The organism is Ancylomarina sp. YFZ004, from assembly GCF_054254355.1.
Genome location: NZ_JBTCHQ010000018.1, coordinates 1 through 57,671 on the forward strand (window position 1 = coordinate 1; position 57,671 = coordinate 57,671).

Consider the following 57,671-nt stretch of genomic DNA (forward strand, 5'->3'; position numbering starts at 1 on the left):
TCCTGAAGCTGAAGACTTAGCAATAGAGACTAAGGAAGAAACAGCTAAGTCGGAAATATTAACTGCTACGGATATTGATGGTGATGACTTGAAGTTTACCAAAGCAACTGCCCCAACAAACGGAACAGTCGTTGTGAACGAAGACGGTACTTTCACTTACACTCCTAATAAGGACTATGTTGGAAACGACAGTTTCAAATACAATGTTTGCGATAATGGAACTCCTAAACTATGTGTTGAGGGAACTGTAACAATCAAGGTAACTCCTGTTAATGATGCTCCGATTATTTCGGCTGACGACAAAACTGTTAAGGAAAACTTTATTGGTGTTGTTACTGTTGCAACTGCTACAGATATTGACAATACTCAAAACGAGTTAACTTACTCTATCGTTGATGAATTAGATGGTTCACAAGTGAATATTGATCCTACTACAGGTGCAATTTCATTCGTAACATCTCCTGATTACGAAAACCCTACAGATACTGATAGTAATAATACCTATCAAGTTACTGTTAAGGTTTCTGATGGCGATAAAGTATCTACAAAATCTATTACTATTACTGTAACTGACGATGTTAGTCTTGACGATCCAAACCACGATACTGATGGTGATGGTGTTGTTGATAACGAAGATAATTGTATTGATACTCCAAATACAGATCAGTTAGATACTGATGGTGACGGCGAAGGGGATGTATGTGACACTGACGACGACAACGATGGATTAAATGATGAAGACGAAGATCAAGGTACTGATCCAAAAAATCCTGACACTGATGATGATGGAATTTTGGATGGAGATGATAATTGTCCTTTAACCCCGAACACAGATCAACTAGATACTGATAATGACGGTGAAGGTGACGCTTGTGATTCTGATGATGATAACGATGGTATTTACGACGAGGATGAAGAAGATGTCGATAGCGACGGAGATGGTATCCCTAACAATAAGGACTTCGATTCTGATAACGATGGTGTAAACGACGGAGACGATAATTGTCCTTTGACTTACAATCCGGATCAAGCCGATGAAGATGGTAATGGCGTTGGTGATTCATGTGAAGATGCTCCCGACACCTTTTCTCCTAATGGCGATGGTACGAACGATTTATATATCATTCCGGGAATCCTGAATCATCCTAACAGCAAGCTAATTATTTTTAACCGTTGGGGAAATGAAGTTTATTCTGCACAACCTTATCGAAACGATTGGGATGGAAAAATGAAAGGCAAAAATGAACCGCTACCAACTGGAACTTATTTCTATCTATTAAAGAAGAATAAGAATGATAAAGCAGAAAAAGGATACATATACATTACTCGATAATTATAACAAGATGAATTCAAAATATACAAAAATAATAGTTCTATTCTTTATGATCGGATGTTCAGCAATTGCTGAACTATCCGCTCAGCAAGATGCCATGTACTCACAATACATGTTCAACACTCAAGCCATCAACCCTGCCTATGCAGGATCAAAAGATGGCTTAAGCGCTGCTCTAATTTCTAGAAACCAATGGGTCGGATTCGAAGGGGCACCAAATACAACAAGCTTCTCAGCACATGCCCCACTTTTAGGGAAACGTGTTGGAGTCGGATTCTCTTACGTACAAGATAAGATTGGTCCAACAAAAATATCTTTTATGAATCTGGATTTTTCTGCTCGAATAAAAATCCATACGAAGGGATATTTAGCCGCAGGTATTAAGGCTGGAATTGATAATCAAGAAGTAAATCTTTCTATGTTGAGTCCTTCTCAAAAAGAAGAAATCTACACCAAGGATTACTCAAGCAATTTCAAATCAAACTTCGGAGCAGGCCTGTTTTATTATACAGATAAATATTACGTCGGACTTTCTAGTCCTCGAATTGTTCGAAATGCTATTAAATCTCCGAGTGATGATGTTAACGATATTAAAAAATCAGAACGACATTATTTCTTTATAGGAGGTTACGTCATGAATATTAATCCTGATTTGAAATTTAAGCCGTCATACCTAGTAAAATATGTTGAGGGAGCTCCCATGTCATTCGATCTAACAGCGGCTGTCATGATTAAAAACAAAATTGTTGCAGGTGTTGCTATGAGAGAAGGCGATTCATTTGGTGGCGTACTTCAATTGAGAGTGGCCGATCAACTGTGGTTTGGATATGCTTACGATTATACCACATCTCGACTTCATGGCTACAACTCAGGAACTCATGAGATATTAGTCGCTTTCGATTTTCACAAAAACCATATTGTCAAATCACCACGATTCTTTTAGAAATAAGATATTCAGATCATGAAAAAAATAAAAAATTACATATTACATCAGCTTATTCTAATCCTAGCCATTGGCTTGGGAAGTTTTCATATTGTTTCAGCAAACAATCTTAACACCGAAACTAAAAATAACTTTCCAACACTACTTGAAACTAAAGCTAAACTTGGCTTATTCGATAAAATTCGATTAGATGCTGCTGAAAGAGATTTCAGTAGCGAGGCCTATTCATTTGCAATACAGAGATATGAGAAAATTGTTTCAAAAGGCGACACCCTTACATTCCTTGTGCAAAGATTAGCCGAATCCTATTTAAAAATCAATCAACCAACGGATTCTGAGTTTTGGTATAAAAAGTTAGATGAAACAGATCTTATGTCAGAATCTGATTTTAATAATTATGCCGAGGTTTTGAAAATGAACGAGAAGTATGACGAAGCTTTAAGTATCAATAAAAAAAATGCTCTTCTTCATAAATTAGAACCAAATACATCTGAGTTTTCGCCACAGATCATACAAAAACTAAAATCTGATTCTTTGAGGTATGAAGTGATATCAAGTCTCATTAATTCAGATGCATCAGATATGGGGCCTTCTTTTATTGATGGACAAATCATTTTTGCATCAGCTAGAAAGAAAACATTTTTTAATAGAACAAATAGAAGAAATGTAGAACCTTACCTCGATCTTTATTGTTCTAATGTTAAAACTGATGGAACTCTAGACACAGTTGTTCCTTACGGTCGACATATCAACACCAAATATCATGAATCATCGGTTACTTATTCAAAGAGTGAAGATGCTATTTATTACACCACAAATTATGCCTCATTAGACGATGTTGATGAAGATAAAATCAATAATCTAAGAATTGTAAGATCGAAGAAAACGGATAAAGGATGGGGTAAATTTGAAGTCCTTCCTTTCAATAACCCATCATATTCTTATGCTCATCCATCAATTTCAGATGATGGAAATCAACTTTATTTTAGTTCGAATATGCCAGGAGGTATAGGAGCTACAGATATCTATGTTTGTAATAGAGTAAATGGTAAATGGTCAGATCCTATTAACCTTGGAAAAACAATCAACACAAAGGAGAATGAGATGTTTCCATATATTTACAAGAACAAAGCGCTTTACTTTTCTTCAAATTCTAAATTAGGACTAGGAGGTTTAGATATTTATTATTCAAATATCGAAAACAACACGTACAGCAAAGCTCAAAATATGGGTTACCCTATCAATTCATCTTTCGATGATTTTGGACTGGTTTTCGTGAAAAATAGATTCCGAGGATTTATTTCATCAAATCGTTCTAGAAAAACTAAGGATGATATTTACAGCATCCTAATTAAACCACTAGCTCCCAAAGCTGTGAACGATTATTTTGTTATGGATGTAAAAGAAGGTTTTATTACAATTGATCCTCTTACAAATGACTCTCGTGGTGATGCTGAAAAAATATCAGTAACGAATTATGCTCCGAAATCTATAAATAATGGTCTTTTTGAGAAAGATGAAGCAAGCGGATTATTTAAATATACGTGTTCTCCAGATTTTGTTGGTATAGACACCATTTCGTACGCCTTGGCTTACGACTTACCTTATACCGATGATAAATGTGAAGCTAAAATAATCATCACAGTGAATTCAATCGAAAAAGAAATTCAGGATGAGATTAATAACTTCTTAGCTGAACTATTCTTTGATTTCGATAAGTCGAATATTCGTGAAGATGCTGATCGTACCATAAATACGATTATTATACCTTTTATGAATAAATATCCTCAAGTTCAGTTTGAACTTTCAGCTCATACCGATGCACTAGGTTCTGAGAATTACAACATGAAATTAGCAAACAAAAGAGCTAAGGCGGTTATATCATATCTTAAGAAAAAACAACTTGATGTGAGTCGAGTTAAAACTCAAGTTTATGGTGAACAAGAAGCAAAACAGGTAGACTACAAAAAAAATCGTGGCGAATTACAGCCAGACAGAAAAGTTCAATTGAAAACAATACAAATTCAATAAGAAATTTTCACTTTATATATATGCCCGATATCACTTATGATATCGGGCTTTTTATTGCTTGAATTTTAATGATTTCGAATCAATCTTAAGTTAAGAATATCAATAGATTTATTTATATTTAGAATTCTAAACCTAAATCTTAAGTCCCCCTATGAATTCTATTCTTAAAAAGGCTTTTCTTCCCCTCATCATTCTAATACTAAGCTTCAATTTTAATACTTTTGCTAACGATTCAGATAACTTCTCAGTTGAATATCCATCTATAATCGTCACAAAAATAAATTCGTCTATAGAAATAAACCCAGGCGCTAGATTATTTCAACAAATCAAAGCTGATTCACTTAAGCTTTATATTAACAGTGTTGAAACGAAGTACGAAATTAAAGATTCTCATTTAGCATTTAAATATCAATTCAATAAAAAGGAAGAGCTTGAAGTTCGAATTGGGAACAAAAGACATTCAGAAACAATTAACCCTATCCCATTATGGTTATCGATACTTCCCCCACTTGTTGCCATAGTAATGGCACTACTTTTTAAAGAAGTTTTCTCGGCTCTTTTTCTCGGCTTATTTACAGGAACTCTCATTATCTATTCATACAAAGGCGCTTCAATTTTTATCGCCTTCTTTCAAGCTATTTTTGCTATTGCAGATACCTACGTCATCAATTCAGTTAACGATTCTGGGCATATTTCAATCATCGTCTTCTCCATGCTTATTGGTGCTATGGTTACGCTAATTTCTCGAAATGGCGGCATGCAAGGTATCGTCAATATCTTATCTCGATATGCCAATACGGCTAGATCAGGTCAATTTGTAACCTGGCTATTGGGTGTATTAATCTTCTTCGACGATTACGCCAATACGCTTGTGGTTGGTAACACCATGCGTCCCGTAACCGACAGACTTAAAATTTCACGAGAGAAACTAGCCTATATTGTCGATTCAACAGCTGCACCCGTTGCTTCTGTTGCCATGATAACGACTTGGATTGGTATCGAATTGAGTTACATTCAATCAGCAACGGTTCAAATTGGTGTAACAGAAAGCCCATACAGCATTTTTCTTAACTCTTTACCAAGCAGATTCTACCCATTCTTCATGCTAGCTTTTATGCTATTCATCATCTTTAAAGGCAAAGATTTTGGTCCCATGCTTAAAGCTGAAAAGCATGCTAGAAATCAGCAGCCAGAACATGCTATTGAATTTAACTCAGAAGATAAAATAGAGAATGAACTCGAAATGGCGAAGAATATCAGCCCTAGGTGGTATAACGCAGGGATTCCAATTCTAATTGTCATATTTGGCACATTAGCTGGTTTATTCTATACAGGTTGGGATAGCACTGTTTGGAATGATACAACAATAGCTTTTAGCAAAAAATTATCGCATGTTATAGGCGCTTCCGATTCTTATCTAGCCTTACTTTGGTCGTCGCTAACAGCTGTACTTGTAGCAGCTGGGCTCACAATGAGTCAAAAATTACTGACATTACACGAGGTAAGTGATAGTTTACTTAAGGGATTCAAAACAATGCTTACGGCAATTCTGATTTTGGTTCTTGCTTGGGCATTGGCCGATATCACTAAAGATTTGCACACGGCTGATTTCATCTCAAATATCCTGATTTCGATTAATGTAGCACCACAATTATTACCGGCATTAACCTTTATTCTATCTGCACTAATCGCATTCTCCACAGGATCATCATGGGGAACTATGGCTATACTCTATCCTCTTATTCTACCAGCTTCGTGGTATTTAAGCCACAGTGTTGGATTAAGCGACGAAGAATCGATGAACATCTTCTATATTGTTGTCTCAGCAATTCTTGCTGGCTCTGTTCTTGGCGATCATTGCTCACCAATATCAGATACAACGATTCTAAGCTCTCTAGCCAGTTCGTGTAATCATATTGAGCATGTTCGTACACAAATGCCTTATGCCCTTTCAGTAGGTGCGGTATCTATTTTCATCGGGCTTATTCCAGCGGCATATGGTGTATCAAATTGGATTATATTCCCGGCAGGCATTCTAAGTCTTTATGCCATCGTCCATTTCTTTGGGAAAAAGGTTGAAGAGTAATTCAAGAATGTTAGACATAAAATAATGTAACGTCTACGACGTATGATTAAAACGCACAATACAATTGTGCTACAATAATAATTGCCCTACAGGCAATACCTAGCTAACAATCAAATCAGAATAAAAACCTCGTAGAGGTTTAATAATTGTAGAGGATAAACAAATATTATTTATTTAAAATACCAAACAGGCAATACCCAGCTAACAATTCGAATCAGAATAAAAACCTCGTAGAGGTTTAATAATTGTAGAGGATAAACAAATATTATTATTTTTTTAAATGCCAAACAGGCAATACCTGGCAAATAATTCAAATTATAATAAGAACCTCGTAGAGGTTTAATAATTGTAGAGGATAAACAAATATTATTTTTTAAAAAATACCAAATAGGCAATACCCAGCTAACAATTCGAATCAGAATAAAAACCTCGTAGAGGTTTAATAATTGTAGAGGATAAACAAATATTATTTATTTAAAATACCAAATAGGCAATTCCCAGCTAACAATTCGAATCAGAATAAAAACCTCGTAGAGGTTTAATAATTGTAGAGGATAAACAAATATTATTATTTTTTTAAATGCCAAACAGGCAATACCTGGCAAATAATTCAAATTATAATAAGAACCTCGTAGAGGTTTAATGATTGTAGCCCAATGATACATTGGGCAAATATTATTTGTTTAAAAATCAGTATTATCGTAAATTGATTTTTTAACAATCAAAATGCACAAAATGAAGCCAGGTGTTTTCACACAAATGTATGTTCAAATTGTATTTGCCGTAAAATACAGAAAAGCATCTCTTCATTCATCAATTCAAGAACAGGTATATAAATATATCAGTGGTATATTAACAGAGCAAGGTCACAAATCAATAATCGTTAATGGTGTTGATGATCATATACATATATTCTTCGGATTAAACCCGAACAAAAGTATTTCAGACATTGTTCGTGATATAAAACGGAGCTCATCACTATTTATAAATACTAATAAACTCTGTCCTTCAAAATTCTTATGGCAAGATGGTTATGGAAGTTTTACATACAGCCGTTCACACATTGAAAACGTCTACAACTATATCTTAAATCAACACGATCATCATAAGAAAGAGTCATTCAAGACAGAGTATCTTAAATATCTCGATAAATTCGAAATCGATTATAAAGAACAATATCTATTCGACTTCTGGGATGAAGGTTAATAAACAAAAAAACGATCGAAGCAAAAGCTCCGATCGTTTTTATATCTAACAATTATTTTAGGTCCTAGTCTTCTAAGAAGTTAGGATACATATAATCTTTAGCTGGTACAAAAGTTTCCTTAATTGTACGTGGAGAAACCCAACGCAATAGGTTAATCATAGAACCTGCTTTATCGTTGGTTCCAGAACCTCTACCGCCACCGAATGGCTGCTGTCCAACAACTGCACCAGATGGTTTGTCGTTGATATAGAAGTTACCTGCAGTATGAGTCAATCGTTTCACTAATTTCTCAATTGCATAACGACAGTCAGCAAAAATAGCACCCGTTAGAGCATACATTGAACCTTTGTCAAGAATATCTAAAGTCTCGTCTACTTTATTGTCATCGTATACAAAGATGGTAAGAACAGGGCCGAATAGCTCTTCTTCCATAGTGATATAATCATGCTTAGCTGCACGAATAATAGTTGGAGCAATAAAGTAACCTACAGATTTGTCGTAAGTACCACCTGCTACAATCTCAGCATCAGGAGAAGCCTTAGCCGCATCGATAGCTGAAGCTAACTTGTCGAAAGAAGTCTCGTCGATTACAGCATTTACAAAATTTGTGAAGTCTTCAGTTCCACCCATTTTGATCTTACTTAAATCTTCCTTAACGTATGCCATTACTTCGTCGTACTTGCTTGCAGGAATGAAAGCACGTGACGCAGCAGAACATTTTTGTCCTTGGTATTCGAAAGCACCACGCGTAATTCCCGTAGCAACATCTTTACAATTTGCTGTTGGGTGCATAAAGATATAATCCTTACCACCTGTTTCGCCTACGATACGAGGATACGATTTGAATTTATGAATGTTCTCACCAATATTTTTCCAGATATCCTGGAATACACCAGTTGATCCTGTAAAGTGAATACCAGCAAAATCAGGAGAAGAGAATAAGACCTCAGAAGCAGCAGGACCTGATACATATACCAAGTTGATAACTCCAGCAGGTACACCCGCTTTCATGAATATCTCCATAAGAAGCTGAGCTGAATAAACAGCCGTCTTAGATGGTTTCCAAACAATACAGTTACCCATCATAGCAGGCGCTGTAGGTAGGTTACCAGCAATTGCAGTAAAATTGAATGGCGTTAAAGCGAATATAAATCCTTCTAATGGACGTTGCTCTACGCGATTCCAAACACCTTTTGAAGATACAGGCTGTTGCTTGTAAATATCAGTCATATATTGTACGTTGAAACGCAAGAAGTCAGCAATCTCACAAGCAGAGTCAATCTCAGCTTGGAATGCATTTTTCGACTGTCCCAACATGGTAGCAGCATTCAATTTCTGACGGTAAGGACCCGAAATTAACTCAGCAGCTTTTAAGAAAATAGAAGCACGATGCTCCCAAGCCATAGCTTCCCAAGCTGGTTTTGCAGCCAAAGCAGCGTCAATAGCCATTTGGATATGCTTTTTCTCACCTAGGTGGTAATGACCTAAAACATGCTGATGATCGTGGGGAGGCGTCATCGTAAATAATTTTCCTGTGCGAACTTCTTCACCACCGATATACATAGGTACATCGATTTCTTTTGAACGCATCTCTTTGATGGTAGCTTGTAATTCTGCTCTTTCTGGAGAACCTGGAGCATAAGAAAAAATTGGCTCGTTAGTTACAGCCGGAACGTCGTATATACCTTTTGGCATGATTATATAGTTTTAGGGTTATTGTCTATTTTTTTTCACTCTGAGCAAATGTAAAAAATTTGGCAGGCGATTAATATGAGATATGTCATGAAACGCACTGAATTTAGAAGTAATTCGTAAGATTTTTCATCAGAAGGAAAATTTTAGTTTCTATTTTCTATTTAATCACGAAAGAGACAAAAGAGTTTTAGCTTTACAGTATTAATTCTTATTGATTAGATTCGAACAGCACGTTTAGTATGAGGAATTATGTTGATCGAAATCAATCCTTATCTGATTTCCATCGAAAAGAAACATCTTTTCATCGAAAGAATTTTACAATAAAAAGAGGATTCCCTTATTTTGAAAGTAGATCGTGGAGATCTCTGAAAATTTCACAATCTATTTTCACTAAAACGAATTGAACTATGAAAACAATCAAAATACTCAAATTAAGCTCGCTTTTTCTTTTTATTCTTATCGCAGCACAATCCTGTGTGGTTAGCTCTTTACACCCTCTTTATACCGATAATTACAGAGTACACAAAGAAGAATTGGATGGGATATGGATAGGTGATGATGGCACAAGAGTAGAAATTACAACAATCACCGATACAACAGGTTTGGCTGAACAGTCAAAAAACATGCAGAACATCTCAAAGATTAAGGATAAGCCAGGAGTCAAATTCAAAGTCAAATATTCTTATAATAAAAAAGACAAGGATTCTGTTGCGAAAGATTTCTTAAGTAAGGAGGAACGGTTCATGATGGGACTAGACAAAAAAAAGAACGAAGAACAATCTACCAGCTCTACAAAAGAGAATAGTAATTTAAGCAAAGAGGATCGTTTTATGATGGGATTGGATCAGGATAAAAAAGATATTAAAGCAGACAAAAGTGTTAGTATAAAACAAATCAAGTACTTCATGTACCCGAATACAAGAAAACATTATGAAATTAAACTTATAACTGAAAAAGATACCGCTTTCTTCCAAGGACACTTAGCTAAACTTGGTAATCATTATTTTTTTGATATCATTCCTGATGAATATCGTATGGAAAAGAAATTAGATAGTGGTTGCATGATTAGTTTAGTATCACCAATGCACGGATTTTTAAAACTAGAATTTATCGATGAAAAGCTAAAACTAAATTGGATCACCTCTAACGATTTTATAAAAATACGAAAGAACAAAAAAATAAGACTTGCACATGTTTCAAGAGATGACAAGGAAATCATCACTGCAAAAACTTCAGACATTCAAAAATTCCTAATCAAGTTCGCAGATTCAAAACTTTTCGACAATAAAGATGCTGAATTGATTTTGACACCATTGAAATAAAGCAATACTTAAACGAATCTAATGATCATTCGATTTCAAACAATAATGAAGAGCCTAACTCAAAACAGAATACTTCAGCACCTTCTGTTTTGGGCTTGCTCGTTTTACACTCTTATACATTTCTTTGCCTTTGAAGAGCAATTATCTGATATTGATTATGTCTATACCCTACTCTTCCATATCAGCCTTGTTTTTGGTGTTTACATCAATATCGAAGTCCTCATCCGGTTCCTATTAAAAAAAGAAAAATATACTCTTTATCTAATTTCTTCCTTAGGTATATGGCTGATAATAGCTTATACTAATGAGTTCACATTTAATCATCTGAGTGACTGGATCGCTCCCGACTATTTATTTATATCAGCGTATGATATAACAGACTTATTGAAATTCAGTTTTGTCTATTTAGCATTAACCACACTTTTGAAGCTATCAAAATCGTGGTTTGCTGTGCTTGAGACTCAGAAGGAATTGGAAACCGTAAAACGTGAACAAATAGAAAGTGAGTTAAGTGCTCTCAAATCAAATATCAATCCCCACTTTCTATTCAATAATCTAAATTCTCTTTATGCCTTGTCTCGAAAGAACGCCAAGGAAACACCAGATTATATTCTCAAGTTATCGGAACTGATGCGATACATGATTTACGAAACACAAGATAAACTAGTGCTCTTAGAAAAGGAGATCAACTATATCACCAATTACCTGGATCTACAGAAGCTTAGATGCCAATCAGACACATCCATTCATTATACAATAGTTGGAGAAATCGATACACAGCAAATTGCACCTTTTCTACTGATCCCCTTTATTGAAAACTGTTTTAAACATGGTGGTATGAATCAATCAGATTCAAATTTCATTGATTTAGAAATCCATATTAATCCAGAAAGTATCAATATGAATCTAACAAATAGTATTCCAATGAGACCAAACAAACAAATTAGTGATGAGGGAGGTCTCGGAATCGAGAATGTAAAAAAACGTCTAAACGCCCACTATCAAAACAAGCATGAATTGAGTCTGAAGTCAAAAAAGGAACAATTTAATGTAGAACTAAACCTGAATCTCAAAAATGACTAATACACCCCAAAAATATATCAATTGTCTTATCGTCGAAGATGAACCCCTATCTCAGGAAATACTCGAATCGTATATAGCTAATTGTCAAGAATTAAAACTTTGTGGAACTTGCAAAGATGCTATGCGAGCAAACGCAATTCTGCACCGTGAAAATATTGATCTTATCTTCCTGGATATCAACATGCCAATTATAAATGGTATTGAATGGCTGAAGAGCTTGGATCAAGGCCCCGAAGTGATATTTACAACAGCCTATCCGGAACACGCTGTTGAAGGCTTCGATTTAAATGCACTGGATTACCTTTTAAAACCCTTTTCCTTTAATCGTTTTCTAAAAGCTGTCAATAAGTTTTTAGTCTTAAAAAAGAATGAAGAAGTTAATCCGATAGGAAATTCTGATACATCAAAAACCATATGGGTAAAATCAAATAAGAAATCTTACCCGATCAAGCTTTCGGAACTAGCATACATTGAGTCAGATGGTGATTACCTTAAATTATTCCTAGGAGAAAAACCTATTATCATTCACGAAACCTTAAAGAATTTCATCTCGAAACTACCCAATAAAGTATTCATGAAGATACACCGCTCGTTTGTTATCAATATCAACAAAGTCGAGTATCTTGAAGGAAATCAAGTCTGCCTAGCATCCAAACTAATTCCTGTTGCAGCCTCCTATCGCGAAGAATTCTATGAGGCTATAGAAAAGAATGAACAAGTTTAGCCATACATAAGTTTGAGAAGAAAATAGTTTTGATTTAATTTGATTATTATTTTAAAAGAATCTAATTAAACTACAATATGGAAGACGTAAAATCACCTTGTATACAAATATGTCGTGCCGACTCTAATGGCGTTTGTTTTGGTTGCAGAAGAACCAACGAAGAGGTTGGAGATTGGTCACTATATACCAACCAACAAAAGACCGAAGTTTTAGAAAAAGCAAGTAATAGAAGAAATGCTCCAGATACCCAAACGGGGGGATTTTTCAGATAAGAATAAATTTTAAACGTGTTCCTTACAAAATGGAACACGCTTTTTTTTACGCTTTATTATAGGGTATAGTGAAAAATACTGAGGTTCCTTTGTTGAGTTCCGAATTGAACCAAATTTTGCCTCCGAGTCTTTCAACATAACCTTTACAAATTGACAAACCAAGTCCAACGCCCTCGTACTTTCTTTGAGTTGAAGAATCAACTTGCTGAAAAGGTTTAAAAATGTTTGTTTGCATACTATCAGCTATTCCAATACCTGTATCCTTCACAAAAAATTCAATATTTTCGCCCTTTATTTCATAACCAAACAGCACCGAACCTGTTTTTGTAAACTTAATCGCATTAACAACTAAATTCCATAGAACTTGTTTTAATTTCACACCATCGGTAACGATACGACTATCTTCCTCAGCAAGGGATATATAAGATTCAAAAAGAAGTTGTTTTTCTAATGCTTTCTCTTCTAAGCCCATATACAAATGTTCTAATAGCTCGTTGATATTCAATGCTGTTTCATTTAATTCGATCTCTCCCAATTCAATATTTGAGAAATAACGAATATCATTAACAACCTCGAGTAACTTATTGGCACTACTAATAATATGTGTTGTATATTCTTTTAACTCTTCATTACTAAGTTCTGTATTATTAATTAAATTAGAAAAACCTAATATCCCATTCATAGGTGTTCTAATCTCATGAGATATGTTTTGTAAAAAAATCGATTTTAATTTTTCTTGAGCTCGAGTTTGTTCCAAAGTAAATTCCAACTTCTCATTCTGTATTTGGTACTGTTCATTTAAAGCCAAATACTCTTTATTTAATTTGATTAAATCTTCAATAGTAGCTAAACGCTGGATTTCGCTTGCAGCTCTATGAGCAAAAATCTCAAGAATAGTTGGGATCGAATTCTCTACAGATAAACTGTTCTTAAATAAACAAGCCAAAACACCGATATTTTTGTTCTTGTTGGTATAGAGTGGAATACCAATGTATCCTTGAATATTCATTTCCTGCAATAAAATATCTTCTGGAAATAAATCGGCAACACTTTTCGAGTAAGAACATGCTTCTTTACCATAAACATTTTCGCAAGGTGTTCCTAAATAATCATATTCTAAACTAGCGAGTAATTTATCCCCATTGCAAATAGAAAGTGTCTTTAATTGTGTAGTATTATTACCTTTAGGAACCGCAATCAAGACATAATCTGCTTTAAGAACTTTTGATATAATACAAACAAGAGCATTTAAGTAATCTTCACCAGAATAATGAGAAGTCGCATCGACAATCTCTCTCATACTTGATTCTGCAAGTTCTAAAATTTGTAATCGATTATTTTTCGACATAATAAAAGAATATAGACTAGTAAATTACGATTATTTTCTCAAAAAATAACATACTAAAAAAAAAACTGCTCGAGTTATCAAGCAGTTTTTAGACTATAATTTAAATCTCATTTATTTTAATTCTCGAGAGTAGTAAGTTCATGGTAACGAGTCGATTTCATCCCTAACGTTTCAAGCAAAGCTTGATCTTCATTAATTTCAACATTCCCTACTGTTAGAAGCTTATTCCCAAAGAAGATAGAATTTGCACCAGCCATAAAACAAAGAGCTTGTCCCTCTTTGCTATAATGTGTACGTCCAGCTGCAAATGCAATCACAGCTTTAGGCATTAGAATACGGGCGGTAGCTACTGCACGTACCATTTCAAAAATATCAACGACATCTTTACCATAAAATGGTGTTCCTTCAACTGGAACGAGAGCATTTAATGGTACATTATAAGGGTGTTTTTCCTGATTCGAAAGAGTACGAAGCATTTCAATACGATCCTCATCATCCTCTCCCATTCCTAGAATTCCTCCAGAACAGTAATTAATTCCTGCTTCCTGAAGATTTGCCAAAGTTTCCAATCGCTCAGCATAGGTTCTGGTTGTTGTAATGGTTGGGTAATGACGCTCCGATGTATCTAAATTGTGATTTACAGCAGTGATACCCAAATCAGCTAATTTCTTAGCTTTCTCTTTGTTGATCATTCCCATGGTGCAACACACTTCCAAGCCTAATTTCTTAACCTCAGTAATCATTTCAGCCATTTCGTTGAAACGATCATCACGGTTTCCATCACGGCCAGCAGAACTTAAACAAACACGCTTTACGCCATTTGCCTGTGCAATTTTGGCATCCGCAATAACCTGTTCCAAACTAAGTTTTTCAGGTTTTACATGAGTATCGTATCGAGCTGATTGAGCACAATACTTACAATCTTGAGAACAAGCACCAGTACGAACAGAGATCAACGTATTCATGTTCATCTTTGTAGAATCGTGGTATTGTCTATGAGTGTTAGAGGCACGGTTGACCAAGTCTAACAATGGCAGGTTGTAAATGTCTTTGACCTCTTCGTGGGTCCAGTTATTTCTAATATCAGTCATGATTCAATTCTTTTTTCGGTTAATAATTAATTTTTGGGTAGGATTAACAGACGAATAAAAGAACTGATCAGATTGTTTCTGATATTTCTTTCGTTCACCTACAGATTTACTTACAGTGCTGCAAATTAAATTTTGCAACAACAATAAAGCTTCACCATCAGGATCATCTTCGTCACATTTATCTCCACCCTTCTGAGGTTCGTACATAAAACCTGAAACACCAGCTTCCTGACTTGGAGTCATCATATTATAGCTTGCAGATATACAGGCGATTTTAATCTCCTGATTCATACTTGCAAATGCCGCATACGACTTTCTGCTCCAGTGTCTAAAAACCTGTAGTTCCTGATTCCGACCTCTTTGTAGGTTGTCAGTAAACATGTTTAAAAATTAAGATTTAGATATAAATTTTATGATACTTGCTTGATTCAATATATATATGAAAATCAAACTCATTATTATCAATTGATACTCTTCTGAGCCAGCCAAAGATATTATTTTTTGATTTGTTTTCCCAACTCATTGCTTGATATAGGTTGTAAAGCAGAGTTCATTATCGACTCAGTCCTCTATTTGTTATACTTTGCACACATATATTATTATTTTTGCCAACTGAACTCATAAGCCTTGCGACAAATACAGTCCTTAGCTTAATATATATATCTGAAAAGCCATGAAAAAGTTAAAGTCAATCATGTTTGTTGGTACAGGTTCCGATGTGGGTAAAAGCATGGTGAATACTGGATTTTGTCGGATTTTCAAGCAAGATGGTTACACGCCAGCTCCTTTTAAGGCACAAAACATGTCTTTAAATAGCTTTGCTACTCCTGAAGGTTTCGAAATTGGCCGTGCTCAAGCCGTACAGGCTGAAGCCTGCAAGTTGCCTTGCCATACCGATATGAACCCGATTTTGCTTAAACCAACCAATGACAAAAGTTCACAAGTAGTTTTAAATGGGAAACCAGTGGGAACACAAACGGCTGCTGAGTATTTCATGGGGAACAATAAGGCTGCACTTTTCACTGAAGCTATCAATGCTTTTAATCGATTAGAAAAACAGTATAATCCTATTGTACTGGAAGGTGCAGGTAGTATCTCTGAACTTAATCTAAAATCTAGAGATATCACTAATATGCGCATGGCCGTTGAAACAGATGCTGCAACATATTTGATTTCAGATATCGACAGAGGTGGTGTGTTTGCTAGCGTTTTTGGTAGTATTTACCTTTTGGATGATGTGGAGAGGAAACAAATTAAAGGTATTCTCATCAATAAATTCAGAGGAGACATCAAGCTTTTTGAAGAAGGAAGAACGATACTTGAGGACCTAACTGGCGTTCCAGTAATAGGAGTACTACCCTACTTTAGAGATATTCATATCGAAGAAGAAGATTCTGTGAGTTTGGAGGATAAGTTCAAAGAATCACATTCTAGTTTGATTAATATAGCTGTGATTCGTTTACCACGGATGGCAAATTTTACAGATTTTAGCGTTTTAGAACACGACCCCCGCGTTCACCTTTATTATACCGAGCGCCCTTCTGAGATTGAAAAAGCGGATATTATCATCATCCCTGGAAGTAAAAATACCATTTCAGACTTAGCTCATCTTAGAAAAATTGGCATTGCCAGTTCAATTGTTAGAGCTCAAAAGGAAGGTAAAAAGTTGGTAGGTATTTGTGGTGGATATCAAATAATGGGAGAAACTATTAGTGATCCTAATGGTATTGAGGGTGATTTACCTCTTATTTCCGGTCTAGCCCTACTGCCAATCAATACAGTTATCGAAGATAATAAAGTAACTGAACAGTGTCAGTTCAAGTTCAAAGATTATTCAGATACTTGTACGGGTTACGAGATTCATATGGGACAAACGACACTAAAGCATCCAGAGAATCACTTAAACAAATTAAGTAATGGCAAAGAAGATGGCTATTCCTTAAATGAAAACTGTTGGGGGTCCTACATTCATGGTATTCTTGATAATTCAGTTGTTATTCATGATTTACTGAAGGGTTTCGATACGGAGGATATCAATTTCGATTACAATCAGTTTAAGGAAGAACAATACGATAAATTAGCTGATGCCATTCGTGAGAATGTCAATATGGATTTAGTTTATCAGCACTTAAGCGAGTAATAAAAAAACCGAATTAGATTTCAAGTACAAAGACATTACATTATCAATACAATGCTTACTCATTCAAATCGCTATATCATTACAGGAGGGCCTGGTTCAGGAAAATCAAGCCTTCTAACTGCTCTTGTTAATCTGAACTATCAGGGTTTTGAGGAAATATCGAGAGTTATCATTCGTGAGCAACACGAAACTGGTGGAGATAGGGTTCCCTGGCAAAACTTAGCAGCTTTCGCCGAATTATGCTACGAACGTATGAGTGCACAATTAGAAGATTGCAAATCTGATTGCACATGCTTCTACGATCGTGGTTTACCAGATATAATTGCCTATATGCGAAGAGGTGGTTTAAGCGTAGCGGATAAGTACTTCGAAAAAGCCAAAGCTTATAATCAGAATGTGTTTCTGACGCCTCCCTGGCAGGAAATATTCGTAAATGATAGCGAGCGACCAGAATCATATAAGGACGCTGTAGAAATTTACAAATTTCTTAAGTTAACTTATACAGAATTAGGTTTCAACATTATTGAACTACCCAAAGTTTCCATAGAGGAACGAGTTGCATTTATTGAAAATATTCTGAAAGCGTGAGGATGTGAGGATGTGAGGATGTGAGGATGTGAGGATGTGAGGATGTGAGGATGTGAGGATGTGAGGATGTGAGGATGTGAAAATTAAAAATCTGCGTGGTTCTGCGAAATCTGCAGGAAATATTTTTGTCAGATAGTACTAAAAGTTAATTTATACCTCCAAAGAATTTTTCAAAGCTTGGTAAACGGCTTTAGCCAGTAATTCACCAAAAAGAACATGCTTGCCGCAATAATCAACCACTGGTCCCTTACCTGAGGCAACAGCACAAGAATCGGTTCCAGTTCCTGTAGCAATTTCACCACTTACAGGGCTTATTATATTCAGATCTTGCAAACAAGCCGACTTGGCTTCAGTTGCCATCATAATACACTCGATCATGCTATTAGGTGAAAGACTAGCATTCGTCAGAAGTATCATGTTAATTGTTCCAATTTTCTGACAGGCCTCATTCATAAATTGATAATCGGCTTTATCTCCAGCTCTACGAGCATTGGAAACTCCTGAGGTTAGAAATACTTCGATCCAAATACCTTGTTCTTCTAACTTAACTCGTCTAAAAGACGACATCAGTGCGGCAGTCATCATACCAACTGTCACACCTTTCCAGGTATTTCTATTTGCAATATTTAAGAGACTTATAGCCGGTTTCTCAAACTCTGTTTTCTCTCCTAAGAAATTAGCATCAACTTTGGTATTGAAGAAATGTGAGGCATGACAAAACCCACCATTCAAAACTGACGAACTCATCATACTGACAGGTTCGTCAAATTCCAAATGGAAAAATTGATCGTTTATATCAAACTTGAAATTCATCAACTTAGTTTATTCCTTTATACCTTGCTGAAAAGCGAATGCAACTGCAGCATTATATTTCTTAATGCCTCCCGATTTCTTAATCGCTTTATGAACTTTACGCTCGTTGTTGAAGTTGGCTGAAAAGTATTCCCACATGGGTTTCAACTTAGACAATAACTGAGTATCTCCACTTAAATAAGCTGTATACGAATTGTAGATTTCACCGTGCAACTTCTCTAATAAATCTAATCGCTCTTTGGCTGATGGAAGTTCCTCTCCTTTTATTTTTCTAGCTAAAAAGATATCTTTCAAGAGCCCTCGACCAATCATCATTTGCTCCAAATTTGGAAATTGCTCCAGTCGTTGCTGATAATCTTCTAGGCTACAAATATCTCCATTGTAAACAACAGGATGCTTCGATAATGAAAGTACTTTATCGAATGCTTCAAGGTTTACTTCTCCTTTGTATTGCTGTATCCCTAGGCGCGCATGAACAATGATCTCAGAAATTTTAAACTTATTAAGAACGCTTAATACTGGCTCTAACTCTTCTATTGAATCGTGACCAATACGCATCTTAACAGATAATTCAATTCGATCATCTAAACCTTCAGAAAGAACTTCTTCAATCAAATTTGGGAATGGCAATAAGCCTGATCCCTTACGCTTATTAACAAGCATAGGAAAAGGACAACCTAAATTCCAATTCATTTTTGTGTAACCTAAGCTAATTAGATGATCTCGAAAGAAAACAAATTCCTTAAGGCTATTTCCAATAAATTGAGGCACTAGGTTTTCTTCGATCTTAGGATCAATCTCCCTATGGTGAGACGATTTTAATTTATCCCCATTCTGGAGAACAAGAAAAGGGGTATAGAACTGATCTATGCCCCCAATATATTTTGCAAATGCTCTACGGAATACCAAGTCGGTAAAGCCCTGTAGAGGTGCTAAAGATAATTTCATATTTATACTATAATTTAATCTAACGTCCGAAACTGCATACACTAAGAAGTTGTTTGCGATGACGATAATAAGATAATCCATCATCGGTAGCAATGCTTTTTACAAAGCTATCTATCATGGTGTCGTAGATGGTTCCAAATTTGAAACGCTCTGGTGGATAAAGTTCTGGATTATGCATATCCTCAAGTCGAGACAAATACATTCGGCCAACAATCTCAGTGTTTAAATCTTCGCGATACATGCCTTGGGCAGTACCCTTTTCAACATTGATTTGAATCTTATCGAAGATAAAAGCCATTCTTTGATCCATATGCTTCTTATAAATCTCAGGAAAATGTTTTTCAAATTCCCTAGTTACAGATGGTGAAACATTCTCGAATCTATCATTAATCTCCTGACTAACAATAAAAAGGATATCAATAGCATTTTGACCTTCAAAATTATAATCTAGAAATATTTTCATAAAACTAGTTCTCTCGAATTCCAAAATTTTCTCAACAAGCTCTTCTTTTGAATTTACATATTTTGAAATTTCTTCTTTCGAAATACCAATTGTCTCCAACTTTTCTAAAGAAATATCTCCCATGCCTTCTTGCAAAAGAAACTTTCTTACCTTCTCAATCATCTGAACAAAAGCCTTATCCATAAGTCTACGAAATTAAAAATTAAAATTCAGATCTCAGATTTTCTTCTATTTCACAATTCACCTGACACTATAGAAATCCAAATCTTCTCTATGCTCTAAAAATACTTCTTTTTTCGTCAAGTAATATCAAAACAGGCTTATATTTAGTATCAATTACTATAATAATGAGATCAAGTTTAGGATGAACTTAATTCTAAAAATAATAAAAATGCGATTGAAGTTCAATCGCATTTTTATTAAAGAGTTAATAGCTATTCTGAAAATTCAAGACTTAATAACTATTTTTTAAGTTCTTCTTCAATAAGCTTCTTCATCGCTGAAAATTCCTCTTGATTAAATAAACGAGTCAAGTAAATTATTTTCCCTTCACGATTCAAGATAACATTACGTGTAATACCACTATTTTTCATAGCATATTGTTCAAATATCTTGCCTCCATCATCTAATGCTATTGGATATGTAATGCCAGTTGCATCAATTAATTTTTGAGCTTTCTCAATAGGCTCGTCACGATCAAGACCATAAAGAGCAAAGTCCTTGTTCTTATTAATTTGCCAGATTTCATTTTCGATAAACGGCATTTCCTTGCGACACACACCACACCAACTGGCTGTAAACTGCAACATCACCACTTTACCTCTTAGGTCAGATAGTTTAACTTTCTGCCCATCCATTAAGCTCATTTCAAAATCAGGAGCAATATCCCCTACATTTACAATATAGCCTCGATCCTGAACCTCTTGAGCCATTCCACTTATTACAATTCCCATAAGCAATATAAATACTAATACTAGTTTACGCATGATTTCTTATTCTTTCAATTAATCGGTCTGTTTAATATGGCATGCAAAATAGTAAGATTTTCTGTGAGACAATACTTCAAAAGTAATTTTAACAAGAACTTAAGATTTTGATTGATGAAAGAAATAAGCCGTTGGTAGGCATAAAAAAAGAGAGAAGTAAAATACTTCTCTCTTTTCTGTCGGGGTGGCAGGATTCGAACCTGCGACCTCCTCGTCCCAAACGAGGCGCGATGACCGGGCTACGCTACACCCCGAAAATTTAATTCCGGTATTTTAATGAAAGTTTATTCTCAAGAGAATAAAAGAAGAGAAGAATTAAATCTCTTCTTTGTCGGGGTGGCAGGATTCGAACCTGCGACCTCCTCGTCCCAAACGAGGCGCGATGACCGGGCTACGCTACACCCCGAAAATAAATTTCGGTACTTTCAATAACAATGAAGTTTTACAACTTCGGTAAATTTCTCGGTGTCGGGGTGGCAGGATTCGAACCTGCGACCTCCTCGTCCCAAACGAGGCGCGATGACCGGGCTACGCTACACCCCGAGAATTTAATTTCAATATGTCTGATAAAAAAAGAGAAGTTCTTCAACTTCTCTGTAATTTTCGGTGTCGGGGTGGCAGGATTCGAACCTGCGACCTCCTCGTCCCAAACGAGGCGCGATGACCGGGCTACGCTACACCCCGAAAATTAAAGTGAAAAGGTTGACCTTTTCACTTGGCATCTTTTCAGTTAAGAAAAGAAAGCGGAGAGAGGGGGATTCGAACCCCCGGTACCGTTACACAGTACGTCAGTTTAGCAAACTGGTGGATTAAGCCACTCTCCCACCTCTCCTGATTGCGGAAGCAAAAGTAGGCAAAAATTTGATCTGTGCAAATTTTATTTCCACTCAAGTCACAATATCCCTCCCTTTGGGATTATAGTAAATTATGAATCAATGAGATTGGTCCTTAAAAAAAAATTATTTTTTTTTCAAAAAAAAAGCTAAACACGTTCAAAGAACGCGTCTAGCCTTAATTCTATCATTTTATTTTTTTATTTTTTCTTACCCTTTGGTGCAGGTTTCGCAATATTTTCACGCATTGAAGTATCAGCTTCGATATTTTTCATGCGATAATAATCCATTACACCAAGATGACCACTACGGAAAGCTTCAGCCATAGCCAATGGAACTTCAGCTTCTGCTTCGATAACCTTGGCACGCATTGCCTGTGCAAGAGCTTTATTCTCTTGTTCTGTTGCAACAGCCATAGCTCGTCGTTCCTCTGCCCTAGCCTGAGCGATTTTTAAGTCCGCTTCTGCTTGATCGGTTTGTAAAACGGCACCAATATTCTTTCCTATATCAATATCTGCAATATCAATCGATAGAATTTCGAAAGCTGTTCCAGCATCCAAACCTTTCTCTAATACAACTCGAGAAATGAAATCTGGATTTTCAAGTACCGTTTTATGCGATGCTGAAGAACCAATTGATGATACGATACCTTCACCCACACGGGCTAAAACAGTTTCCTCTCCTGCTCCACCAACCAACTGGCGTATATTAGCACGTAGAGTTACTCTGGCCTTAGCGATTAACTGAATACCATCTTTTGATACTGCAGTTACTGGAGGTGTATTAATCACTTTAGGGATAACACTCATCTGAACCGCTTCATAAACATCACGACCAGCAAGATCAATAGCAGTAGCCATCCTAAAAGGTAGTTCGATGTTAGCTTTTGAAGCTGAAACTAAAGCATGAGTTACTTGCTCCACATGCCCACCAGCCAAGTGATGAGCTTCAAGGTCATCTCTTGTAATATGCAATCCGGCTTTGTGAGCCTCAATCATCGAGCGAACGATAACATTGGGTGGTACACGACGCCAACGCATAAATACGAGTTGAAGTAATGAAATTCGCACACCTGAAAGTAGGGCCGAAAACCAGAGTCCAACTGGAATGAAAATAAAAAGGATGTAGGTACCTACTCCTATTGCAACGATTAAAAATATTAATCCTCCAATTTGAATATCCATTTAATTTATTTTAAAGATTTTACAACAATAACTTTATCTACAATTTTAATCACCTCAATTGGTGTTTTTTCGTCAATATATACGCCTGTTGATTTAGCTTCAATAATATGATTTTTGATTCTCACTTGTCCCATTGGTGCAAGTCGAGATAAGCATATTCCCTCATCGCCTATAGCAACAAGATCATCTTCAAGCTTCTCTACTTTTGAATCAATTTCTGTTTTCAGCATGATTTTATTCCAAGTTCCCGATTTTAAAGCTAACCATAGAGCCAGCAAACTTAAAATTACAGATCCCAAGACGGTTAAATGTCCTATTACATTTCCATAATGCTGATAAGACAAATAGATACCACCGATCATCATCAAAATACCAGCAATACCAGCAACAGTAATCCCTGGTAAAACAAAAAATTCAAGTAGTATAAGAGCAACTCCTATAACAAGTAGGAGGGTAATAATAAAAATTGTCATCTTAGTATGCTGTTTTATTGATTTCGACACTTACTTTCAAGCCCATATCTTTTAACTTATCTCTCATGAGAGATAAATCTATTTTAACCCCAACTTTAAGCTCGCTTTTACCTTTATAATGGGTAATATATGCACATTGCTCAGCTTGATCAGAAGTATGCTCACAAACTTCTATTAAAGCATCAACAACATAATCGAAGCTGTGATCACTATCATTGTGTAAACAAAGTACATGTTCTGAATTCATCGTCTCTTTATTTTATCAAACGTATGGCGTCTTGAATTGAAATTCTCTTATTTCCCGTATAGGCCACAGTAAAAATATCTGTAAAACCTTCCTTATAGAGCTTTTTCTTTAATACACCTGCATCAGCAATTGAATCAAAATGCCCAATTGTACAAACTATTTTACCATTAGCTTGTTTTACCGCCGAGCTTCCAAAAGCTTTATATTTATTCATTAATGAACTAACCTTATCGGGTACACCATTGGCAAAAACGCCAATTTGAACTCGGAAATTAATATCACCTACTAAATCATCTTCAGTAAGCGGTTCTTTATCAACCTTCACGTCACTTTTAGCTTTAGTGACAGGTTCATTCGTTGGTTCTGTTTTCTTAATACTTGCCTGTAAGGATACTCGTTCCTGCCCGCTATATGCTACAGTAAAAGCATCAGAATAACCAGCATCTTGCAATTTCTGCTTTAAACTTGCCACCTCACCAAGAGACTTAAAGCGACCAATTGTACAAACAATCTTTCCATCAGATCGTTTCTCATAGAATGATCCAAAGGCTTGGTATTTCTCCATAGTTGTATTCAACTTTTCGGGAATTTCACCGGCAAAAACACCAATTTGAACACGATAAGTGACTTCCCCAGTAATTTCATTCGATAATTGAGGGGTAGAGCTCGAAGTTTGATTAGGTGAAACCTGATCAGTTATTGCAATAGCATCTTTCATGCTTGTTCTAATACCATTTTTATATACAACAATAAAGGCCGCTGGAAAAACAGTTTTAATTTGAGCTTTAAAGCTATTTGCCTTGGCATAAGTCCTATATGAACCCGTTAAATATCGGAATGACTTGCCTCCATCAACAATTTCCTCCTTAATAAAACCCATGCCTTTATAAAAGTCATTAGTCGGTCTCTTATCAAAGACAGCTACTTGAAAGCAATACTCATATTCGTAATCTAAATAACCACCTTCATCAACTTGAGGACTAAGCTCTAGTTCTGTGTCATCTTCAAAAGTTTGTGTTTTAACTTCCTTTACTAACACAGCATCTGCTCCCTTAGCTTTTGAGGCTTTCTGATTTTCAATCGCTTTTGATCCCCCTTTATATTCGGGAGTAGTCGTTTCTTGAGTTGCAGCCAAAATTAGTGTTGGTGCTTTCCCTGATGTTTGTTCTAAAACCAAAGCATGTTTTGCTTTCTGAGCTGCATTACTTTTCAAGTCAGAAGATCTTTGCTGTAAATCGAGAACTCTACGTTTAAATAGATCTTTATCTACTCCAGAATAAACACTTTGCTTGGTATATAAAAGACTGACTTCACGAGATAAACTATCGCTATTAAATTGATCATTTTTAGCCAAAACAAACAATTCCTTTGCCTGCTCAGAATTAAATTCAGATAATTTGTGATAAACCTTCTTCTTGCTAATTCTAAAATTAAAAAAAGGAAAATTATTGTAATTGTATTTTTTAGTGTAGCGTATTCCTGTTGAATCCTTCTCTTGAGAATGACGACGAATCAAAGTATTTGATTGCGTTAAAGTATCTGAAAATAAAACATTTCCATTGTCTAAAGCAATCATATTTTGATTGATTTCCACAACGTAACATTCATTCCCAACAGAACGAGAATAAGCAGAATATGAAAAAAACATCGTTAGAATCAACAAACAGATACAAGCTCGATTCATAGTATTCATTTAATTATATTATAATCAACACAATACCCTCTCTCATCAAACTCAGAAGGCTAAAATTACCATTAGGTAAGGTAACAATAATTTTCAAAAGAAAAATAAATATGCTCATAAGGATAAGGCACTTATATTTATTCAATTCCTATTAAAACCAAAATACATAAAGGGCAAAATCAAATTATTCATTTTCAAACTAATGAACTAACTACTAAACTGATTCAACTAATACAAAAAGAAACTCGCTGCTAGAATCGTGTCTTTTATAACACAAAACCAACAGCGAGTTTCAGTATTTTAATGTAGAACTAAACCTACTTCTTTAACCACTTATCTAACCAGCTAGCAAATTCACGCTGCCATAAGATACCATTCTGAACACCAAGCACCCAATGATTTTCTTCTGGAAAGTAAAGATATTTAGCAGGTATACCTCTCAAGCGTGCGGCATTAAACGCCTGCATACCTTGTGAAGCAACAATACGATAATCCTTTTCTCCATGAATCACCATGATTGGCGTATCCCATTTGTCAACAAAATTATGTGGCGAATTAGCGTAAGAACGCTGAGCAATCTTGTTCTTTTTATCCCAATAAGAACCTCCAAGATCCCAATTCACAAACCACATTTCCTCTGTTTCCAAATACTGAGCTTCAAGATTAAACATACCATCGTGAGCAATAAATGCTTTGAAACGTTTTTCGTGATGACCAGCTAACCAGAAAGTTGAAAACCCACCATAAGATGCACCAACGCAACCTAAACGGTCTTCATCAACATACTTTTCTGCTTTCACATTATCAATTGCCGAAAGATAATCCTTCATGTTCTGTCCGCCATAATCTCCTGAAATTTGCTCACACCATTCTTTACCAAAACCCGGTAATCCTCTACGGTTAGGAGCAACAATAACATAGTCGTTTGAAGCCATCATCTGGAAATTCCAACGGTAACTCCAAAATTGAGAAACAGTTCCTTGTGGTCCACCCTGGCAATAAAGAAGAGCTGGATATTTCTTATTCTCATCAAAATGAGGAGGCTTAATTACCCATACCAACATTTGCTTACCATCAGTCGTCTTCACCCATCTCTTTTCAACTGAACCCATGCTCAATTGATCAAGGATATGCTTGTTTATGAATGAAATCTCATCAGCATCACCCGTCTTCGCATCAACACTATACAACTCAGCAGGCTTACTCATAGATACACGCTTAGCAATCAACTTATCACCAACAGGATGTATTGATTGATAATTGTGAACACCTTCAGTAATTTTATTAATCTTACCATCGGCCATATCCATACGGTAAATCTCGTCAGTTGCATGCCAGTCCGAAATAAAGTAGATAGACTTACTATCCTTAGTCCAAGTTAAATGCTCTGCATTCTGATCGAAACCTTTAGTCATATAGGTTTTCTCACCAGTCTTCAAATCCATTACGAATAAACGAATCTGATCTGCTTCATAACCTTCACGCTCCATGCTTTCCCAAGCCATATATTTTCCATCAGGCGAAAAAGTCAGATTGTTGTCATAACCCATCATACCTTTGGTCATATTCTTAGTTTCTCCACTTTCCAGGTTATAGAAGTAGATATCTGTATTAGTAGAAAGACCATATTCCTGACCGTACTTCTTACGAGAAGAGTAAGCAATATTCTGGCCATCAACAGTCCAGTTTACTTGCTCAATACCACCCCAAGGACGAACAGGAGCTTCCCACTTTTCACCTTCCATAATATCCTTACCTGCTTTCAACGCAGTTCCTTTATTGAAATCAGCAACAAAAATATGAGTATAAGTTTCTACCCAATGATCCCAATGACGATAAAATTCGTCACCAATAACACGACCATTTGATTTTTGTAAATCAGGGTGCTTATCCTGTACATTTTCTTCAAGCTTTACCTCTTTTGAGAATAACACTTTCGATTCGTCTGGAGAAAACTTAAAATCGTTAATTCCATCTTCAATATCAGTCAACTGCTTACGACCTGTTCCATCAGGATTCATTTCCCAAACCTGAACCGATCCACTTTCAGCTGAAAGAAATGCTATCTGACCATCTTTAGTCCAACGCTCTCCCCATTCTTTACCTTTAGTATTGGTAATTTGAGTTGCTTCTCCTCCTGCAACTGGAAGTGTATAAAGATCTCTGTAAGATTTATTTTCTTCTTTATTAAAGTAAGTCACGCCATAAACTACTGTTTTTTCATCAGGCGAGATACTTTCTCCACCCATACGTCCAAACGACCACAAAACCTCTGGTGTCATGCGATCTGAAGCTAATTTGGTTTTTGGCGTACGGTAAGATTGATTATCCGTTTCGCTTTTTTTATCAGCAGTAGTCGCTTCTTGACATGACGACATTCCTGTGATTAGTGCCAAACCAATTAATAAATGTTTATTTTTCATTATTAACGTTGTTAGTGAGTTTTAATTTGCCTCGTAAAATTATAACAAAAATACGATTAAATTAATTTGTCTCATTATTTTGATCTAAACCGAAGCATACAATAAAAGAAAAGGTTCTCAATTTAAATTGAGAACCCTTATATTCTAATAAAGCTTATATATATATTTCCTTAGAATTAGTTTTCCTTAGGCGCATTAATAGCTTCAACAATTTTAGCTTCCAACTCTTCAGCCAGCTCTACATTATCAGAAATCAAACGCTTAACAGCCTCACGACCTTGACCAAGCTTCACCTCACCATAAGAGAACCATGATCCACTTTTCTTGATAATATTGTAGTCAACTCCAAGATCAACAATTTCACCTGTTTTAGAGATTCCCTGACCATACATGATATCAAATTCAGCTTTACGGAAAGGAGGTGCAACCTTATTTTTCACAACCTTAACACGTGTACGGTTACCTTGAATATCATCACCATCTTTAATCTGACCAATACGACGAATATCCAAACGAACCGATGCGTAAAATTTAAGTGCATTACCACCAGTTGTAGTTTCTGGATTCCCGAACATCACACCAATTTTTTCACGCAACTGATTAATAAACATACAAGTTGTATTCGTCTTACTGATATTCCCAGTAAGCTTACGCAAAGCTTGTGACATCAAACGAGCTTGTAATCCCATCTTAGATTCACCCATTTCACCTTCAATTTCCGCCTTAGGCGTTAAAGCTGCAACAGAGTCAATCACAACCAAATCAACAGCTGATGAACGAATTAACTGATCAGCAATCTCAAGAGCTTGCTCACCGTTATCTGGTTGAGAAATCAATAAATTCTCAATATCTACACCTAAATTTTCAGCATAAAAACGATCGAAAGCATGCTCAGCATCGATAAAAGCGGCTATACCACCAGCTTTCTGAACTTCAGCCATAGCGTGAATTGCTAATGTTGTCTTTCCTGATGATTCAGGTCCATAAATTTCGATAACACGTCCCTGAGGATAACCACCCACTCCCAAAGCCATATTCAACGAAAGTGAACCCGATGAAATAGCTGGCAAATCAACTACAGCCTCATCACCCATTCTCATGATAGCACCTTTACCGTAGGTTTTATCAATTTTATCCATGGTTAACTGTAGTGCTTTCAGCTTTTCCTTATTAATGTCTGCAATATCTTTAGTTGCCATATCTATATGTATTATAAATTTTTAAAATTGAATATTCAATTCTGTTAAAATCTGATTGGTATGATCTTTCGTTTTAACCTTTTTAAAGATCTTTTCAATCACCCCATCTCCTGAAATAATAAATGTTGATCGCAAAACACCATCGTAAACTTTACCATAGAGTTTCTTCTCTCCCCAAGCACCATAAGCTTGTAGCATTTCCTTTTCAGTATCAGCAATCAAATTAAAAGCCAAATCATATTTGGCAATAAATTTCTGATGCTTTCCAGCTTCATCTGGACTCACGCCTATAACCTCGAAACCATGCTTTGTTAGTTCATCGTAATTTTCGTTCAAATTACACGACTCTGCAGTACATCCGGGCGTATTATCTTTAGGGTAAAAGTATAGAATCAATCTTTTCCCCTTAAAATCAGATAATTTCAAAACTTTACCATCTTGATTTACACCAGAGAATTCTGGGGCTTTATCGCCTTCTTTTAGTTCTATCATTTTGAAAAATTGAATTACAAATATACCATTAAAAATAGATTAGCCTTTAATATTTGAGCACAAGAAATCTAAAAAAATAACACATCTCAATCGTCTAATCCAGCTCGCTTTTGACATCCTAATAACAAAAGCTGCATGAAGATAAAGAAAATCATCAGTTATCATCAAATAATTATGAACAAAAGTTGCACTAAACTTCTTGTTTTCAGACAAAAGAAATGTTGAAAAACAGAAAAGTTATTTCTAAATTGCAATCGATGTAATCCTAAATCTTTTGCTACATTTACGCACGCAAATTAAGGTGAATCTTTATTACACAAACACTAAAATTTTTACAAGAATATGGCAACCGAAAAGTTTGTTTCCCGTCACATTGGACCTCGCAATGGGGATATTAAAACAATGTTGGAAACTGTTGGCGCATCCTCGTTAGATGCCCTAATTGAAGAAACAATCCCTTCTGATATTCGTTTAACTAAAGCTTTGGATCTTCCAGAAGCTTTAACTGAAAATGAATATCTAGCGAAAATAAAAGGTATTGCTGCTAAAAATAAATTATTCAGAACATTTATTGGTCAAGGCTATTATGACACGATCACTCCTCCAGTGATTCTTCGCAATGTATTGGAAAATCCAGGGTGGTATACACCTTATACTCCATACCAAGCTGAAGTTTCTCAAGGAAGATTGGAAGCTCTTTTGAACTTTCAAACTGTAGTGTTGGATCTAACCAAGATGGATTTGGCAAATAGCTCTCTTCTTGATGAAGCAACTGCTGTAGGCGAAACCATGTATATGATGCATAGTTTACGTTCAAGAGCAAAGAAAAAGGCTAATGCCAATATTCTTTTTGTTGACGAAAACATTTTTGCTCAAACACTAGATGTACTTGTTACTCGTTCGAAGCCTCTAGGCATTGAACTTGTTGTTGGTGATTACAAAACTTTCGAATTTACTGATGCAGTATTCGGATCTATCATCCAATATCCTGCTGCCAATGGTAGTGTTGAAGATTACACGGAATTCGTAGAGAAAGCGCACGGAACTGATGCATTAGTTGCTGTTGCTGCCGATCTTATGAGTTTAGCTTTACTTACTGCTCCTGGAGAGTGGGGAGCTGATATCGTTGTAGGTTCTTCTCAGCGTTTTGGTGTTCCTATGGGATATGGTGGTCCTCACGCAGCTTTCATGGCTTGTCGTGAAGCTTACAAACGTACTATTCCCGGACGTATCATTGGTGTAACCAAAGATGCTCAAGGCAACCCAGCACTTCGTTTAGCTCTTCAAACACGAGAGCAGCATATCAAACGTGAAAAAGCAACATCAAATATCTGTACAGCTCAGGCTCTTTTAGCTACAATGGCTGGCTTTTACGCGACTTATCACGGACAAAAAGGAATCAAACGTATTGCTACGCATATTCACTCAGCAGCTGGTTTCCTTTCTGAAGGATTAAAAGCATTGGGTTACACTCAAAATATCGAGAACTATTTCGATACACTTGAGATTGTATTACCTGCTGGTGTTTCAATGGACGCAATTCGTACTGCAGCTCTTGAGAAAGAGATGAACTTCCGATATATCAATGATACAACTATTGGTATTTCTACTGATGAGAAGATTAGCGATGCAGAATTAAATGCGATTCTAAATATTTTCGCAAAAGCAGCTAACAAAGCTGAAGTTGTTCTAACAGCAATGGAAGAGAAGCTATTTTTCGATGAGAAATTAGCTCGTAAAAGCGAATACCTTACATTAGATGTATTCAACCGCTACCATTCTGAAACAGCAATGATGCGTTACATCAAAAACCTTGAGAAAAAAGATATCGGACTAAACACTTCGATGATCTCTTTAGGTTCTTGTACTATGAAATTGAATGCTGCTGCTGAAATGCTTCCTCTTAGTTGGCCTGAATTTGGTGGACTTCACCCATTCATTCCGATTAATCAAGCTGATGGTTATACTCAAATTATAACTGAACTTGAGCAATGGTTATCTGTAATCACAGGTTTTTCTGGATGCACACTACAGCCTAATTCTGGTGCTGCTGGTGAGTACACGGGTTTATTAGTTATTCGTGAATACCATATTTCTCGTGGCGAAGGTCATAGAAATGTAGTATTGATTCCTGCTTCGGCTCACGGTACTAACCCAGCTACAGTAACAATGGCTGGTATGAAAGTAGTCGTTGTTAAGTGTGATGAAAAAGGTAATGTTGATTTCGAAGACCTAAAAGCTAAAGCTGAGAAGCATAAGGATAATTTATGTGCATACATGATTACCTACCCTTCTACACATGGTGTATTCGAAACAGGTATCAAAGAAATGATGAACTTGATTCACGAAAATGGTGGACAGGTTTATATGGATGGTGCTAATATGAATGCTCAAGTTGGATTAACAAACCCAGGTGCTATTGGCGCTGACGTTTGTCACTTGAACTTACATAAAACATTTGCTATTCCTCACGGTGGTGGTGGTCCTGGAGTTGGTCCTATTGGTGTTGCTGAACACTTGGTTCAATTCTTACCTTCACACAAAGTGATTGAAACTGGTGGTAAAAATGCTATTACTGCTGTAGCTGCTGCTCCTTTCGGATCGGCTAGTGTATTGCCTATTACTTACGGCTATATCGCTATGTTGGGTACCGACGGTTTAGAGGAAGTTACTAAGATGGCTATCCTAAATGCTAACTACCTTGCTTCTTCATTCGAAAAACTTGGTTTCAAGATTCTTTACAAAGGAGATAAAGGTCGTGTAGGTCACGAAATGATTTTCGACTGTAGAGAGTTTAATAAAACTGTTGGTATTACTGATGGTGATATTGCGAAGCGTTTGATGGACTACGGTTTCCACGCGCCTACTCTTTCTTTCCCAGTTCACGGGACACTTATGGTAGAGCCTACTGAAAGTGAGCCACTAGAAGAACTTGATCGTTTCGTTGAAGCATTGGCTCGAATCAATGGCGAAATGAAGGAAATTGAAGATGGTGTTGCTGATGCTCAGGACAACGTTCTTAAGCACGCTCCACATACTCATATGGTATTAACTGCTGATGAGTGGAACCATTCATATTCACGTAAGAAAGCAGCTTACCCATTGAAATGGGTGGCTGACAATAAGTTCTGGCCATCAGTATCTCGTGTTGACGATGCTCATGGAGATAGAAACTTAATGTGTACTTGTGAACCTCTTGAAAACTATATCGAAGAGCATGTTGAAGTAGAATAATTTCTATGACAACACAATTCATATAATCAGAAGCCTCGAAGCACTGTTTCGAGGCTTCTATTTTTATTATAATCGAACTTAATTTTCCTCTTTATTGAGGGCTTTAAGTTTCTCAGAAAAAACAACAAAGCAAGCTTATTGATTTATAAAAATAAATCCTTACTTTTGCCAAATTAATAGTTCATACAATAACAATTTAATTTTAAGTACTATGTATTTATCAGCAGAAAAAAAACAAGAGCTTTTCGAACAATACGGAAAGTCTAATAAAGACACTGGGGCTGCAGAATCTCAGATCGCTTTATTTTCTTACCGTATTGCCCACTTAACAGAGCATTTAAAGAAAAATAGAAAAGATTACAGTACCCAACGTGCGCTGCAATTACTAGTAGGTAAAAGAAGAAGCCTATTGGATTACTTAAAAGCAAAAGATATTGAAAGATACCGTGCTATTATTTTGGCATTAAAAATGCGTAAGTAATATCTTATAATATTAGCAATCCTGAGCAATCGGGATTGCTTTTTTTATTTAAGAATGGTAACATCTAGCCTTATCCGAATATAAGTTTGAATAAAACTACAAATGATGAATGTAATCGAAAAAACAATTGAATTAGGTGATGGAAGGTCCATCACAATTGAAACAGGTAAATTAGCAAAACAAGCTGATGGAGCTGTTGTAGTAAAAATGGGTAAGACCATGTTGTTAGCTACTGTAGTATCTGCAAAAAATGCAAAGCAAGATGTTGACTTTTTGCCTTTGTCAGTAGACTACAAAGAGAAATATGCTGCACTAGGTCGTTTCCCTGGTGGATTCATGAAAAGAGAAGGTCGTCCTTCTGACTATGAAATTTTAGTATGTCGTCTTGTGGATCGTGCCCTACGTCCATTATTCCCTTCAGATTATCACGCTGATACATTCGTATCAATTAGCTTGATTTCTGTTGATGCAAACGACATGCCTGATGCCCTTGCTGGTCTTGCAGCTTCTGCAGCTATTGCAGTATCTGACATTCCATTCCTTGAGCCTATTTCTGAGGTTCGTGTGGCTAGAGTCAATGGCGAATTCATGATTAATCCAACTCGCGAGAATTTAGCTCTTGCTGATATGGAAATTATGGTTGCTGCAACCATGGATAATATCATGATGGTTGAAGGTGAGATGCACGAAGTTTCGGAAGCAGAAATGCTTGAAGCTATCAAAGTGGCTCACGAAGCAATTAAAATCCAATGTCAAGCTCAAGTTGAATTAGCTGAAGCGGTTGGAAACACAACTAAAAGAGTTTATTGTCACGAAGAAAGCGATGAAGAACTTCGCCAGTTAATCGCTGACAAAACTTATGCAAAAGTATTAGAAGTTGCAAGACTTCAAAACCCTAACAAACACGAACGTTCAGCTTCATTTGCAGCTGTAAAAGAAGAGTTTGTTGCTGAATACTCAGAAGGCAAAGATGCTTCAGAGGTTAACATGAGCCTAATCGGACGCTATTTCCACGATGTGGAAAAAGATGCTATTCGCGAAATGGTTCTTGAAGATAAGGTTCGTTTAGATGGTCGTAAGACTGACGAGATTCGTCCTATCTGGTCTGAGATTGATTACCTTCCAAATGCTCACGGTTCTGCTGTGTTTACTCGTGGCGAAACTCAATCTTTAACTTCAGTAACATTAGGTACTAAGTTAGATGAGAAGATGATTGATGATGTACTTTTCCGTGGAAAAGAGAAATTTACACTTCACTATAACTTCCCTCCTTTCTCAACGGGTGATGCTCGTCCTTCTCGTGGACTTTCTCGTCGTGAGGTTGGTCATGGTAACCTAGCACATCGTGCTCTTAAAAATATGCTTCCTGATGAGTGTCCTTATGCAATTCGTATTGTTTCGGATATTCTTGAGTCAAACGGATCGTCTTCAATGGCTACTGTTTGTGCAGGTACATTAGCACTTATGGATTCAGGTATCCAAATGAAGAAACCAGTTTCGGGTATCGCAATGGGACTCATCTCTACTGAAGGTGCTGAGAAATATGCTATTCTTTCGGATATTCTAGGTGATGAAGATCACTTGGGTGATATGGACTTTAAAGTAACAGGTACTAGAGATGGTATTACTGCGACTCAAATGGACATTAAAGTAGACGGACTTCCTTATGAAGTGTTAGAGCAAGCATTGATGCAAGCTCGCGCAGGTCGTCTTCATATCTTAGATAAGATTGCTGAGACTATCGAAGCTCCAAGAGAAGATCTTAAAGATCACGCTCCAAGAATTGTATCCCTAGTTATTCCTAAGGAAATGATTGGTGCTGTAATCGGACCCGGTGGTAAGATTATTCAAGAGATTCAAGAAACTTCAGGTGCGGTTATCGTTATCGAAGAAGTTGACGGAAAAGGTCATGTTGATATTTCAGCTAATAACAGAGAAGCAATTGATATTGCATTAGGTCGTATCAAAGGTATCACTGCAGTTCCTGAAGTAGGAACAATTTACAAAGGAAAAGTGAAGTCGATTGTTGCTTTTGGTGCTTTCGTTGAAGTTCTTCCTGGTAAAGATGGTTTACTTCATATTTCTGAAATCGAGCACCGTAGACTAAATACAGTTGACGAAGTGTTGAAAGAAGGAGATATTGTTGAAGTACAACTTATCGGTATCGATCCTAAGACAGGTAAATTGAAACTTTCAAGAAAAGCTTTATTACCAAAACCAGAGAAAAACTAGAAATTCACTCTAGTCTACTATAAAAGAAAAGCCCGATTCACATCGGGCTTTTTTCATATCTAATGATCAGAGTTTGATCAATAATATTTTAATTGGTTGACTTATTCACCTTTTTCAATGATCAAGTTCTCAAGTTCTTCATTCTTATTCTCCCAATTCGTCATTTCATCTTCAAGGCTCTTTTTAGCCTCATCGTAAGCCTTAAATGTTTCCTGATCTTGGTTCTTCGGATCAGTTAATAAGGCCTCAATTTCGACGATCTTCTCCTCATATTCAGCAATCATTTCTTCACACTTAGACACAGCTCTCTCAAGTTTAGAAATCTGCTTATTCATCTCCTTACGCTCAAGGTAATTCAATTTATTATCCGATACAACGACATCTACTTTTGCTTCACTTGCGACTTGTTTTTTTCTATCAAGCTCACGCATATTATCCATCTTCTTATTCTGAAGAAAGGCATATATACCACCCAAATGCTCTTTTACTTGCTTATTGGTAAATTCATAAACCTTAGAAGATAATCCATCAAGGAATTCTCTATCGTGAGAAACAACAATAACAGTTCCATCGAATTTAAGCAGTGCTTCTTTCAACACATCCTTCGATTTCATATCGAGGTGATTGGTCGGCTCATCGAGAACAAGTAAGTTAACTGGCTCAAGCAAAAGACGAACCATAGCCAAACGTGAACGCTCTCCTCCTGACAATACTTTTACTTTTTTGTCGATATCCTCGCCTCCAAACATGAATGCACCAAGAATATCACGAATTTTGGTTCTTACATCACCTACTGCAACATCATCGATGGTATCGAAAACCGTTTTATTCTCATCAAGCATCATAGCCTGGTTTTGAGCAAAATATCCAATTTTAACATTATGACCGAGCTTGCATATTCCTGTATGATCAACTTCACCCATCAACACTTTGACAAGGGTTGATTTACCTTCACCATTCTTACCAACAAAAGCAAGTTTCTCACCACGTTCAATTACAAATTCAAGGTCATTTAAAACCAAGTTATCGCCATAAGATTTACTTAAGCCCTTAACTTGACAAACCAAATCGCCTGAACGAGGTGCTGGTGGGAATTTCAAACTTAGCTTCGTATTATCAACCTCATCAATTTCAATACGATCAACTTTTTCAAGTTGTTTAACTCGTGATTGCACCTGAACAGATTTGCTCGCCTTATATCTAAAACGCGAAATAAAATCTTCAGTCTCTTTAATCATCTTTTGCTGATTAACGAAGGCCTTCTGTTGTTGCTCACGTCGCTCAGCATGCAACTGTATATACTCTGTGTACGATACTTTATAATCATATATTTTACCAACCGAAATCTCAACCGTACGGTTAGTGATCGCATCAAGAAAAGCTCTATCGTGAGAAACCAAAACAACAGCACCTGGATAGGTTTTCAAGAAATCTTCTAACCATTGAATCGATTCAATATCCAAGTGGTTAGTCGGCTCATCGAGAAGAAAAACATTAGGTCGACGAAGTAAAATCTTCACCAATTCGATTCGCATACGCCATCCACCCGAAAACTCATTGGTCTGACGTGTAAAATCCTTACGTAAGAATCCAAGACCAAGAAGCGTACGTTCTGCTTCTGCCTGAATATTCTCTCCTCCCATCATATGAAACCTATCGTTTTTTTCTGTCAAACGATTAATCAATTTCATATAGGATTCCGATTCATAATCGGTACGTTCTGCAATTTGGTTATTAACCTGAGCAATCTCCTTTTCCAATTGAATCACCTCTTCAAAAGCTGTCATAGATTCCTCAAGAACAGTTCGTCCATCTTCATGATTCATCTGCTGAGGCAAATAACCGATCTTAATCTCATTGGGAATGCTTACGGTACCTTTCGTAGGTTCCTGATGCCCGGCAAATATTTTCAAAAGAGTTGATTTACCGGCACCATTTTTTCCTACCAAACCAATACGGTCACGAGAATTAACGATAAAAGTAACGTCTTTAAAAAGTGTAAAACCACCAAACTCTACTATGAGATTATTAATTGATATCATGGACAACGAATTGTTTATATGTTAGGGCGGCAAAGATAGTAAAATAGTGCCTAAAGTATTTAAAGTGCCATGAGTACTTATTAATACTTAAAATTGCAGCTCCTTAAAATGATTTTCAACTTTAAGTACTTATAACTTATAACTTATAAACTCTAAGTACTATTTGTTATATATTTGCAGCCAAATCTTTAAAGAAATACAAAGTGGGAAGAAATAGAAAGAAAAAACCCTTACTGGAAAACGTTGAAATTATAAAGTTAGCAGCCGAAGGAAAGGCCATTGCCAAGGTAGATGAGAAAGTTGTGTTTGTAACCAACGTGATACCTGGTGATGTTGTGGATGTGCAGGTGACAAAAAAACGTAAAAGTTTTATGGAAGGTCATCCTGTTGTATTTCACAAATATTCCGACTTAAGAGTAGATGCTTTTTGTGAGCATTTTGGAATTTGTGGTGGTTGTAAATGGCAAAACTTGCCTTACGAGGAGCAACTTAAATTCAAGCAACAAGAGGTTCTTGATAATTTAAGTCGAATTGGAAAAATTGATTTGCCAGAAGCTAATCCTATTTTGCCTTCAGCTAAAACAAAATTTTACCGTAACAAACTTGAATTCACTTTCTCGAGCAAGCGTTATTTAACCTTTGATGAAGTTAATAGTGACGATGAAATAACTCGCACACCAGCATTAGGTTTTCACGTGCCTCGCCTTTTTGACAAAATCGTTGATATCAACAAATGTCACCTACAAGCTGAGCCTTCTAATGCAGTTCGTTTAGCAATAAAGGAATATGCATTTGCTAATGACTTAAGCTTCTTCGATATTCGTGGTCAGGTAGGTTTCCTGCGTACTTTGATAATTAGGACATCTACTACAGGTGATGTGATGGTTATTGTTGTTTTCTATCACGAAGACGTGGAGAAACGTGAAGGTCTTATGGCTCACTTAGCTGATAAATTCCCTGAGATTACTTCATTGATGTACGTTATAAACGAAAAAGGCAACGATACTATTGGTGATCAAGATGTGATTTTATACAAAGGCATAGATCATATTTTCGAGCAAATGGAAGATTTAAAGTTCAAAATTGGACCAAAATCATTCTACCAAACTAACTCGGAACAAGCTTACGAACTTTATAGTAAAACACGTGAATTTGCTAACATCCAAAAGGACGAGGTTGTTTACGATTTATATACGGGGACAGGAACCATTGCCAACTTTGTAGCTCGTCAGGCTAAAAAAGTAATTGGTATTGAGTATGTACCAGATGCAATCGAAGATGCTAAATTGAATTCTGAAATCAACGGAATTGACAACACTGCTTTCTTTGCTGGAGACATGAAAGACGTATTGAATGCTGAATTCATTACTGAACATGGTCACCCAGATATGATGATTGTGGATCCACCAAGAGCGGGTATGCACGTCGATGTGGTTAAAACCATTCTGCAGGCGGCTCCAAATAGAATCGTATATGTGAGTTGTAACTCAGCCACACAAGCTCGCGATTTAGAAATGATGGATCATGCGTATAAAGTAACAAAGATTCAAGCAGTAGATATGTTCCCACATACACATCATGTGGAGAATATAGTGCTGATGGAAAAACGATAAATAAACAAAAGCCGAAACGATTAAGTTTCGGCTTTTCTTTTATAATTTAGTCTGTATTCAATTATCCAATTATATTGGGGATTGTAAATATGAATTTTGCCCCTTTGCCTATTTTGGACTCTAACCATATTTCACCACCGAGCAATGTTACAATCTCTTTAGAAATTGCTAAACCAAGTCCAGATCCTTCAAATTCTCTTGTCGAAAAACCATCAACCTGCCTAAATCGATCAAATATTGCTTCATGGTCATGAGATTCAATACCAATACCTGTATCTTGAACAGACAGCAAGAGCATGTTATTACTACATTCAGCCTTTATGATAATTTTACCTTGAGCAGTGAATTTTATAGCATTTCGAATTAAACTATCTAAAACTTGACGAACTCTTTTTGAATCATTTCTAATTAAAGATTTACAATTACAGTCAATCATTAATTCCAATCCTTTTTCAATAATTTCACTTGAATAATAAGCCTCAATTTCGAGAAGCAGTTCATGTATATTAAAAGTTGAAAATTTAACACTCATTCTCTCTACTTCTATCATTGATATTTTAAGGATATTATCCATCATCATCAATAACTGATTTCCCGATGACTCAACAAAAGCACCATAATCTCTTCGTTCTTCATCTGTGATATCATCAGAAAGCATCAGATTAGTAAAGCCCAATATTCCATTTAAAGGCGTTCTGACTTCATGACTCAAATTCGACAAAAAAGATGTTTTCAGTTTATCACTTTCTTCCGCCTTTAATATTGAGTGACTTAATTGATTCTCTAATCGTTTTCTATCCGATATGTCCTCTCCAAATTTAATGTAATTTACAATTTCACCTTTATCATTTTTAATAGATGCAATGGATGCCAACTCCCAGTAATAACTACCATCTTTTTTTTTATTAAAGAATTCACCACTCCACTTCCCTCCTAATGAAATTGTTTCCCATAAAATTTGATATTCTTTCTTTGAGAATTTTCCAGATTTCAGAATCCTTGGATTCATTCCAACAATTTCCTCATTAGTATAACCCGTCAATTCGCAATGTTTTGGATTGCAATAAGTCACATCACCATCTAGGTTTGTCATCGAGATAGCAATAGGGCTCTGTTCAACTGCCATTGATAATCGATTCACCTCCTCTAAAGCAATTCTACTCTCTGTTACATCATGAATAACAGAATGTAATAATGTTTGCCCATCTGCAATAATTGTACCCGAATAAACCTCTACATCACGTATATCACCATTTGCCAATTGATGTTTAAACTGGAAATGATTCTTCTTTTTTTGGGTAACTAAATCAATCTCTGTCTGAAGAGCTTCAGTTGACATGATATTAATATCATGCATATTCATCATTAAGAGCTGCTTTTTAGGAAAACCATAAAATTTCAATGCAGTAGAATTTGCATCAACAATTCCTCCATATTTAGGATCGAGAAGCAACATTATCGAGCTACTTTCGTTAAAGATGGTTTTATATCTTCTTTCACTTTCATTTAATTTTTCTTTTAGAATTTCTTGTGCCGAAATATCATAATATGATATGGCAAAAGCACCATCATCTACAGGAAACACATTAACCGACAAATACTTACCTAAGCCCTTATGAAAAGATTCAAATCTAATTGGTTTATTATTCTTAACAACAAAATCAAACTTAGAAAACCAGAAATCTTCTAGATTTGGGAAAATATCTAAAATAGTTTTACCTATAACGTCCTCTTTCTTATAACCAATAATAGTTTCATTATTAGCATTCATATCAATATATATGGCATTAGAAATATCACCATCAGAATTCAGAATAGGTTCAAAAACGACTAAAGCTGCGTTCATCGAAGAAAAAAGAGTCTCGTATTTAGATTCTCGTTTCAATAATTCGTTATCAAGTTGGCTTATTTTTTTTGTTAGAACGTTACATGAAGTTTTATGTTCATTTAATTCAGATTCAATTTCAAAAAGAGATTCCTTTTTTAAACCTATCTCTTGAAACTTAGAAAACACATTTTGCTCTAAACCTTCACTTGTCTTTTCGTAAGAGGAATAAGCAATTATATCTAATTCTATTATATCCTTAACTTGTAAAAGAAAATCCTCTATCGTTTTACTAAAGGTATTCTCCTTATTATCAAGGACACATATCGTTCCAAAAATATCTCCATTAGGATATTTTAAAGGGAAACCTAAATACGCTACCATACCAAGTTTAATGTCTGGATTATCATCCCAATCTGAATCTGCGAGAGCATTAGCTACTAATAATTTGGCATTACTCTTCACTACAGTCTCACAATAAAGACCAACCATTTCCTCTGATTCACCCAAAGAATAAGGGTTTCCCTCTGTAGAACACTTAGCAAAAACTTCCATTGAATCTTTATTCACCTGCATGATTAGAGTCGCTGGCAAATCAAATGTTGAACTAAGTAGGTCAATTAACTTTTGCCACTTCGCAAGAATAAATTGTGGAAAATCATAATCCGTCCTCATAGGGTATACAGTATAGGTTATTGGTGACCATCTAATATAATAAAAAAACGAATACATTTTACTTCAAGCATAACTCTCCATATTAATCATTGGTTCTAGCTGATGGTACCCTCTATTTTTCAAGTAAAATAAAGCCTAAAACAAAAAAGTAATCAGCTTGAGCAAAGTCCTTTTTTAAGGTAAGTTTAATTCGTAATTTTGATTTTTAAAGTAAGCTTAAATAACAAATATAATCATGACTAGAATTCTATCGATCCTTAGTTTAATACTCATATTCAACTTGAGTAGCTCAGCTAAAAAGAAAACAGACAAGGAATCAATTAACTTACAAGATTGGTTACAATCAGATGCTGCTTCTGTTATACTGCCAGCCTTTCATAATTCTTTGGATATTGAAAGCAAAAGCTTCCAGTTTAAAGATTTACTTATTGAAAATCACATCGATATTGAAAAATTAAGACCTGAAGAGAATGATATTTTAAATTGGAATCAACTTCAACTAAAATGGACCAAAGCTAGTCTATCTAAAAAAGGATATTTAGATGCAAATGGTAAAGCAAAACACTTAAACTATTACGCAAGCTATATCGAAGTAGAAGATTGGAGTAAAGCCAAACTAATTGTGAAGACTTTCCCAATGCTTGAAATATACCTGGATGGAAAAAAAATTGCATCACACTATAAACAGCAAGAAAAAGAGGCTAAAGAGCTAATTTCTAATATCGCTATAGAACCGGGTAAACACTGCCTTATTATAAAAACCCTTTCTCTTAATGAAAACAACACATTCAAAGTTCAATTGAAAACTGAGAATGGATGGGAAAAAGATGACTTTAAAATTTCAACTTCAGCAGAACAATTCATTACGATCAATAAAGTTCTTGATGGTAAAAAAGTAAACTCATCTGTTCTTTCGTCTGATAGAGAATTTGCTTTAATTTCATATTCACGTAGCCTACCTCCATCTGATAAAACAGAACGATGGAAAGTTGTTCAATCGATTCGAGATGGTAAAATTATTCACACTTTTCGAGGAAGCAGTCTTTCGCAAATAAAGTGGTTACCACTAGGCAACAAACTTTCTTATTCTAAAAAATACAATGGGAAAACTTCTCTTTTTGTTTTTGATTTAGACAAAGGCCAAGAAAGGGAAATTGCTAAGCATATCTCCAATTTTGAATCTTACAGTTGGACTCCTGATACCCAGAATATTATCTATTCTCAAGCCAAAGATCATTCCAAGGAATGGAAAATCAGAAAGATTCAAGGAATGGAAGATCGCTTACCTGGGTTTAGATACCGCAGCTTTTTATACAAGCTAAATGTAGAAAGTGGCGTTAGACAAAAGTTAACGCATGGTACATTGTCAACTCAACTGAATGACATAAGTTCTGACAGCAAGAATATTATCTTTTCCCAGTCGAGACCTGACTATAATGAATATCCTTACAGCAAGCAGAATCTCTATCAAATGAATCTTAAAACATTCAAGATAGACACGATCTGGAAAGATAAATTATTTGGAGGATCCGCCCAGTATTCTCCTGATGATTCTAAAATATTGGTTCAAGCTGGTCCATCTTGTTTTGGAAAATTGGGAGAGAATATTGGAAAACAAAACATGGCAAACAACTACGATGGCCAGTTATATATTCTAGACTTGAAAACAAAAGCCGTTGATCCAATTTCATACAATTTCGATCCTGCAATTGGCAAGACTGAATGGAATAAAAAGGATGGTAATATTTACTTTAAAGCAAATGATAAAGACTACGTTAGACTGTTTAAATATGATCTATCAGATAAAACATTCACGAAATTAAATATCAAAAGCGATGTTGTTAAGAGTTTTGATATCGCATCTAATGGTTCTAGTCTATCCTATATTGCCTGCAGTATTTCAAGTCCATACCAAGCGTACATTTATGATTTGAACAAGAATGAATCTGCTAATCTGCTTAATCCAGAGAAAGAGAAATTCAATCATGTTAAATTTGGAAAAACTGAAGATTGGAACTTCACTAAAAAAGATGGTAAAACAATTATTGGCCGTGTTTATTATCCACCAAATTTTGATGCGAATAAGAAGTATCCAATGATTGTAAATTACTATGCGGGAACCGTTCCTGTAGAGCGAAGTTTTGGTGGTCGCTATCCATTAAATTTATATGCTGCAATGGGTTATGTGGTTTACTTACTACAACCAAGTGGAGCCACAGGCTTTGGTCAAGAATTTTCTGCAGAACATCAGAACAATTGGGGAATTACCACTGCTGATGAAATTATTGAAGGAACCAAGAAGTTTGTTGCATCACACTCATTTGTTAAGGCTGAAAAAATTGGTTGTATTGGAGCATCCTATGGAGGATTCATGACCATGTTATTACAAACAAGAACTGATATTTTTGCAGCGGCGATTTCACATGCAGGAATTAGTGACATCACCTCATATTGGGGAGAAGGTTACTGGGGTTACACATATAGTATAAATGCTTCTGGAAAATCATTCCCTTGGAGTCATCGAAAGTTATATGTGGATCAAAGTCCATTATTCAATGCTGATAAGGTAACAACTCCTATGCTCCTTATTCACGGAAGTGTCGATACCAATGTCCCATTGGGTGAAAGTATTCAAATGTATCAGGCTCTTAAACTTTTAGGTAAAGAGGTTGATTTTATTCAAGTGAAAGATCAGAATCATCAAATTTTAAATTATACACAGCGTATTTTGTGGAACAATACCATTTTTGCATATTTTGCTAAACACCTAAAAGATAAAAACCAATGGTGGGAATCTTTATATCCTGATCAAAACATCTAAAAAATAACATTTCGAGATAGAGTTTTTAAAGCAGATGCCAGTCATCTGCTTTTTTCGTATAAATATGATAAGGCATATATAAACAAGACCAATATGTACATCAAAAAACTCAATTAGTATATCTGTTTCAAATCACATATCTTAGATTCATAATATTAAAATTTCAATATATGTTAATCCTCATATCTCCAGCAAAATCACTTGATTTCGAAACTGAAAATACAAATAAAAACTTTTCTGAATCTAGCTTTTTAAAGGAGTCTCAATCCCTAATTAAACAACTCAGAAAACTCTCTACAGATGAGATAGCCGATTTCATGAGTATTAGTCCAAAATTGGCCCAACTTAACTTCGAACGTTTTGTAAACTGGCAATTACCATTCGATATGGAAAATGCGAAACAAGCCATTTTAGCATTTAAAGGTGATGTATATACGGGCCTTGATGCAGTTACTTTAAGTGAGGATGAATTACAAACTGCACAAAAAGATTTACGTATTCTATCGGGTCTTTATGGTGTACTTAAACCTCTGGATTTGATTCAAGCCTACCGATTGGAAATGGGCAAGAAACTCCAAACTACAAAAGGGAAAAACTTATATGAGTTTTGGGGTGATAAAATCACCAATGAAATCAATAAAACCTTAAAGGGGAAAGAAGATCAATATCTTATAAATTTAGCGTCAAATGAATACTTCAAATCTATAAATAAAAAGAAACTTAAAGCAGAGGTTATCACACCCGTCTTCAAGGATTTAAAGAATGGTCAGTATAAAGTAATCAGTTTTTTTGCGAAGAAAGCACGAGGATTGATGACTCGCTTTATCATCCAGAATAAGATTACAGATCCAGAATATCTAAAAGCATTCGATTCAGAGGGCTATGCATTTAACCCTCATCTTTCGACAGATACAGAATTAGTCTTCACCAGAGATCAATAAAAAAAGACCTCGAGTTCTTGTTTTTTATTTCATTTTTCGCTAAGTTTAAAGGAATACTCGTGACAAGCTGTAAGTATAGAATTCAACTAATTAAGTACCACTAAATCCCTCTTATATATGACTGAAACCACTCAAATTAAATATGGAAGCCTTATAAAAGAAGAAGCCTTTGAGCTTATTGAAGGTGCTGTACTTCCTAATACTTTCGTTCTTGAATCATTGAATCCATTCCCTGGGTTTTATGAATATTACGACAACTTACAAAAGGGTATCACACCTCATTATATCTATTTGGTAACTGACAAACATTACGATTTGGAGCAATTCACTCGTACCACACAAAAAATCATGTCTGTTACCAATAAAAAGTATCATGCTGCACAGGGTACGATTACTATTTTCAATACCGTTTACAACATTATTCGAGTTCGACATATTGAGCAATATGCAGATATTAAGGAACTACAAGCTTATTACGTTTCTCTAGGTATTCATTTTAAGGATAAACCTTCAAAATTTAATCACCCTAAAGGAATTACTCGCTTAAATAAATTCTTCTCATTGGAACAATTAGAAGATAATTTTTACTTGGATACCGTAGAGGCCAATCATGGTTACTTTAAAATCCCTAAACAAGTTTCATGGAGCGAATTTGAGGAGATTACTAAGCAAGTGAAGTATAATATGGACATGCTACAATTCGATGCCTCAATTGGCTTTATTTACGATCATTTTAAAGCCATTGATATCATTCGTATTTATGCTGAAAATTTAAATATTGATATGCTTAAACAAATTCGAACAAAATATATCGAACGTATTAAATAACGATCAATTAATTGATAAAAAAATAGGCCCATTCAAAGGAATGGGCCTATTTTTTTTTGTTCTAGAATTGTGGATATCGTACTCGGTTAGGTCGACGTCTCCTTTTACGTTTCTCTATAACTAATGGGAATGAAAATGATAATTCATGTGCTCCCGTGTTAGTTTGTACCAACTGAGTTATAGTATAATCGTAACTATAAGCTAGCTTAAATCTTTCTGTAACGATACCTGCCATCAAAATAACAGCATCATAATTTAACTGAAAGTTCTGATTAAACCAGAAACCAAAAACTAAAGAGCTCTTACTCAAATACATTCCATAATTCATTTGGGTGAATTCGCCTTGCTTTTGAAACAATAAGGCAGGTGCTAATACTAATCCATCTCCTCTAATGTCTCCTGACAATGCGAATTCTGCTCCTGCATGAAATGTATATTTAGCATTCAATTGATCATCCTCAAAATCATCAAAACTAAGATTAGGCTGATTAACATGATTCGCTGCAGCACCAAAATAATAGTTTTTATAATAGGCCATTATACCCACTGAAAAATCCATCCCATTCCAACTTCTATTACTTGGATCTCCAGATGTGTTATGAGGAAATACGTCTCCATATATAGGTGATACCTGGTCTGGGAAAATCAAATTTTTAAAATTTAATTTTTTCTGTATTAAAGCTGCTTGAATTGCAGGTCGAAAAACTAAATCACTATTAATTCGTAAAAAGAATGAATAAGCACCCGAAAATGATGTTGTTGTAATGGCTCCATCACCTTGATCATCTTGCATAACAAGAAGACCTAATCCACCATTTAAATTCGAAAAGAAATTATCATATGAAAAACTGTATGATACGTATGGATAATCCAAATTAGGCCACTGATTTCGATAATTCAAACTTACATTAGCATGATCACTTGAACCTGCTAATGCTGGGTTTAAGTAAAGTTTATTCGCATAAAATTGAGAAAAGCGAATATCCTGAGCACTCCCTACTAAGCTCATTCCAAAAACAAAAAAGATAATAGAGAGTATAAGTTTATTCATGTAATTTTATGATTATGTTATTTAAATTATAATTTTTATATAGTCTATAATATATACTACAAAATAGCGATTATTTCCTTATTATTTATAAACAAAACAAATTATTTCTTACTGTAAGATATTCCATTTTTTTCAGAAATCAAAAACTTATCGAACTAAGACCATATGCCCTTTTTCAGTAGCCTCACCGTTTAGAATTAAAATCCAAACATAGACACCTGTTGGACATTTTTCGCTACGATATGTTCCATCCCATCCACCACTATAACCCGCTTCAGCTGTTCTATGCATTAGCTCGCCCCAGCGATTATAAATATAGAGTTCAAAAGTCTCTTCGATATTGATTTTCTTCAAGTAAAAACGATCATTCTCATTTCCTGAGCCAGGCGTAAATGCATTAGGTGATTCGATACCAATAGGCTTAACCACCACAATTGCAGAGTCTATAGCTACACAGCCATTGCCATCTTCAACTGACAATCGATATGTATTCGATTCGAAAACTTCCAACTCTGTGGTCATATCACCCGTATCCCAATCATAAATGTATGGGCCATAATCTTCATTTAAATCTGGATTAAGAACTACAGATTCCCCTTCGAAAATAAGTGTATCTCTTAGATTTATAACAGGAGTTGGGTTTATTTTAATCACCTGTGTTTCCACACAGCCAAATTCATTACTGACACTTAAGGAATAATTTCCAGGTTGATCAATCGTTCTATCCCATGCGGTGTAACCATCATTCCACACAGCATTTTCCATATTGCGGGTATTAATTTCGAAACTTTCTCCTTCGCATAGAAATTCTGATTGACCTATTTCTGGATTCGCCCTAACATCAACCTTTACAGAACCTGAAGCAACACAACCATACATATCACTAACATTGATTGTGAAATTATGAATACCAACAGATAAATTCTCTAATTGAGGATCACGAGCTGTCAATTTACTTAACTGGTCCTTATCAGAAGCCCAATTGATTTCAGAAATATCTCCAACAATATCTGTTACCAAAACCAATGACTTACATTGGCCTATAATGGTATCATTTATTGTAGTAATTACAGGAAGAGGTGCCACATTGACATTCACAATATCTGTACCTAAACAACCATGCTTATCAACTACAAAAGCCACATATCTTTCAGATTCACCCGATGTAAATACGGGTGTCTTTGAATTTGGGTCATCTAAATAGCGACTTGGAGACCATTTTATATTGCCCATTTCAGTTTCGGCCCATAATTGTTTGCTTTTACATGCTCCAACATTAACATCTTCAATAACCTTAACTACTGGTAATGAATCTATTTTCATCATCTTCTCTTCCGTTGTATTTGAGCAACCATTCTCGTCAGTATATGAATAACGGATAGGGTAATCACCATGGCCTTTATTAGGGTCAAAAGATCTTTCTCGCACACCATTTACCCAATAAATACCTCCGTCAGGGAATCCACCTGTTAATTGGAATTCAGACTCACACAAACCATGAGAATCCAGTGCTGACAAGTTCACTTCTGGTAAAGAATGAAGTGTAACCAAAGAATCAATTTGAGCATAACAACCCGTTTCTTCATCAACAATTCTTATACTTATATTCCCATTTTCAAGTTCTCCCCAAGTAATTTTAGTTTTTTCTCCTTCATTTACACTTGTGAATTCGCCTCCTTCAACCTGCCATAAATAATTAATATCAGGCTGAACCGAAGTTGTATAAGTAACTCTATCCTCCAAAACGCAAAGCTCCATACGTCCATATATTTGAGTATTAGGAAGAGCATTAACATCTAAGCGTTTAGAATCAGAATAACGTTTCGAGGTACACTTATCAGAAAGTTCGCAAGTATAATAACCTCTATTAGAAATTGAACTATTATCGATTTGATAAGTCGAATCATTAGCACCAATAATGTTTTCTCCATTAAATTGCCACTGGTAAAGGATTTCACGTCCTTCGGCCTCCACAGAAAATTCTGCAGCTCCGCCATCACAAATCTCAATATCACCACTCTCACTTAAGATTTGTAAGCTAGGTATAACTGACAAAACCATGTCAGGACTTATAATCTCTATACTACATGATGAATTGATCTCACAAGAGTATATACCAGCATCAACTTGAGCAATATTTTGGATTGTCAACACAGAACTAGTTTCACCTTCTATATAAATCTCATCTTTACGCCACTGATAGCTTAATTTATCACCGCCATAATTCACTCTGAAACTAACTTCATCCGTTTTTTCACAGACCTCAACACTTTCAGAATGGCTTATATAATAAGGTCGTTCCTGAATCTCAAGTTGTGCTATACTACTTACATCTCCACATTCCCCTGAAATATCTACACGATATTCACCTGCTTGATTCATTATTAAATTCAAGATATTCAATGATTCCTCATTAGAGATACTATTCCCCTTGTACTGCCAATCATAGGTCAGATTTGAACCATCAACATTAGTCACCCATAAAAGGTTCTCATTTTCGCATATTTTTTTATCTCTTAGATTAGAATTTAAAACCGTTTGTCTATGCACTAGCAAATTTACCGTTTCAATCAAACTGGCACCTTCACCGTTAATCTCACATCGGTATTCTCCTGCATCAGCATAATCAAGTTCGGATATAAAATAGTTCAAACTATGGTGATTAAGATTAACTCCATCTTTAAACCAATTAATATCATAAACTTCACCTTTTACCTCAATATTTAAACTTAGAGGATCACCAAAGCACTTTTCAATATCAGCCAGTTTATTTAAGCCATTTATAATCTTTAGAGGATCTTTTATTGTCAAGAATCCTGAAGTAAATCGTTTTCCACAGGCCCCAGTGATATAACACGAGTATTCTCCTGCTTCGGCCATGCTTAAATTCTGCAAGTCAAGTTTTGAACTTGTCTCTCCCAGTATGCTATCAACACCAGCTATATTTGTGAAATGCCATTCGTAACTTAGATTACTACCAGTAACATCCAAAACAAACTCATAATCACTACCAACATATACAACCTCACTTTTTAATGAAGCTTGGAGAATTGTATTGGGATTTACTATCACTTGGGAATTCTCGATTAACTCAAGCCCACAAGCGTCAAGATTACTAACACGACACTCAAGCTCATAAATACGGAAAGTATTAGCATCAGCAGCTTGAACATTTTCAATTTTCAATTCTGATTTTCCTGAATAAGTTAAATCCTCGATTCCGTCAACAAACCACTTATAAGTCAGGTTCTCTCCTGTTGTTTCTGCTCTGATCACAACATCTTCACCTTGGCAAGCTTCCAGATTTGGAATTGCAGCTAAAGTTGGTAACGCAATAACTTTTTGAAAGCCTAAACTAAAATCAACTCCACAAGTATTACTAACTTCTACTCGGTAATTACCTTCTTCACTAATCTCAGCCTTATCTAATTCTAAACTATTTGTATGAGTAATCGCAAGGCTACCATCGCTTAATATCCAGTTTATTGTAACATCATCACCATCAAAAACAATTGGTCCTAGTTGTAAATCTTCACCTTCACAAACTGGACTTAAACCATCCAAACCAGCTGTAATTACAGGAGCTGAATTAACTGTCAAATCAGTTGTAAAAATCAGGTTTCCAAAACCATTACAAGTTCCAATCACCTCACATTTATAGACTCCTGAATCAGCTTCTGTTACAGCATCTATCTTCAAATTTGAAACATTGCCAATGACTCTTCCATTAGGTGCTGTCCAAATATAAGTTGGGTTATCACCACTCACTTGAGCATCTAATAAAAACTCATCGCCAACACACAGATTCTTTTCAGAATCCCAACTTGTTGTGGCAACAATTTCATCTATTACTGAAATAAATTTCGTTTTTACTTTAGTCATACAACCGTCGCTAACCTCGACCTTATATAATCCTCCACTAGATTTATCAAGACCAGCGACAGTGTATGTACTAGTGCTACTTAAAACAGTAGCATCATCACCTTTAACCCATTGATAATTGGCTACCAATGCATCATCTTTACTAATTACAACCACTAAATTTCCTGAAGTATTCTGACACAGTTGATCAGAACCCGTTATATCATTAATAAGTAACTCATCGAAATGAGATAATTTAAATTCTTCTTTATGAGATGGGCAAATCCCGTTGCTAACTTCAATAGAATAATCCCCATCTAGAGCATCTGGCCCACTTAAATTAAGAGATGAATTTGTCCATGTACGTGTATTTTCCTTCCATTCGAATGCGTATGGACTTGTTCCACTCAAATTGTTCAAGTCAAAATTAACACCTGCATCTATACAGATCTCGATATCATCTATAGCATCAAATGTGATGGGCTGATAAACTTTAACACTTACCTCATCAGATACATCATTTGATAAACCTTCAACTGTTGCTCTAAATAAAAAGGTATTTAAAGTCATATCTGCATTACTGATGCGTAAGGTATTTTTGTTTACTTCTGAAATAATCGTATGATTAGCCAAACTCGTAATAGCCATAAATGCTCCACCATCACTATATTCCCAATAGCAAGTTTTACCTGCAGATAGCAATTTATGCTCGATTACAAATTCAAAAGTATCACCTTCACAAACCTCAACATTTAGGGGTTGGGTTGTGATTTTAACATTAGCATCGACTAATAATTCTGCTTTATCACTTGTTTCACTTGAACAGCTATTACTAACAATACAATAGTATTTATATGTATTCAAATCCATTGTTGCAGGATCAATAGTCAGTGTAGATGTTGTTTCTCCTGTCATTATCCCAGTTGGATCGCAGTACCATTGGTAAGCTATTGGCTCCGTTCCGTCTGCCTTAACTGTAAAGATTGCAATTCCACCTTCAGAAATTTTAACATCTGCAGGATGCTCAGTAATATTCACATTCATTATTACTTCTAAGCTAGCCTTTGAAGAAACAGCTGCATCACAAAAGTCACCGCTTACCTCACAATAATAGCTTTGTCCATTATTAGCTAAGAGATCAATAATTTGAAGATTTGGAGACGTTTCACCTGTCAAGGCATTATCATTCTTATCATACCATTGATAAGTCAGACTTCCTTCTCCGATAGCACTCACTGAGAAGTTAGCTGGTCCAGTTCCTTCACATAAAGAAACATCACTTGGCTGAATGGTAATACTTGCATGTTCACGAACGTCAACACTAAAATCAAGCAATAAATTTCCACAAGCATTTGTTGATATCAATTCACAGCGATAAGAACCTTCATCAGTCAGATCAGCCGTTCCAAGATCAAGAGTCGAATTTGATGATAAACTCACAGTTGGAGCATCAGTTTTATACCAATTATATATTAATCCGGAACCACTACCATTTACTACAAGACTTAATGGTTCACCCAAACAAGGCGTAGGATTCACATTCGAACTTGATACAATAGAGATGGGTTCATAAATACTAACTTGTGCTGTAGCTTTTACATCACCACAATAAAGCGTATTAAGCTTGGCAATATAATTTCCCGAAGCAGTTGGGTATTTTGCATTAAGAAGTGTATGAGAAAGACCATCATTTAGTTTGATACTTTCATCAGCATTCCACCAACTTGAAGTTGTATAATCACTGCCAGTGATAATCATATTCAAAATAACATCCCCTTCACAAGAATTAATATCTGCAATTGAATTTAAAGTTGGTTTATCATGAACAAGAAGTTCAAAATCGCCTTCAATTATATTACAATCTCCACTAAGTTTATACTTATAGATAAAACTACCTGCACTGTTATGAACGCCAGTTTGAATATTTGTTTTCCCCATAGCATCAGCTATAAGATTTCCTAAAGGATCAAACCACTCAATCTGATTTACCTGTCCTTCTGTACTTATCTTCAATTCTGTCTGTTCTCCTTCACAAATATTTATTGTAGCAGGGCTATCTTCAATAACACTTATATTCTCATTCACTACCAATTCCCTCTGGTAATTGATTATATCACCACATGAAAGAGTAATTTGACAGTAGTAAACTCCAGCATTTTCAGTTTGCACTTCTGCTATCTCGTAAAAGCTATCTGTCCCAATTACTGCAGAACTTAAATCATTAAAATACCATGAGAAAGTTGGATTACCTTCATAGGCGATATCAAAACGATAATTAAGAATACCTTCACACAATTCTACTGCCGCAGCAGTTTGAGAAGTCGTCACCTCATCGGCAGATAAAATTGCATTTACCGTCTTTGAATAACCACATCTATTAGTCACATTACATGAGTAAGTTCCCAAGTTTGCTAATTGAACATTATTAATGGATAGACTTGATTGATCGTTTACAATCGGGTTTCCTAATGGATCTGTCCATACATAAGTCAGATTTGAACTAACTGGAACATCAAGAATCTGTACATCAAACTGAACATTCTCTCCTATACAAGTTGAAATATCAGCCATTGTCGGATTTGAAAAATCCTCCAATAAGTAAACATCAAATTCTTGATCAACACGTGAACCACAAGTGGCTTCAGCCGTAATTTTCCAACGACCTTGCTTCAAATCAGTAACAACTAAGTTGAAAGGATTACTAATTGGATTAATAATTTCACCCGTCGTTAAATTCTCAGCAAAATAATGACTCGCTTCACCATTATCTGTAATAGTGAACACTACCGTTTCATTCAAGCAATAAGGTCCCGCTTTATCAATTGTAATTTCATCTACAAGTAATTTTGGATTAACCGATAAGATGCTCGTTGAGCTTTGGCTTCCACAACGATTTGAAACCGTTACTTTATAGTTTCCTGCCATTGCACTTATAACTGCACCCAAAACAAAGTCTGAACCTGTTTTATCAGCAGCTGTTACAAATGGAATTTCCCAATCGTAAGTATAGTAATCACCCGAATTTGCTAATTCTGCGTTATAGGTATATGATTCACCTTCACACAAAGTCACATCATCCAAAGCTGTTAAGTCAACCTGTGGTATAATATCATTAGGACCAATATTTTTCACCAATTGGTTTCCAATACAAGTATGTTCATCAGCCAAACCAACATTATAAACTGCAGATACTGTAACCTTATAATAAGAATCTGTCATGTCAGTCAAAATCGAATAAGTCGATTCAATTGTTGTAGCTAATAAAGTCTCAGCTCTATACCATTTATAACTTAAGCTGGCACCTATTGGTGTTGAATTCACTACAGCAGTTAGTTCTGAAGAAGCATTATCGCATAAATCCGTTGGAATTTGTAAGTCATTCAATATTGGACGACCATAAACAGATAAATCTCGACTATCTGATGGCGTACTACAAGCATTTCCGACCTCACATCGAACTGTATATTCTCCAGCAGGAAAATCAAACAAATAATCTTTACCTACATATTTTTGATCTTCATTCACAAACCATTTAACATCGGAATAAGTCCCTGTAACAACAGCTTGCAATGTTTCTAAATCACCTTCACACAATTTCGTATTATCAACATTAATCAAGACAGTGGCCATTTTATCTGCAACCAATTCAACTTCAACCGAAGCCGTTCCAGAAGTCACACCACACTGTTGAAAACTTTCTTTAAAACTAATATTACACTTATAGATTCCTGCATGACTCTCTTTAACTTCAGAAAACTCAATTTTATGTGTCGTCAATCCAGATATATTTGGATCAGTGATTGGTACATAATTCTCTCCGTCTTTCTTTTCCCATTGGTAATCGTACCAACTCACATCACCATTTGAGATATCAAGCTGACCTGGCTGTCCAACACAAAAATGTTGAGGCTCAGCAAAATCAGTATAACTGTAATTAGGAACAACCAACGCATTAAACTCTGCTTGATCTTCAACAGCTACAACAAAAGATATACTATCAATAGCAAATAGTCCTTCTTGCCCAGCTGGATTTGAGTTGACAATTGAAATACTCGCACTCTCAGCATCACCCGAAGCCCAAAAAGCTTTTACGGATTGCCAGACATTGATATCATCCAACAAGAAATCATTGTAAACTTTTTCATCATTTACATATATATCAAGAAGTTGAGAATAACCTTCCTGTGCCATTCTTCCGTGTAATTTCAAAATAAAACCTTGATTCTTAATGTTTTCAGTTATTGTTTTTTCCCAAACCACATCACTTGTACCAAAACTCGTAGAATGTGATAGAAGCATAAGGCCACCACCATCTTTATCATTAAAATTCTGAAACTGCGTATTTATATCTTGGGGACTGTAACATAAAACTGATTTCCCAGGATCGCTTAAATTCCCAACAGACATAAAATCGAAATCTGAATCAAAACTACCACGTCCGATTGCAAAATTCCCATTATAAATAATATCCAGATTAGGATCACGGAAATAAGCCTTAATAATATACTTTGTCTCCTCATCGGGAGCGTCAACAATTAAATTAGAGTTTTTAAATAGTAAGTTTTCTGGCTTAATCTCATTCTTGTACCACTCGTAAAAATCAGCTTCTGGCGTACTATTAATCGAAAGTTCAATTTTATCATTATAACTCTCACATAGATATCCTAAATCATGATCAAGTCCAATCCCTGTTTCAGGTATAATTGGCGAAATAGCTTTCGTAAAACCAGAAAAATAACCTGCAGCACCTACGGCATTATCTTCTACCGATAAAGCCACATAAATAGCCTTATTCGACATGACAGATACATTCTCATCTGAAGTTGAATATTTATATACAACCCACTCTTCATTCCCTGTAATCGGCTTAGCAGACGATTGGCTCAAAGGCGTTGTCGATTTGTTGACAAAAACGTTTGCTCCCTTTTGTGCGTATATGGCTACTATACCAGTTCCCACTTGATTTACAAATGGAATATCAACCTGGCGAAATCCCAAAGAACTAATTGCGGGAATAAAATTCATCCCAACCGTTGCATATGCATAATCAATACTCCCACTTGTCCTATCGGAAGCCGAGGTGGTTTGGTATAGATACACATCCTCATTACATATAATCAACATGGTTCCATCGGCTGTATAATAACTCGTTTCTATTGCATAATAGTCACCTGCATTTAATGGTGTTGGGTTTATTTTTGTAGCACTTCCGTTTACAAAAATATTTGTGTTATCCTTTGTCGCAACAACAATTGGTCGCTCAGTTTCATTATTACCTTTACCTTTAAGTAGAATATACTCCCGACCTACCAAGTCTTCAGGTACTATTTGATCGACACCAATGTCTTGCCAAGAGTTAAGAGAGGCTCCACCTGTCCATGATCCTGAGTTGACGGCAATAGGTTTATCAGATGTAATATGAGTTCCATTTAAACGATTAACATCTGCAGCAGTTAAAAACTTGTGATCAGCTCCCAATACATATGACTGACCTGCATTAAGATTCACAGTAATGTCACCTGTTACAGGAAGGGCATTTTTTGTATCTGATGTCAGGTTACCGACTTTAATATCCGAAAAAGTTACTTGAGTGTTATCAACTGTAGCCATTACCGATATAAAATGACTTCTGTGATTCACAATACTATTATTACCATCTTTTCCCCAACCATAAACGTTCTCTCCTCTTACACTAAATAAATGTCCAGAACGAAATGATGTACCTAAACCTGCCTGACCTTTGGCAGTCAGAAACAATCCATGAATCTCCGACTTATGCCTAATATTCACATAAAAGGCCTCAGTTGATGTGAAAATTAAACCTTGATCACTTATAACTTTATTTAAACTCGTGTAATTAATGACTCCCAGAGGTGGATTAACTAAGGTTCCACTTCCTAATGCTACCGATTTAGGTGTATTTGTTGAAACACCATTTACAATCTGAAAAATGGTCCCATCTCCCCTCTTAATCGTAATATCAATAGGAGTTTCTGAAGGTGTAGTAATAACTACCCAATGATCTTCTATATCATACTCATGAGTTGTACCTGCATACAAAGGTGGGACATAGTGGATTAAATCCAACTGAGCCTTTGCAGCATTAGAAAGAATAACTAGAAAAAAAATGATGGCTATTCTAAAAATAACCTTTGATTTTATCGTAAAAAAAGGAAAATAAGTCATGACAATGATTTTGATTACACAAATGAATCAACATCGACGTTTGTTATCTGGCGCTCTCTCTCAAATCAAATTCACGGCCAATAACTTAATTATTGTGATAAACAGACACAATATTTACACTAACGTCATTAATTCAATTTACGCAACAAATCAATTATCTTCCAAATAAATACACCATTCATCTGTAAAAACAGTTCGTTAATCAAACATAAGCACCATTTAAGCCAAAATCTACACAATTGACTCACAGATCAATAACTTATCAGACCTGAT

General features: G+C 35.6%; 36 protein-coding genes, 5 tRNA genes and 1 pseudogene. 18 read left to right on the top strand and 24 right to left on the bottom strand.

The features are described 5' to 3' along the window. The 5 genes and pseudogenes from ACXR6G_RS19175 to tnpA all read left to right on the top strand — a co-directional run. Positions 1-1,270 (top strand): annotated as a pseudogene (locus tag ACXR6G_RS19175) (T9SS type B sorting domain-containing protein); the annotation flags it as partial. Between the two features lie 22 nt (positions 1,271-1,292). Next, positions 1,293-2,276: a PorP/SprF family type IX secretion system membrane protein gene (locus tag ACXR6G_RS19180; RefSeq protein ID WP_458363070.1), complete on the top strand. Its 984-nt coding sequence runs from the start codon at positions 1,293-1,295 to the stop codon at positions 2,274-2,276. Positions 2,277-2,294: 18 nt separating this feature from the next. Beyond that, entirely contained in the window at positions 2,295-4,307 is a 2,013-nt protein-coding gene (locus ACXR6G_RS19185; RefSeq protein WP_458363071.1) for an OmpA family protein, read from the top strand. Between the two features lie 151 nt (positions 4,308-4,458). Continuing rightward, positions 4,459-6,393, top strand: a complete 1,935-nt coding sequence (locus ACXR6G_RS19190; protein WP_458363072.1) for a Na+/H+ antiporter NhaC family protein — start codon at positions 4,459-4,461, stop codon at positions 6,391-6,393. A gap of 726 nt (positions 6,394-7,119) precedes the next feature. Then, a complete protein-coding gene (gene tnpA, locus ACXR6G_RS19195; RefSeq protein WP_458363073.1) occupies positions 7,120-7,599 on the top strand; it encodes an IS200/IS605 family transposase in 480 nt (159 codons plus the stop codon). A gap of 64 nt (positions 7,600-7,663) precedes the next feature. On the opposite strand, the gene pruA is transcribed toward tnpA, so the two are convergent. After that, the gene (pruA, locus tag ACXR6G_RS19200; protein WP_458363074.1) at positions 7,664-9,295 is read right to left on the bottom strand and encodes an L-glutamate gamma-semialdehyde dehydrogenase; all 1,632 of its coding nucleotides are present in this window, start codon (positions 9,293-9,295) and stop codon (positions 7,664-7,666) included. Positions 9,296-9,702: 407 nt separating this feature from the next. Between pruA and ACXR6G_RS19205 the strand changes: the two genes are divergently transcribed. From ACXR6G_RS19205 to ACXR6G_RS19220, 4 genes are all read left to right on the top strand, one after another. After that, complete coding sequence (locus ACXR6G_RS19205; protein ID WP_458363075.1) at positions 9,703-10,617, top strand: hypothetical protein; 915 nt, start codon at positions 9,703-9,705, stop codon at positions 10,615-10,617. Between the two features lie 45 nt (positions 10,618-10,662). Further along, on the top strand, positions 10,663-11,700 hold the full coding sequence (locus ACXR6G_RS19210) for a sensor histidine kinase (RefSeq protein ID WP_458363076.1): 1,038 nt from the start codon (positions 10,663-10,665) through the stop codon (positions 11,698-11,700). Continuing rightward, a complete protein-coding gene (locus ACXR6G_RS19215) occupies positions 11,693-12,424 on the top strand; it encodes a LytR/AlgR family response regulator transcription factor (RefSeq protein ID WP_458363077.1) in 732 nt (243 codons plus the stop codon). The genes ACXR6G_RS19210 and ACXR6G_RS19215 overlap by 8 nt, the downstream gene beginning before the upstream one ends. A gap of 77 nt (positions 12,425-12,501) precedes the next feature. Beyond that, positions 12,502-12,696, top strand: a complete 195-nt coding sequence (locus tag ACXR6G_RS19220; RefSeq protein WP_458363078.1) for a DUF1289 domain-containing protein — start codon at positions 12,502-12,504, stop codon at positions 12,694-12,696. Between the two features lie 46 nt (positions 12,697-12,742). Here ACXR6G_RS19220 and ACXR6G_RS19225 read toward each other — a convergent pair whose 3' ends face one another. From ACXR6G_RS19225 to ACXR6G_RS19235, 3 genes are all read right to left on the bottom strand, one after another. Continuing rightward, positions 12,743-14,044 carry a sensor histidine kinase gene (locus ACXR6G_RS19225; RefSeq protein ID WP_458363079.1) on the bottom strand — a complete coding sequence of 434 codons (1,302 nt, stop codon included), beginning with the start codon at positions 14,042-14,044 and terminating at the stop codon, positions 12,743-12,745. Positions 14,045-14,160: 116 nt separating this feature from the next. Then, complete coding sequence (gene bioB / locus ACXR6G_RS19230) at positions 14,161-15,135, bottom strand: biotin synthase BioB (protein ID WP_458363080.1); 975 nt, start codon at positions 15,133-15,135, stop codon at positions 14,161-14,163. A gap of 3 nt (positions 15,136-15,138) precedes the next feature. Further along, positions 15,139-15,516: a hypothetical protein gene (locus tag ACXR6G_RS19235; RefSeq protein ID WP_458363081.1), complete on the bottom strand. Its 378-nt coding sequence runs from the start codon at positions 15,514-15,516 to the stop codon at positions 15,139-15,141. A gap of 292 nt (positions 15,517-15,808) precedes the next feature. On the opposite strand from ACXR6G_RS19235, the gene ACXR6G_RS19240 reads away from it, so the two are divergent. Next, the gene (locus ACXR6G_RS19240; RefSeq protein ID WP_458363082.1) at positions 15,809-17,275 is read left to right on the top strand and encodes a cobyric acid synthase; all 1,467 of its coding nucleotides are present in this window, start codon (positions 15,809-15,811) and stop codon (positions 17,273-17,275) included. Positions 17,276-17,326: 51 nt separating this feature from the next. Beyond that, positions 17,327-17,863: an AAA family ATPase gene (locus ACXR6G_RS19245; protein WP_458363083.1), complete on the top strand. Its 537-nt coding sequence runs from the start codon at positions 17,327-17,329 to the stop codon at positions 17,861-17,863. Positions 17,864-18,013: 150 nt separating this feature from the next. Here ACXR6G_RS19245 and ACXR6G_RS19250 read toward each other — a convergent pair whose 3' ends face one another. The 16 genes from ACXR6G_RS19250 to bcp all read right to left on the bottom strand — a co-directional run bounded on the left by ACXR6G_RS19250 (position 18,014) and on the right by bcp (position 29,608). Further along, positions 18,014-18,676: an adenosylcobinamide amidohydrolase gene (locus tag ACXR6G_RS19250; protein ID WP_458363084.1), complete on the bottom strand. Its 663-nt coding sequence runs from the start codon at positions 18,674-18,676 to the stop codon at positions 18,014-18,016. 9 nt (positions 18,677-18,685) lie between these two features. Next, positions 18,686-19,624, bottom strand: coding sequence for a tRNA-dihydrouridine synthase (locus ACXR6G_RS19255; protein WP_458363085.1), 939 nt, complete (start codon positions 19,622-19,624; stop codon positions 18,686-18,688). Between the two features lie 19 nt (positions 19,625-19,643). After that, positions 19,644-20,270 (bottom strand): hypothetical protein, encoded by a 627-nt coding sequence (locus tag ACXR6G_RS19260; protein WP_458363086.1) that lies wholly within the window; start codon positions 20,268-20,270, stop codon positions 19,644-19,646. 278 nt (positions 20,271-20,548) lie between these two features. Then, a complete protein-coding gene (locus tag ACXR6G_RS19265; protein ID WP_458363087.1) occupies positions 20,549-21,073 on the bottom strand; it encodes a TlpA family protein disulfide reductase in 525 nt (174 codons plus the stop codon). A gap of 179 nt (positions 21,074-21,252) precedes the next feature. Beyond that, positions 21,253-21,327, bottom strand: a tRNA-Pro gene (locus ACXR6G_RS19270). A gap of 77 nt (positions 21,328-21,404) precedes the next feature. Beyond that, positions 21,405-21,479: transfer RNA gene (locus ACXR6G_RS19275), tRNA-Pro, on the bottom strand. A gap of 62 nt (positions 21,480-21,541) precedes the next feature. Beyond that, a tRNA-Pro gene (locus ACXR6G_RS19280) sits at positions 21,542-21,616 on the bottom strand. A 66-nt stretch (positions 21,617-21,682) separates the two neighbouring features. Beyond that, positions 21,683-21,757 (bottom strand) — tRNA-Pro (locus ACXR6G_RS19285). A gap of 60 nt (positions 21,758-21,817) precedes the next feature. Then, positions 21,818-21,905: transfer RNA gene (locus tag ACXR6G_RS19290), tRNA-Ser, on the bottom strand. 201 nt (positions 21,906-22,106) lie between these two features. Next, the gene (gene floA / locus ACXR6G_RS19295) at positions 22,107-23,090 is read right to left on the bottom strand and encodes a flotillin-like protein FloA (protein ID WP_458363088.1); all 984 of its coding nucleotides are present in this window, start codon (positions 23,088-23,090) and stop codon (positions 22,107-22,109) included. 5 nt (positions 23,091-23,095) lie between these two features. Continuing rightward, positions 23,096-23,563, bottom strand: coding sequence for an NfeD family protein (locus ACXR6G_RS19300; RefSeq protein ID WP_458363089.1), 468 nt, complete (start codon positions 23,561-23,563; stop codon positions 23,096-23,098). A 1-nt stretch (position 23,564) separates the two neighbouring features. After that, positions 23,565-23,810, bottom strand: a complete 246-nt coding sequence (locus ACXR6G_RS19305; protein ID WP_458363090.1) for an ATP-dependent Clp protease adaptor ClpS — start codon at positions 23,808-23,810, stop codon at positions 23,565-23,567. A 7-nt stretch (positions 23,811-23,817) separates the two neighbouring features. Beyond that, positions 23,818-25,503, bottom strand: coding sequence for a hypothetical protein (locus tag ACXR6G_RS19310; RefSeq protein ID WP_458363091.1), 1,686 nt, complete (start codon positions 25,501-25,503; stop codon positions 23,818-23,820). Between the two features lie 308 nt (positions 25,504-25,811). Then, a complete protein-coding gene (locus ACXR6G_RS19315; protein WP_458363092.1) occupies positions 25,812-27,917 on the bottom strand; it encodes an alpha/beta fold hydrolase in 2,106 nt (701 codons plus the stop codon). A 176-nt stretch (positions 27,918-28,093) separates the two neighbouring features. Continuing rightward, positions 28,094-29,116, bottom strand: coding sequence for a recombinase RecA (recA, locus tag ACXR6G_RS19320; protein ID WP_458363093.1), 1,023 nt, complete (start codon positions 29,114-29,116; stop codon positions 28,094-28,096). A 21-nt stretch (positions 29,117-29,137) separates the two neighbouring features. Next, a complete protein-coding gene (bcp, locus tag ACXR6G_RS19325) occupies positions 29,138-29,608 on the bottom strand; it encodes a thioredoxin-dependent thiol peroxidase (protein ID WP_458363094.1) in 471 nt (156 codons plus the stop codon). A 342-nt stretch (positions 29,609-29,950) separates the two neighbouring features. Here bcp and gcvP point away from each other — a divergent pair, with 342 nt between their 5' ends. From gcvP to pnp, 3 genes are all read left to right on the top strand, one after another. Then, complete coding sequence (gcvP, locus tag ACXR6G_RS19330; protein WP_458363095.1) at positions 29,951-32,842, top strand: aminomethyl-transferring glycine dehydrogenase; 2,892 nt, start codon at positions 29,951-29,953, stop codon at positions 32,840-32,842. 211 nt (positions 32,843-33,053) lie between these two features. Then, positions 33,054-33,323, top strand: coding sequence for a 30S ribosomal protein S15 (gene rpsO, locus ACXR6G_RS19335; RefSeq protein WP_458363096.1), 270 nt, complete (start codon positions 33,054-33,056; stop codon positions 33,321-33,323). 105 nt (positions 33,324-33,428) lie between these two features. Next, complete coding sequence (gene pnp / locus ACXR6G_RS19340) at positions 33,429-35,555, top strand: polyribonucleotide nucleotidyltransferase (RefSeq protein ID WP_458363097.1); 2,127 nt, start codon at positions 33,429-33,431, stop codon at positions 35,553-35,555. A gap of 101 nt (positions 35,556-35,656) precedes the next feature. On the opposite strand, the gene ACXR6G_RS19345 is transcribed toward pnp, so the two are convergent. Continuing rightward, entirely contained in the window at positions 35,657-37,597 is a 1,941-nt protein-coding gene (locus ACXR6G_RS19345; RefSeq protein WP_458363098.1) for an ABC-F family ATP-binding cassette domain-containing protein, read from the bottom strand. Between the two features lie 203 nt (positions 37,598-37,800). Between ACXR6G_RS19345 and rlmD the strand changes: the two genes are divergently transcribed. Further along, positions 37,801-39,210: a 23S rRNA (uracil(1939)-C(5))-methyltransferase RlmD gene (gene rlmD, locus ACXR6G_RS19350; RefSeq protein WP_458363099.1), complete on the top strand. Its 1,410-nt coding sequence runs from the start codon at positions 37,801-37,803 to the stop codon at positions 39,208-39,210. Between the two features lie 61 nt (positions 39,211-39,271). Here the strand turns inward: rlmD and ACXR6G_RS19355 are convergent, their stop codons facing one another. Then, positions 39,272-41,710, bottom strand: a complete 2,439-nt coding sequence (locus ACXR6G_RS19355) for a sensor histidine kinase (RefSeq protein ID WP_458363100.1) — start codon at positions 41,708-41,710, stop codon at positions 39,272-39,274. A gap of 235 nt (positions 41,711-41,945) precedes the next feature. On the opposite strand from ACXR6G_RS19355, the gene ACXR6G_RS19360 reads away from it, so the two are divergent. The 3 genes from ACXR6G_RS19360 (at position 41,946) to ACXR6G_RS19370 (ending at position 46,300) form a co-directional block, all read left to right on the top strand. Next, entirely contained in the window at positions 41,946-44,531 is a 2,586-nt protein-coding gene (locus ACXR6G_RS19360) for a prolyl oligopeptidase family serine peptidase (protein WP_458363101.1), read from the top strand. Positions 44,532-44,701: 170 nt separating this feature from the next. Next, positions 44,702-45,472 (top strand): peroxide stress protein YaaA, encoded by a 771-nt coding sequence (gene yaaA / locus ACXR6G_RS19365; RefSeq protein WP_458363102.1) that lies wholly within the window; start codon positions 44,702-44,704, stop codon positions 45,470-45,472. Between the two features lie 117 nt (positions 45,473-45,589). Beyond that, positions 45,590-46,300 (top strand): hypothetical protein, encoded by a 711-nt coding sequence (locus ACXR6G_RS19370; protein WP_458363103.1) that lies wholly within the window; start codon positions 45,590-45,592, stop codon positions 46,298-46,300. Between the two features lie 61 nt (positions 46,301-46,361). Here the strand turns inward: ACXR6G_RS19370 and ACXR6G_RS19375 are convergent, their stop codons facing one another. Then, a complete protein-coding gene (locus ACXR6G_RS19375; RefSeq protein ID WP_458363104.1) occupies positions 46,362-47,351 on the bottom strand; it encodes a PorP/SprF family type IX secretion system membrane protein in 990 nt (329 codons plus the stop codon). A gap of 147 nt (positions 47,352-47,498) precedes the next feature. After that, entirely contained in the window at positions 47,499-57,398 is a 9,900-nt protein-coding gene (locus ACXR6G_RS19380) for a T9SS type B sorting domain-containing protein (protein ID WP_458363105.1), read from the bottom strand. Positions 57,399-57,671: the final 273 nt, after the last annotated feature.

What these genes read in the sequence shown, in the direction of transcription:
- ACXR6G_RS19180 (WP_458363070.1), top strand. Translation starts at nt 1,293, where the DNA reads ATGATAAAGCAGAAAAAGGATACATATACATTACTCGATAATTATAAC.
- ACXR6G_RS19185 (WP_458363071.1), top strand. Translation starts at nt 2,295, where the DNA reads ATGAAAAAAATAAAAAATTACATATTACATCAGCTTATTCTAATCCTA.
- ACXR6G_RS19190 (WP_458363072.1), top strand. Translation starts at nt 4,459, where the DNA reads ATGAATTCTATTCTTAAAAAGGCTTTTCTTCCCCTCATCATTCTAATA.
- tnpA (WP_458363073.1), top strand. Translation starts at nt 7,120, where the DNA reads ATGCACAAAATGAAGCCAGGTGTTTTCACACAAATGTATGTTCAAATT.
- pruA (WP_458363074.1), bottom strand. Translation starts at nt 9,295, where the DNA reads ATGCCAAAAGGTATATACGACGTTCCGGCTGTAACTAACGAGCCAATT.
- ACXR6G_RS19205 (WP_458363075.1), top strand. Translation starts at nt 9,703, where the DNA reads ATGAAAACAATCAAAATACTCAAATTAAGCTCGCTTTTTCTTTTTATT.
- ACXR6G_RS19210 (WP_458363076.1), top strand. Translation starts at nt 10,663, where the DNA reads ATGAAGAGCCTAACTCAAAACAGAATACTTCAGCACCTTCTGTTTTGG.
- ACXR6G_RS19215 (WP_458363077.1), top strand. Translation starts at nt 11,693, where the DNA reads ATGACTAATACACCCCAAAAATATATCAATTGTCTTATCGTCGAAGAT.
- ACXR6G_RS19220 (WP_458363078.1), top strand. Translation starts at nt 12,502, where the DNA reads ATGGAAGACGTAAAATCACCTTGTATACAAATATGTCGTGCCGACTCT.
- ACXR6G_RS19225 (WP_458363079.1), bottom strand. Translation starts at nt 14,044, where the DNA reads ATGTCGAAAAATAATCGATTACAAATTTTAGAACTTGCAGAATCAAGT.
- bioB (WP_458363080.1), bottom strand. Translation starts at nt 15,135, where the DNA reads ATGACTGATATTAGAAATAACTGGACCCACGAAGAGGTCAAAGACATT.
- ACXR6G_RS19235 (WP_458363081.1), bottom strand. Translation starts at nt 15,516, where the DNA reads ATGTTTACTGACAACCTACAAAGAGGTCGGAATCAGGAACTACAGGTT.
- ACXR6G_RS19240 (WP_458363082.1), top strand. Translation starts at nt 15,809, where the DNA reads ATGAAAAAGTTAAAGTCAATCATGTTTGTTGGTACAGGTTCCGATGTG.
- ACXR6G_RS19245 (WP_458363083.1), top strand. Translation starts at nt 17,327, where the DNA reads ATGCTTACTCATTCAAATCGCTATATCATTACAGGAGGGCCTGGTTCA.
- ACXR6G_RS19250 (WP_458363084.1), bottom strand. Translation starts at nt 18,676, where the DNA reads ATGAATTTCAAGTTTGATATAAACGATCAATTTTTCCATTTGGAATTT.
- ACXR6G_RS19255 (WP_458363085.1), bottom strand. Translation starts at nt 19,624, where the DNA reads ATGAAATTATCTTTAGCACCTCTACAGGGCTTTACCGACTTGGTATTC.
- ACXR6G_RS19260 (WP_458363086.1), bottom strand. Translation starts at nt 20,270, where the DNA reads ATGGATAAGGCTTTTGTTCAGATGATTGAGAAGGTAAGAAAGTTTCTT.
- ACXR6G_RS19265 (WP_458363087.1), bottom strand. Translation starts at nt 21,073, where the DNA reads ATGCGTAAACTAGTATTAGTATTTATATTGCTTATGGGAATTGTAATA.
- floA (WP_458363088.1), bottom strand. Translation starts at nt 23,090, where the DNA reads ATGGATATTCAAATTGGAGGATTAATATTTTTAATCGTTGCAATAGGA.
- ACXR6G_RS19300 (WP_458363089.1), bottom strand. Translation starts at nt 23,563, where the DNA reads ATGACAATTTTTATTATTACCCTCCTACTTGTTATAGGAGTTGCTCTT.
- ACXR6G_RS19305 (WP_458363090.1), bottom strand. Translation starts at nt 23,810, where the DNA reads ATGAATTCAGAACATGTACTTTGTTTACACAATGATAGTGATCACAGC.
- ACXR6G_RS19310 (WP_458363091.1), bottom strand. Translation starts at nt 25,503, where the DNA reads ATGAATACTATGAATCGAGCTTGTATCTGTTTGTTGATTCTAACGATG.
- ACXR6G_RS19315 (WP_458363092.1), bottom strand. Translation starts at nt 27,917, where the DNA reads ATGAAAAATAAACATTTATTAATTGGTTTGGCACTAATCACAGGAATG.
- recA (WP_458363093.1), bottom strand. Translation starts at nt 29,116, where the DNA reads ATGGCAACTAAAGATATTGCAGACATTAATAAGGAAAAGCTGAAAGCA.
- bcp (WP_458363094.1), bottom strand. Translation starts at nt 29,608, where the DNA reads ATGATAGAACTAAAAGAAGGCGATAAAGCCCCAGAATTCTCTGGTGTA.
- gcvP (WP_458363095.1), top strand. Translation starts at nt 29,951, where the DNA reads ATGGCAACCGAAAAGTTTGTTTCCCGTCACATTGGACCTCGCAATGGG.
- rpsO (WP_458363096.1), top strand. Translation starts at nt 33,054, where the DNA reads ATGTATTTATCAGCAGAAAAAAAACAAGAGCTTTTCGAACAATACGGA.
- pnp (WP_458363097.1), top strand. Translation starts at nt 33,429, where the DNA reads ATGAATGTAATCGAAAAAACAATTGAATTAGGTGATGGAAGGTCCATC.
- ACXR6G_RS19345 (WP_458363098.1), bottom strand. Translation starts at nt 37,597, where the DNA reads ATGATATCAATTAATAATCTCATAGTAGAGTTTGGTGGTTTTACACTT.
- ACXR6G_RS19355 (WP_458363100.1), bottom strand. Translation starts at nt 41,710, where the DNA reads ATGAGGACGGATTATGATTTTCCACAATTTATTCTTGCGAAGTGGCAA.
- ACXR6G_RS19360 (WP_458363101.1), top strand. Translation starts at nt 41,946, where the DNA reads ATGACTAGAATTCTATCGATCCTTAGTTTAATACTCATATTCAACTTG.
- yaaA (WP_458363102.1), top strand. Translation starts at nt 44,702, where the DNA reads ATGTTAATCCTCATATCTCCAGCAAAATCACTTGATTTCGAAACTGAA.
- ACXR6G_RS19370 (WP_458363103.1), top strand. Translation starts at nt 45,590, where the DNA reads ATGACTGAAACCACTCAAATTAAATATGGAAGCCTTATAAAAGAAGAA.
- ACXR6G_RS19375 (WP_458363104.1), bottom strand. Translation starts at nt 47,351, where the DNA reads ATGAATAAACTTATACTCTCTATTATCTTTTTTGTTTTTGGAATGAGC.
- ACXR6G_RS19380 (WP_458363105.1), bottom strand. Translation starts at nt 57,398, where the DNA reads ATGACTTATTTTCCTTTTTTTACGATAAAATCAAAGGTTATTTTTAGA.